This is a genomic window from Mesorhizobium sp. LMG17149 (assembly GCF_024518695.1).
Classification (GTDB): domain Bacteria; phylum Pseudomonadota; class Alphaproteobacteria; order Rhizobiales; family Rhizobiaceae; genus Mesorhizobium.
This window is the reverse complement of the sequence record NZ_JANIFL010000011.1, coordinates 223031-271716: the sequence shown is the minus strand read 5'-3', so window position 1 is coordinate 271716 and position 48686 is coordinate 223031. Positions and strand designations below refer to the sequence as shown.

Here is a 48686-nt window from a genome sequence, read left to right as displayed (position 1 = left end):
AACTCCTCGTCATTCTCAATGCAAAAGCACGCGATGCGCGCATGGAGTTCGCCAATGCAACTTGACACCACAGATAGTCGCTCATTGCCCTGCCGGGCATTTCTCCCCGTAAACGGGGAGAAAGAAGCTGGCGCAACGCCATCGCCTTTCCTGCAACATTGGCGATACCGGCGACAACAGCGTCCCTCGCCCCGTTGACGGGGAGAGGATGCCGGCAGGCAGGTGAGGGGCAGTGCTAACGTCGACAATTGCCTCTGATCAATGCTTGATGCGATCCCGCATCGCGTACCACAACATCCCCAGCACATAGAGCGGCCCACGCAGCGCCGTGCCGCCCGGGAACGGCATCGGCGTCAGCGTCGAGAACAAGTCAAGCCGCGAGGCATCGCCAGTGATCGCTTCGGCCAGCAGCTTGCCGGACAGCGTCGACAGGATGACGCCCTTGCCGGAATAGCCATGCGCGAAATAGACCTCGCCATAGTGCCCGACGTGCGGCAGCCGTGATGTCGTCACCGACACCAGCCCACCCCAGGCGTGATCGATGCGGCAGTCCTTGAGCTGCGGAAAGGTGGCTTCCATGTGCGGCCGCACGAAGCCGGCGATATCGGCCGGCGGTGACGGCGTGTAACGCTCGCCGCCACCGAACAGCAGGCGTCCATCCGCCGACATCCGGTAGTAGTTGACGACGAAGCGGGTGTCGGACACCGCGACATTGGCCGGGATGACATTGCGCTTGCCCTCCAGCGGCTCGGTGGCGACGATGTAGTTGCCGACCGGCATGATGCGGCTGTTGACGCGTGGCTCCAGCCCATTGAGCAGCGCATCCCCCGCCAGCACGACATGTCTGGCCCGAACCGATCCCTTTGCCGTCGAGACCCGGATCGAAGGCTCACGCTCCAGCTTCACCGCCACCGAGTTCTCGTGGATCGTGACGCCGGCCGCAACTGCCGCACGGGCAAGGCCGAGCGTGTAGTTCAGCGGATGCATGTGGCCGCCGAGCGGCTCGTACATCGCGCCATGATAGGACGTGTCGACCTTGGCTCGGGCTTCAGCCGCCGACAGGATTTCCGCATGCGGAAATTTCATCATCGTGGCCAGACACTCGGCCTCTTCCTCGAGATCCCTGAGGTCGGAACCGTTGACCGCGCCGACCAGATGACCGGTCAGCCTGAGATCGCAATCGATGGCATGGCGCTCGATGATGTCGAGCACCAGCCCGCGCGCCTCGAAGGCAAGATCGAACAGCACCTTTGCCCGCTCCGGCCCGTAGAGCTTGACCAGGCCCTTGGCGCCCTTGCGCAAACCTGGGATCATCTGGCCGCCATTGCGGCCCGATGCGCCCCAGCCGATCTTGCCGCCTTCGAGCAGCACCACCTTCAACCCGCGCTCGGCGGCGTGAAGGGCGGCCGACAGGCCGGTGCAGCCGCCGCCGACGACAACCAGGTCGGTGTCGACGTCGCGGACCAGCGCCGGATGATCCGGCGCCGGATTGGCGGTGGCGACATAATAGGATTTGGCGATGTCGAGGCCCGAATTGAAACCCGTTGAACTGGAAGCCATGATCACACCTTCAGCAGAAGGTGGTCGCGTTCCCAGCTCGTCACCACGCCCTGGAACAGATCGAGCTCCACGCTCTTGACGCGCAGATAGGTCTGGAAGAAATCCTCGCCGAGCAACTCTCGCACCGGGCCGCAAGCCTCGAAACGGTCGAGCGCCTCCTCCATCGTTTTCGGCAGCGTGCTCTTGATCTTGTAGGCATTGCCCGACGCTTCGGCCGAGCGCGCCAGTTTCTGTTCGACGCCAAGATAGCCGGCAAGCAGCGAGCCGGCGATCGCCAGGTAAGGATTGGAATCCGCACCCGGAAGCCGGTTCTCCACCCGCCGCGCCGCGCGGCCCCCGGCCGGCACGCGCAGGCCGCAGGAACGGTTGTCATGCGACCATTCGATGTTGGCCGGCGCGCTGTGGTTCGGCCTTATGCGGCGGTACGAGTTCACGTTGGGCGCAAACAGCGGCATGATTTGCGGGACATATTTCTGCAGGCCGCCGATGAAGTGGCCGAACATTGCGGTGTCGGCATCGTCGCTGCCGGCAAACAGCGTCCTGCCAGCCTCGTCGATGACCGACATGTGCAGATGCATCGAGCTTCCCGCCTGCGCGGCGATCGGCTTGGCCATGAAGGTCGCATGCATTCCGCTTTGCTGCGCGGCCTGGCGCGTCAGCCGCTTGAACAGCAGCACCTTGTCGGCCAGCGGCAGCGCATCGCCATGCAGGAAGTTGATTTCCAGCTGCGCCGTACCCGATTCATGGATCAGCGTGTCGAGCGGCAGGCCGGCCGCCGCCGCATAGTCATAGACGCGGCGGATCACCGGCTCGAACTCCTCGAGCGCGGCCATGTCATAGGGATGCTGCACACCCTCGGCACGGCCATTGGCGCCGATCGGAGCGGTCAGCGGCTGGTCCGGATCGGGATTGGGCGCGGTCAGATAGAATTCGAGCTCCGGCGCCACCACCGCCCGCCAGCCGCGCCTGGCGTAGAGGTCGAGCACGGCGCGCAGCACATGGCGCGGCGAGGCCATCCAGGGCCGGTCGTCCATATGGAAGGCATCGGCGAAGACATAGGCCTTGCCGGGAGCAGCACCCGGCGCCAGGCACAGCGTCGAGACATCGGGCACCATGCGCATGTCCGGGTCCGAATAGGCAAAACCCTCGTCGATCGAGCCGGAGTAGCGGCCGTCGATGCTGACCAGGAAAGCGCTGCTCGGCAGATAGAGCGCGCGATCTTCCAGCGCCTGGAGGAATTTGGCCGTCGGCAAGGCCTTGCCGCGCAGGACGCCGTTCATGTCGGGCACCAGGCACTCGACTTCGTTGATCCCGTGCCGGGCCAGCCAAGCCTTGGCGTCGTTGCCGCTGGAGAGCGAGATATTCGTGTTGTTGTCAGGCATTTCGTTCATGTCCGTATCAAAGAGAGTATGGCTTGGGCGGCCACATCCGTTCCAGGTTTCAGCGCCATTTGGGCTGCATTGTCCTTGAGGCGGGCGCGCATGGCATCGTCGGCCAGCAGGCCGAGAATCGCTTTCTCCAACACTCCTTCGGTCCAGGCGTCGCGGCCGATATGGTCACCGACGCCGGTTTCTCCGGCGCGGCGCGCATTGTCCTGTCCGTCCCAGCAATAGGGCATGATCAGTGACGGCACGCCGAAGCGCAGCGCTTCGCAAAAGCTGTTGTTGCCGCCGTGATGGATGAACAGGTCTGACTTCGCCACCACCGAGGGCTGCGGAAACCAGGCGTCGAGATAGACATTGTCCGGCACCGCACGGTAGGCGTCGCGCAGGCCGCCGGCATTGACAATAAAGCGCGCCGGCAGCCTGTCGAAGACGACCAGCATGCGCTCGATCAGGCCGACATCCATGGCGCCGAGGCTGCCGAAGCTGACATAGACTAGCGGCCCCTTGTTGCGCGGAAACACCGGCACTTCGAACGGCCCTTCCGAGCGCACGCAGCCTTCGAGATAGACGAAGCGCGTGGGATCGAGCGGCTCGGCCCGCTCACGACGCACGATCGAAGGCGTCAGCAGCAAATTGAGGTCGGGCGACGCCTCGAGGAACAGGCCCTTCGGCAGCGACGCCAGGCCGGCATCCATGCGAAAGCGATTGAAGCGGTCATGTGCGGGCGCGCAAGCCGCCAGATACCTTGCCTCGAAAGCCGCGCGTTGCGGGTCGTCGGCGCCAAGCCCCGACAGATAGGGCGGCACATTGGCATCCGGCAGCTCGGTCTCGGCGCAGGAGACGACACGCACCCAGGGACAGCCGGCGGCTGATATCGCCGGGAACATGATGACATTGTCGAGCACCACCGCGTCCGGCTTCAGCCGCGCCAGCAATTGGCGCAGCGGCGCCTCGGCATTGACCGCAGTGTCGACGATGGCCTGCCAGGTCGGCGCGACATAGGTTTCCAGCTGGTCGATCGGGCTCAGCCGGAAATGCGGCAGGTGCCGGCGCACGAAAGCCTGCCAGTAGCTCTGGCGTTCGCTGTCGCTCAGCGGCTCGTCGGTCGGCAGCTGGTATTCCTGGAAACCATAGTCGGCAAAGACGCCGGAAAAGCCGGCATGGCAAATGAAGACGGGCCGGGCTCCCTTGGCACGCAATGCCTGCGCGATGCCGACGCAATTCAACGCCGCGCCGAAACTGGCTTCGGGAAACAGCGCGATGGTCGGGCTGGCTTTACGCGTCAATTATTCCTCGTCATTCCGGCCGGCTGATCATGCCGAACAGGGCGGGCGCCCCGCGACTGGCCGCTTGCGGTCGCTGGTTGCGGGAAAGCCGCAGGTGGATGCGAAGCAGATCGGCCGCCACCTCATACTGCAGGCTTTCAAGATGGTCGAGTATAACAAGGTGTTCGCGCAGCGATTGCCGCAAGCGGAAGACGTTGACGCCGGTATAGATGCCCGGCAGCCGGCGCAGCCTGAGGTGATCGGCCAGCGCATCGGCGATGAAGCGGTTGGCGCAGCCCTCGGCGAGCATGCCGTGAAAATCGATGTCCAGCCGCTGGAACTCGCGTGTGTCGAAGGCCGCATCCGGCAACGCCACCAGCGCTTCCATGCCCTGGCGCAACGCCGCCGCCCGCGCGCCATCCAGCCGGAAGCCCGGCGTCAGGATGGCCGCGGGTTCCAGCAGCAAGCGGAACTCATAGCTGTCGCCTTGCGCCTCTGGATCGTCGGGCGTGCGCCGAAACAGCCAGGACTGGCCAGGCGCTCGGTCCAACAAATTCTCTTCGGTCAGTTTGTTGAGTGCTTTTAGTACCGTCTTGCGCTCGGCACTGTAGCGCCGTATCAGCCCCGCGACGGTCACCGTCTGGTCCAGCCGACGCGCCGACCGGTCGCGCAGGATCGCCTCGGCCAACTCGTCCTCCTCGGCGGCGGGCAGTTCCGTGGCGACTGAAGCCTGCGCGGTGAGGTCGATGGCCAGGTGATAACCGGAATCTGCCTCCCAGCGCACGACACCCCGTTCAGCGAGCAGGCCGAGAGCCGCCCGCACCGGCGTGCGCGAGACATTGCACAACGAAGCGATCTGCTGCTCCGGCAAGCGTGCGCCGGGCTCAAAACCGCGCTGCCGCGCCACATCCAGGATGCGCTGCGCCAGATCGAGGTGGTTGGTGCGAGGTCGTCGGGCTGCGGCTTGCATGACTGGTCTCGTGGAAAACGACATGACCGCATTGATCTGACCGATCGCCCGCACGGACGCAATCGGCCAGATTCCACGATCGCTTAGCAAATTATGGATTGACGTACTTTTTTCTGCAATAGTACTGTCAGGGCAATCGGCGAGAAAAAGACCGAGGGAACGGGATCGAGGCAGCGGCAAGGGTCGCAGGCGTTGGTCCGGCGACTGCAATTCGACGATCAACCGAAATGGGAGTCTGTCATGACCGCTACCAGCCTGCGGCGCCGTGCGCTGAAAACATCTTCGATCGCACTTGGCCTGGCCTTGGCGCTGTCCGCGCCGGCGACGGCTGCCGACCTCGTCATTTCCAACTGGGACGGCTACATGGCGCCTGACGCCATGGCCGCCTTCAAGACCGCCACCGGCGTGTCGGGCGAAGTGGTGGTGCACGCCACCAATGAAGAGATCATGGGCAAGCTCATCGCCGCCGGCGGCAAGGGCTATGACGTGGTCTTCGTTTCTTCGCCCTTCGCCGAGGTGCTGAACAAGCTCGGCCTGACCGAGCCGATCGACCACGCCAAGATCCCGAACCTCACCAATCTCTATCCCGAGGCAACCAAGCTGCCGCACGATGCCGGCAATGCATTCTCGGTGCCCTACACCTGGGGCACGACCGGCCTCTGCTACCGTTCGGACCTGATGAAGGTTGCGCCCACCAGCTGGAGCGACCTGCTCGCGCCATCCGACGAATTGAAGGGCAAGACCACCATGCTGGCGACCGACCGCTGGCTGCTGGCTGCCGGCCAGCTCGACAAGGGCTATTCGGTCAACGAAACCGACCCGGCCAAGATGGCCGAGGTCAAGGATCTGCTGATCTCGGCCAAGAAGACCCTGCTCGCCTATGACGACACCACCTTCTATTCCAAGCTGGTGTCCGGCGAGGCGCTGATGGTGCAGGCATGGGACGGCTGGTGCAATTACGGCATCGCCGAAAAGCCCGAGATCAAATACGTCATCCCCAAGGAAGGCTCGGACCTCTGGGTCGACACGATGGTGGTGATGAAGGCCTCCGCCAACAAGGAGGCCGCCTTCCAGTTCATCAACTTCATGCTCGACGCCAAGAACCACGCCTGGGCGGCGCAGAACATCGACTACAAGGTGCCGAACAAGCCGGCGATGGAAAGTCTTCCGGCCGATTTCCTGGCCAAATTCCCCAACATGGCGATGCCGGTGGCCGATCTCGTCAAGTTCGAGCAGTTGCGTGACGTCGGCGACGCCCAGCGCGACTATTCGAAGATCGTCAGCGAGATCAAGGCGGCGCAGTAGGCGGCGCGCCACTTCGGTAGCTGGAATCAAGCTTGCGTTCCTTCGCGCCCCCCTCTGGCCTGCCGGCCATCTCCCCCTCAAGGGGGGAGATTGGCTGGGTTGTGGCCTGTCGCCAATCTTCAGCGCAGCGCCCCCTCATCCGACCGCTTCGCGGCCACCTTCTCCCCGTTGGGGAGAAGAGGAAGGCGTTAGCGCCAACGGCCTCCTCTCCCCTCGGGGAGAGGTCGGATCGCCCCGAATTGCCCTTCGCAATTCGGTTGGCAATCCGGGTGAGGGGGCAACTGCCCGAACATCATTTCCATGCCCTTGAAGAGACTGGCAGGGCAGAGGGGGGCACTCCTCCGTGAAATACACCCCCTCCCGCTCCTCCCTGCTGATGGCCCCGGCACTGGCCTGGCTCGCGGCCTTGATGGTGGTGCCGTGCGCATTGGTGCTGGCGCTCGCCTTCTTCCGGCGCGGCGTCTATGGCGGCATCGAATACACCTTCACGCTCGAGAATTTCGGGCTGGTCTTCGACCCGCTCTATGCCGGCATCTTCCTCAATTCGGCGCGCATCGCCGGCACCGCCACCCTGATCGCGGTGGTGATCGGCTATGCCGCCGCCTACGCCATCGCAGCCGCCCCGCGCCGGTGGCAGCCGGTGTTCCTGTTCTTCGCCGTGCTGCCGTTCTGGTCCAATTACCTCATCCGCACCTATGCGTGGATCGTGCTGCTCAACCGCGAAGGCCTGATCACGCAGTTGTTGCGCTGGTTCGGCTACACCGGCGAGCCCCCATCGATGCTCTATACGGAAGGCGCGGTTATTGCCGGTCTCGTCTACAACTACCTCCCCTTCGTCATCCTCGCCTGCTACGCGCCGCTGTCGCGCCTCAACCCGGAACTCGCCGAAGCCTCGCGTGACCTCGGCGCCTCCGCCGCCACCACATTCCGCCGTGTCATCCTGCCGCTGACCGTGCCGGGCATTGCCGCCGGCGCAGTGTTTGTCTTCGTGCTGTCGATCGGCAATTTCGTCACGCCCGCGCTGCTCGGCGGCGGCCGCTTCCAGATGATCGGCAACCTCGTCTACGACCAGTTCCTGACCGCCAACGACTGGCCGTTCGGCGCCGCGCTCGCGATGGCGCTGATCGCCATCATGCTTCTGGTGCTGATGGCGCAGGCGCTGGCCGCCAATCGCGCCTCGGGGCATGCGGCTGAGGCAAGGGACGACGCGAATGGCTGAGCGTGCGCTTCCTTCCTTCGCCCCGTTCACGGGGGTGAGGCGTGGTCCGCGCAGCGGACGAAAAGCCAATTGCTTGGCTTTTCGAACAACGAACGCCTGGAGCGATAGCGAAAGGCTGTCGTGCCCCGAAGGGGCGGATGAGGGGCAGCACCGACGCCTGCCAAGTTGGGCGCTGCCCCTCATCTGCCTGCCGGCATCTTCTCCCCGTGAACGGGGAGAAGGACGCTGTTTGCTCCCTTGGCTTCAAGCTATCGGAGGGCAGCGATGAACCAATCCTTTGCCCGCAGCTTCGGCATGCGGACGATCCTCGTTCTCGTCTTCGCCTTCCTCTACATCCCGATAGCCGTGCTGGTCGCGCTGTCCTTCAACGAAGGCGGGCTGCCGACGGCATGGTCGGGCTTTTCGCTGAAATGGTATGCCTCGCTGGCCGGCAATTCGGCGATACTGTCCGCTGCGCTCAACACGCTGATCGTGGCACTGGTCTCGACCGCGATCGCCACGCTGCTCGGCACGCTGCTGGCGATCGGCATCGAGATGCGCCGGCAATACGGCAAGGGCCTCGAAGCGCTGATCTTCGCGCCGATGATCATTCCCGACATCGTGCTGGCGATCGCGCTGCTGTCGTTCTTCTCGATGCTCAATCTGACCATGGGCCTGCACACGATCATCCTCGCCCATGTCGTCTTCAACCTCGCCTTTGTCTGCTCGGTGGTGCGTGCCCGGCTGAAGAGTTTCGACTGGTCGATCGTCGAGGCCTCCGCTGATCTGGGCGCGTCCGCGCTCACCACGTTCAGGCGGGTGACATTGCCGGTCATCGCGCCGGCGGTGATCGCCGGTGCGCTGCTCGCCTTCACGCTCTCGGTCGACGAATTCATCATCGCCTTCTTCACCGCCGGCGCCGGCCGCGCCTCGACGACGCTGCCGATGCAGATCTACGCCATGATCCGCTTCGGCATCACGCCGGAGATCAACGCGCTGGCGACCATCGTCATGGCGGTCTCGATCACCGCGCTGACCCTGTCGCAGCGGCTCAACCGTGGGATCATAGGCCAATGAGCGAACCCCGCACGCTTCTGGCCATCGATCATGTGTCGAAGAATTTCGGCCGGGTGACGGCCGTCGACGGCATCTCGCTCGATATCCGCGAGAATGAGTTCTTCGCGCTGCTCGGGCCGTCCGGCTGTGGCAAGACCACGCTGCTGCGGATGCTGGCCGGATTCGAGACGCCCAATGACGGGCGCATCCTGCTCGACGGCCGCGACATTGCCAAAACCCCGCCCAACAAGCGGCCGGTCAATCTGATGTTCCAGTCCTACGCGCTGTTTCCGCATATGAGCGTCCGCGCCAACGTCTCCTACGGCTTGGAGATGGAGCGCTTGCCGGCGTCGGAAATCCGCTCCCGCGTCGACGCCATCCTGGCGACAACCGAGCTGGTCCCCTTCGCCGACCGCAAGCCGGAGCAACTGTCGGGCGGCCAGAAGCAGCGCGTCGCGCTCGCCCGCGCGCTGGTCAAGCGGCCACGCCTGCTGCTGCTCGACGAGCCGCTTGGCGCGCTCGACAAGAAACTGCGCGGCGCCATGCAGCTGGAATTGAAGCGCCTGCAGCATGAGGTCGGCATCACCTTCGTCATCGTCACCCACGACCAGGAAGAATCGCTTGTGATGGCCGACCGCATGGCGGTGCTCAAGGACGGCAGACTGCTGCAATGCGACACGCCGCACGCGATCTATGAGCATCCGGCCGACCGTTTCGTCGCCGACTTCATCGGCGTGATGAATTTCGTGCCGGGCAAGGCCGCCACCGATGGGGTTGTCGCCGCGAATGGCGCACGAATATCCGGCAAGGTTCCAGCAACGCTCTCGCCCGGCGCATCCGCTGTCGCTTCGGTGCGGCCGGAGCGCATCCGGCTGTTCCCGGAGGCTCAGACCGCCAACCGCACCGCCGGCACGGTCGAGGCGCTGGCCTATCAGGGGCTCGACCTGCAGCTGCATGTCCGCACCCCCCTGTCGCCAAAGCCGTTCCTGGTGCGCGTCACCGCTGATGCCGCCGACCGCCGGCCGGTCGCGTCGGGAGATCAGGTCGAACTCGGCTGGGACGCCGCCGATGTCAGAGTTTTCGCAGAATAAAGGAGAAGCCTGATGGCGCAGAAGACGATCGCGTTTTTTCCAGAAGCGGCCTACGGCCCGGCGCTCAATTCCGTCGGCATCGCCCAGGCGGTCGAGGCGCGCGGCCACAAAGCCGTTTTCCTGTCCGACCCCGGCTTTGTCGATGTCTACAAGGGCTACGGTTTCGAGGCGCATCCGGTGAACCTGTCGGAGCCGATGCCGCCCGAGCAGATGGCGAAATTCTGGGAGGATTTCATCAACGGCCACATCCCGAACTTCCGCAAATCGCCTTACGATCAGGTCGACAATTACGTCAAGGATTGCTGGACGGCGATCGTCGACAGCGCCAAATGGGCGCAGAAGGATCTGCCGCGCGTTCTCTCAGCCATCAAGCCGGATGTGATCTGCGTCGACAATGTCATCCTGTTTCCGGCGATCAAGCAGTTCGGCAAACCCTGGGTGCGCGTCATCTCCTGCTCGGAAAACGAGATCGACGACGAGGACATCCCGCCCCATCTCTCCGGCTGCGGCGAGAACGACCATGCCGGTCACCAGCGCTACCGCGATCATTTCAACGTGGTGATCAAGCCGATCCATGACGACTTCAACGCCTTCCTCGCCGCCAACAACGAGGCGCCTTATCCGATCGGCCAGTTCTTCGAGGCCTCGCCCTATTTGAACCTGCTGCTCTATCCCGAAGCGGCAAAGTTCAAGCGCCGCCATCCGCTCGACCCGGCAAAGTTCCAGTATCTGGAAGGCTGCGTGCGGCAGGAGAAACCCTACACGGTGCCGACATTCGCCAAAAACAATGACGGGCCGCTGCTCTATGTCTCCTTCGGCAGCCTCGGCGCCGGCGATGTCGAGCTGTTGAAGCGCATCATCGCGACGCTGGGCAAGACGCGCTACCGGGCTCTGGTCAATGTCGGCGGCTACAAGGACCAGTACACGGACGTGCCCGCCAACGTGATCGTCGAGAGCTGGTTCCCGCAGCCTTCGGTCATCCCGCAGGTCGATGCGGTGATCCACCATGGCGGCAACAACTCCTTCACCGAGTGCCTCTATTTCGGCAAGCCGGCGATCATCATGCCCTATGTCTGGGACGGCCACGACAACGCCACCCGCGTCGAGGAAACCGGCCACGGCTTCGGCATGCCGCGCTACGACTGGACCGATGCCGAGCTGATCGCCAAGATCGAAACCTGCCTGACCGACCCCAAGATGAAGGCCAAGCTGGCGAAGACATCGGCGCAGATGCAGGGGCAGAACGGGCCGGAGAAAGCAGCCGGGTTGTTGGAGGGGTTGCTGTGAGTGAGGTGCTTGAAATGGCTAGCCAAGGCACCCCCCTCTGGCCTGCCGGCAATCTCCCCCTCAAGGGGGGAGATTGGCTGTCATCACCGCTTTCGCCAACCGCAAGGGTCGTAAGGAAAACGCCGCCGCAGGAACTGCTAATCTCCCCCCTTGAGGGGGAGATGTCCGGCAGGACAGAGGGGGGCCTCATAGAGCGGCAACGGATCGCGTTTGATCATGGAGCACCCCTATGACCTCCTCCGCTCCCCACCTCCACCAAGCCACCACCCGCACCGACCTCGTCGACTGGGGCGCCCAACCTGACGCATTGGAAGGCGCTTCGCACTCCACCGGCAGGCTCGTGCACAAAGGCCCGAACAACCAGCCGGAATCCGGCATCTGGGTGTGCACGCCAGGCCGCTGGCGCCTGAGCATCCCGCGCGATGAATTGTGCCATTTCGTCGCCGGCCGCGCGACCTACCGGTCCGATGTCGGTGAGCTGATAGACGTTTCCGCCGGCACCGTGGTCATGTTCCCGGCCGGCTGGACGGGTGAATGCACCGTGCATGAGACCATGCGCAACGTCTACATGCTGGCCTGACCACGGAGCTTGACGACATGCCGACACCGCACTGGCCGAAGGCCTCGAGCGTGGAACTGGAGGACTGGGGCGCGGGCAGCAACACGCTCGCCGGTTCGCCGCACGCCTCGGGCAGGGTCCTGTCCCGGAACCCGGACGGATCGAGCGAATGCGGCCTGTGGTCATGCACGCCGGGCACGCGCAAGGTCACCTTTGGCGCCGACGAGTTCTGCCATTTCCTCTCAGGCCGTGGCAGCTATGTCCATGACGACGGCGAAGAGATCCCGGTCGAGGCCGGCACGCTGGTGTTCTTCCCCGCCGGCTGGACCGGCATCTCCATCATCAGGCAAACGCTGACCAAGGCCTTCATGTGCCGCTGAGCACTCTTTTCAAGGAAATCGACATGACCACACCCATCATGAAATCCCCGCTCACCATTACCGACCTCGTCGACTGGGGCGTCATACCGACCATGATCGAGGGGCAATCCCACACCTCGGGCAAGCTGCTGTACAAGGGGCAGGAAGGCCGCTCCGAATGCGGGCTTTGGGTCTGCACACCAGGGAAATGGCACTGCCATGTCACCCGCGACGAGTTCTGCCACTTCCTCGAAGGACGCTGCACCTACGTCCACGAATCCGGCGAGGTCATCGAGATCGAACCGGACACCGCAGCCTTCTTCCCGCAGGACTGGAAGGGCGTCTGCACCGTCCATGAGACGATCAAGAAGGTCTACATGATCCGCTGAGCGGATCCGAGAGGATGTCCATGGATTTCTCCCCTGACCGGCCGACCTTCTTCGTCAACCCGGACTACCGGCCGATGGCAGGCACGAACAAGCCAGTGATCGATCCGGCGACGCTGGAAACCGTCGGCGCCGTCGCTGCAGCCAGCGATAGCGAGATCGATGCCGTGCTCACCGCCGCGACCAGGGCGCAGGCCGCCTGGAAGAAGCTCGACGCCAAGAGCCGCGCCAAGCACCTGCATGCCGTCGCCAACGCCATCGAGGCGGCGGACTTCACCCGCTGCGCCGAGCTGATGGTGCGCGAGATGGGCAAGCCCTACCCCGAAGCGATCGGCGAGATCGCCAACTGCGCGCCGATCTTCCGCTACTATGCCGAGATGGCGCGCGACGATGCCGGCAAGATCGCCGGCACGACGCAGGCCGGTTCGTTCCAGTATGCGCGCTACGAGCCCTATGGCGTCTCCGTCCACATCATGCCCTACAACTTCCCGATCCTGCTGATGTGCTGGACGGTCGCCGCATCGCTCGCCGCCGGCAATGCCTGCGTCATCAAGCCGGCCGAGGCGACGACGCTGTCGACGCTGGACTACATGACCGTGTTCCGCTCGCTGCCGGAGGGGCTGGTCTCCTGCCTGCCTGGTGGAGCGGCCACGGCGCAGGCGCTGATCGCCTCCGAACGCACCCATGCGGTTGCCTTCACCGGCTCGGTCGCCGCCGGCAAGGCGGTGGCGGTGGCCTGCGCCGAACGCATGAAACCTTGCGTCATCGAGGCCGGCGGCAGCGATCCGCTGATCATCAGCCAACACGCCCCGCTCGATGTAGCGGCGGCCGGCAGCGTCACCGCGGCCTTCCATCTCACCGGCCAGGTCTGTACCTCCGCCGAGCGTTTCTTCGTCGTCGATGCCGTTCATGACCGCTTCGTCGCGCTGTTCGCCGAAAGGACCCGGGCGCTGCGCATCGGCAACGGCATGGACAAGACCGAGATCGGACCGCTGGTCAGCGAAAGCGCGCGGACCAAAGTCATGCGCCTCGTTGACGATGCTATCCGCAGCGGCGCCAAGGCGGTGACCGGCGGACGCATCCCTCCGGCACACAACACCGGCTGGTTCTACGAGCCGACGATCCTGACCGGCGTCACCCCGGACATGGCAATCGTGCGCGAAGAATGCTTTGGACCGGTCGCCGCCATCTGCCGGGTCAGGGATTTCGACGAGGCGATCCGGCTTGCCAATGACAGCCCGTTCGGGCTCGGCGCCTCTGTCTTCACCACCGATCTGGCCGAAGCCCACGAGGCGGCTGAACGGCTCGAAGCCGGAATGGTCTGGGTCAACAACCCGCTGATCGACAATGATGCCCTGCCCTTCGGCGGCTGGAAGGCCTCGGGCCTCGGCCGCGAGCTCGGACGCCAGGGGCTCGACGCCTTCCGCCGCTCCAAAATGGTGATCATCGACCACAAGCCTGCAATCCAGGAATGGTGGTATCCGTACCCCGACAGCTGGTTCCGCGAGACCGGTGGCCGCAAGCACGTCTGAGTGTTTCGAACCTCGCCAGCTCCGGATAGCCAGCTCGGTGGCTATCCTGGGATAGCCAGTCCATGACCGGGAAAAAGCAATGCCGCCGGGCGAAGGCCCGGCGGCATCTTTCTTCGATTGGCTACTGCCGATTCAACGGCAAGTCGTTACGGCGTCGTTTCCGCCTGCATCGCGGCGGCCGTCTGGTCGATCTTGTCGGCAAGGACGCCCTGAGCCCAGGACGTGACCGCAGCGTCGACCGGCTTGTTGGCCATATCCGCCAGTGCCGCGTCGAGCGATGCATCATCGGTGCCGACCTCTGCCGCGGCAGCCGCCTCATTGGCGGCGGTGACCTCTGCCTCCTGGGCAGTGATTTCGGCTTCCAGATCCGTTATCTTCCCAGGCAAGGCCGCCTGATCTTCGGGCGTCATGGCCGCAATCTGCTCGGGCGTCAGCGATGTCAGCGCGGTCAACTGAGAATTCAGCGCATCCAGCTTCTCCTGGGCCGCTTCAGCGGCGGCCTGAGCAACCTTGGCTTTGGCGGACTGCGTCACGAAGGCCTGGATGGCAGCGAACTTCTTGCTCTTCGAGTTCATATAGGCGTTGATGTTGCGCTGAAGCGAGTTCAGCCGACCGAGCTTGGCGTGGATGTTCTTCTCCTTGGGAACCGACGAGACCTTTGTGGTCTTGTCGACCGTGGTGTCGTCCGTTTTGGCCTTTGCCACCTGCCCCCGAGCCGACGAAGACTTGCCGTGCGAAGCGCCGCTCTTGCCATTGCTATTGCCGCCGTTACCGCCGGCATTGCCCCCGCCGTTGCCGTTGCCACCGCCATTGCCGCCGCCGTGCCCGTTGCCGCCGGCTCCGGCGAGCGCCGGAGACGCCAGAAGCGCCAATGCGGCAAGCGCCGCGAACAGAGTTTTCCGGTTTGTCATGGTAATCTCCTCGGGAATCGTCACCTGGCCCGACCGCTAGCGACCCTCCTATGAGAAATCGCTAATTGTACAGAGTAAACTTTAGACAAATGCTGTCTCAATACGCGATCTGCCGATCAGCCCGAAGCATAACCATCTGATATTAAACACGAATCAGCGCTCTTGAACGGCGATGGCACTGAAGTCCCATGCCGGCAGGACTATAGTCCTGCCGGAATCCAGCGGCATGGGTGAAAGTCGTGACGTGGTATATCGAAAAGGCTTTGAAACAGGGCAATTGATAAAGAAAGCACAAGTCTCAGCCGATACTTTCACCGCCGTCGATTACCAGCGCCTGGCCGGTCATGAAGGATGAGCGGTCGGAGACGAGGAACAGGATCGCTTCCGCGATCTCATCGGCGCTGGCCCAGCGTCCCATCGGAATCTTGGTGCGGACATAGGTTTCGATCGCCTCGCGTCCGCCCATCTGGGCGATGAACGGTTCGTTGAACGGCGTGTCGACCCAGCCCGGGCAGAGCGCGTTGACGCGGACATTGTGCCGGGCATAGTCGAGCGACATCTGCCGCGTCATTGCCACTACCGCGTGTTTGGAAGTGGCGTAAGCGATCATCTCGCGGTCGTAGAACACGCCCGAATTGGAGGCGGTGTTGAGGATGACACCACCGCCTCGTGCGACCATCGACGGCATGACCATCCTGGCCGCCAGGAACTGCGCCCGCACATTGACCCGCCATGACGCGTCCATGCCGCCGACCTCGACCTCGGTCAGCGTTCCGCCGACCTGGATGCCGGCGTGATTGTGCAGGATGTCGATGCGCCCGTGCCTCTCGATCGTGCCGGCAATGAGCTTTTCCAGCGCCCCATCGTCCGCGACGTCAGTGGCGATCGCCTCGGCCTGCCCGCCCACTGCCCTTATGTCCGAAGCCGTTGCTTCACCGGCGGCCTGATCCCTGTCGGCGATGACGACCACCGCGCCTTCCCTGCCCATGATCATGGCGCCGGCGCGCCCGATGCCGGAGCCGGCGCCGGTCACGACGGCGATGCGGTCTTTGAGGATCATGATGCGACTTTCAGTTCGACGGCTTGCGCTGGCGCAATTGCCATTGGGCAAGCACCACAAGCAGCACGGAAGCGACGAGCACGATCGTCGCGATGGCGTTGATCTCCGGCGTCACGCCGCGCCGGATCGACGCGAAGACATAGATCGGCAGCGTCGTCTGCGCCCCGGCGACGAAGAAGGCCACAATGAAATCGTCGAAGGAGAAGGTGAAGGCGAGCAGGAAACCGGCAACGACGGCCGGCATGATCTGCGGCAGCACGATCGAGCGGAACGTCGTCAATGGCGTGGCGTAGAGATCGCTCGACGCCTCGACCAGATTGCGGTCGAGGCTGCCGAGACGCGTGCCGACGATCATCGTCACCAGCGCCATGGAGAACAGGCCGTGCGCCGCGATGATCGAGCCGTAGCCGAGCGCCAGGCGCGGCGGCTGGTCGTCGGACCAGATCGAGGCGAGGAACGGATTGACGACCGTGAACAGCTGGACGAGCGCGACCAGTGTCGAAATGCCGATGACGACGCCCGGAACGACGATCGCGGCGCCCAGAAGCGCATCGAAGACCGCGCGTGTTCTGATGCCGACGCGCGCCAGGCCGAGTGCTGCCGCCGTGCCGCACAACGCCGCCAGCAAGGCGCTGGTGGTGGCGATGAACAGGCTGTTCTTCAGCGCTTCGACCAGGAACGGGTTCGCCAGCGCCTTGCCGTACCATTGCACCGAAAAGCCGGTGAACTCGCTGGCATGGTGACCGGCGTTGAAGGAGAACAGCACGACCAGTGCGATCGGCAGATAGAGGAAGGCGAACACCACAATGACGAAGGCGCGCATCAGATCAAATCCACCCGGCGCGCGCCCGAAACCCGGGTCGAAATCCGGTTGGCGGCAATCAGCACCACCACCGAGACCAGCACCAGCGTGATCGCGATGGCCGAACCGAACGGCCAATTGCGCGATTGCAGGAACAGGTCGACCAGCGCATTGCCGATAAAGAACACCTTGCCGCCGCCAAGCAGCGTCGGGATCAGATATTCGCCCAGCAGCAGGATCATGACCAGCGAGAAGCCGGTCATCACGCCCGGCAGCGACAGTTTCAGGGTCACGCCGAGGAAGGTCGAGAGCGGCGTCGCGCCGAGATCGGCGGAGGCTTCCAGCAGCCGGCGGTCGAGCCGCTCAAGGCTGACATAGATCGGCAGGATCATCAGCGGCAGGTAGCCATAGACGATGCCGAGCAGCACCGCGCCCGGCGTGTTGATCAGCCTGATATCCTCGAAACCGATATAGGACAGCAGAGCCGGGATGCCGCGCCCGCCCAGGATATACATCCAGGCATAGGTCCGCATCAAAAGGCTGGTCCAGAACGGAATGACGACCAGCGCCAGCAGGATCAGCCGCCAGCGCTGCGGTGCGCGCAGAGCAAGATAATAAGCAACGGGATAAGCGACGAGCAGACAGGCGAGCGCCCCTATCGGCGCCAGCACCATCGTGTTCCAGAAGGCAGCCGCCCGCGCCGGAAGATTGGCATATTGCGCGAAGGTGAAAGCCGCTTGATAGCCGCCTTCCGGCGCCCGTTCGCCGACGCTGAACACCGCGATGGCAATGAATGGCAGCACCAGAAACACCACCAGCCACGCGGTCGCCGGACCGAGCAGCATGGCGGTCGTGAGGTTGTGACGAAATCTATTGCCGCGCATTGAAAACCGCCCCGATACCGGCGGACATATGCCCGCCGGTCAATTGTCCGCGCCAGACCGCCCCTCAGGCCGACTTGAAGCGCGCCATCAATTCGGCGCGGCCCGGATCGGTCAGCGTTGCCGCCGCGCCGAATTCCAGCGGCGTCAACAGGTCGGCCGCCGGATAGAGGATCGGATTGTCGAGCACTTCCTTGGGCAGCAGCTTGTTGACCCGCGCATCGGTCGACGGCGCACCATTGGCCAAATGCTCCTTCACCGCCACCTGCGGATTCATCAGGTAGTTGAGCAGGGCGTAGCCGGCCGGCTTGTTCGGCGCATCTTTCGGAATGGCGTAGAAATCGGTCCAGATCTCGCCGCCTTCCTTGCCCAGCACATAGGCGATCTCGGGAATGTCGCGATGCAACTGCGCGCCATCGTTCGTCCAGCACATCGTCATCCAGGCGTCGCCGGCGCGCATCCCCGGCTGGTAGTCGGAGGAGACCGCGAACAGATGCGGCTTGACCTTGAGCAGCAGTTCCTCCGCCTTGGCCAGTTCGTCCTGCTTGAGCGAGTTGAACGAGTAGCCGTAATATTTCAGCGCATTGCCGATCGTGGTCAGCTGGTAGTCGTGCACCATGGTACGGCTGTCGCCTTCCGCCATGGCGGTGTCCCAGAACTCCTTCCAGCTGGTCATCGGCTTGGTCAGCTTCTTGGTGTTGACGGCAAAGCCGGTGGTGCCCCAGTTCTTCGGCACCGCATAGGTCACCGCATCGATCGTGCCTTCCCCGGTGAAGCGGGGATCTTGCTGCGAGCCGTCGAAATTCGGCAGCTTCGCCATCTCCAGCGGCTCGATGATGCCGAGCTTCTTATAGGTCGAGATCGTGTAGTTGGTCGGCACGAACAGGCTCCAGCCCGAGGCGCCTGCCTGCAGCTTAGCCAGCATCTCCTCGTTGGAGCCGAACACGTTGACCTCGACGGCGACGCCGGTGTCCTTCTTGAAATTCTCGAACGTCGCCGGGTCATGGTAGTTCGGCCAGGTGGCGATCGACATGCGGTCGCCGAGGCTTTCGGCGGCAAAGGCTGGTGTCGGCATGATGCCGATCTCGCGCGCCATCACCGCCGTGGCAATGCTAAGGCCGGTGAGGCCAAGAAAGTCGCGTCGGCCGATCGAGCCGCGCTTCAAACGCATCAGCTGATCGACAAAATTCTTGGGGCTTATCGGCAGTCCGTCACGATATGATTTCGACATGTTTATCTACCCTCTGGTTGGCCCCGTTGTTCTTGGTCTCCGCAAACGCCAGCGGCGTTCCGGAGGCAAAGCCGATGGCGACGGGTTCACCCGGCTTGAAGAGATTGCCGTGGCCGATCAGGTGATCGGCCTTGGCCAGCAGCGTTCCGATGCCCTGGACCTCGATCGCGTATTCCGCCGTCGGGCCGAGGAAGATCCGGTTGCGGACGACGCCTTTGAAGGGGCCGCCCGTCTGAGCGCCAAGGCTGAGCGATTCAGGACGCAGGCTGACCGAAACGGCCTCGCCTTGCTGCAGGGCGGTTCGTTTGCGCGCTGCAATGACGGTGCCGTCGGCAAGCGCCACCTCCACCAGCTCGCCCGAATGTCCGGCGACGGTACCTCTCAAGAGGTTGGTCTTGCCGACGAAATCGGCGACGAACAAATCGGCCGGTTCGTCATAGATCTCGCTCGGCTGCCCGAGCTGGACGATGCGGCCGCCGTTCATGACGCAGACGAAATCGCTCATCGACAGCGCTTCCTCCTGGTCGTGCGTGACCAGCACGAAGGTGATGCCGATCTCGCGCTGCAGGTTCTGCAGCTCGATCTGCATGTCGGTGCGCAGCTTCTTGTCGAGCGCAGCCAGCGGCTCGTCGAGCAAGAGCACCGCCGGCTTGTTGACCAGGGCTCGTGCCAGCGCCACACGCTGCTGCTGGCCGCCCGACAGTTCGTGGATCTTGCGGCGGCCATAGCCGGCGAGCCGCACCATTTCGAGCGCCTCGCCCGCTCTTGAGGCGATCTCGCGCGAAGACAGCCTTGGCCGCGCATGGCGCAGCCCGTAGGCGACATTGTCCTCGACATCGAGATGCGGAAACAGCGCGTATTGCTGGAACACCATGTTGACCGGCCGCCGGTAGGGCGGCGTGCCGGCCATGTCCTGGCCGCGAATGAACACCCGGCCTTCGCTCGGCTGCTCGAAGCCGCCGATCATGCGCAGGCAGGTGGTCTTGCCGCAGCCGGACGGCCCGAGCAACGCGACAAAGGCGGAGGGCGGGACAGCGAGATCGATGCCGCTGACCGCGGTCACCGCGCCATAGCGCTTGGTGACGCCGCGAAACTCGATGTCCGGCACTGCGGTCAAGGCTGATGGCTCCAGCAACAGGGCAATATCGGGACGCTACCAGAGCCAATGGCGGCTAGTATATACCTCTCAGGTGGTATATCTGATCTATTTTCTCGTTTAAGGGGGTATAGATTGTCCCGCAGCGACGAATACAGCCAGCTCGCCACGCTCGTCGCGGCGACGCGGGAGACCAGTGGCGACCTGTTCGGCAATGCGCTGGTCGATTGGCTGCGGCTCCATGTCAGCTTCGACCACTGCGTGGTGTTCGGCTATCGCGGCGCGGCGCGCCCGCCGCTGCTGTTCGAAACCTTCTCGCCGGCCGAAAGCCACGTCTTCGTCGCGCTCTACCAGGAGGGACCCTATCTGCTCGACCCGTTCCATCACGCGGCGGTCGAGCGCAAGGAAGGGTTCTGGCGCATGCGCGAACTGGCGCCGGACCGCTTCTATGCCAGCGAGTATTTCCGCTCCTACTACAGCCAGACCAGGCTGGCCGAGGAGGTCGGCTTCTTCGTGCCGTTGCCGGGCAAGGATGCGCTGGTGCTCTCACTGATGCGGCTGCGCGCTTCAGGCCCGTTCGGCACCGCCGATGCCAGATTGCTGCGCGACATGGCGCCGGCGGTGATCAGCTTCGCCAGGCTGCGCTGGCCCGCCCTTCCGGCCGACGAACCGGCAGAGGCGCAGCAGGACGAGACAACCACTCCGGTCAACGAGTTCGACCGCGCCCACATCTGGCAGAGCCTGTCGCTGACGCCGCGCGAAAAACATGTCGTCGACCTTGTGCTGCAGGGGCATTCGACGGAATCGATCGCCAGGGCCATGCGCATCGTGCCGGGAACCGTGAAGGTCCATCGCCGCAACATCTACCGCAAGCTCAAGATCAAGTCGCAGGCTGGCCTGTTCGCACGTTTCGTCGAGATCATCGACGCGCGGATAAGGTAGCTACTTCGCCCCGCCGTTTACCTGGGCAATCGCTTCGGATTTCGAATCCGCGTCACTTTTTTGCGAACGCCGGCGCTGCCCCTCACCTGCCTGCCGGCATCCTCTCCCCGTATAGGGACGGGGAGAGGGGCGCAGTAATTGCCGGTTTCGCCAATCTCCAACGTTGCAAGACAGGCGACGAGGTTACCGCGAGCCCCTTCTCCCCGTCACTATACGGGGAGTCGAGGCGCCAACTGCTTGGCTTTTCGAACAACGAACGCCCGGCAGGGCGATGAGGGGCAGCGCAGACCTCGACAATTGGGTGGATTGCCCATGACGATTGATCAGGCTATCGCGTCGCCGTTCCACGACCCGGTCTCGACCATCTGCTTCAGCAGCGGCGCAGGCTTGAACACGTCCTTGCCCGTCCGCTGATGCCAGTACTCGAGCCGCTCGATGAGCCTGGCCGGGCCTTCAAGGCCAGCCCAGAACAGCGGTCCGCCCTTGCCGATGGGAAAGCCGTAGCCATTGACCCAGACGACATCGATGTCGGACGCGCGGGCCGCTATGCCTTCCTCCAGGATCTTGGCGCCCTCGTTGATCAGGGGGTAAAGCGTGCGCTCGATGATTTCTTCCGCACTGATCGCGCGCGGCGCGATGCCCCTCTCGGCGGCCTTGTCGCGGATCAGCGCCTCGACCTCCGGATCCGGGGCCGGGGTACGCGAACCGTTCTCGTAGAGATAGAACCCCCGGCCGGTCTTCTGGCCGAAACGTCCTTGCTCGCACAGCGTGTCGGCGATCACGGCCGACAAGCCACGTGCCTTGCGGTTGCGCCAGCCGATGTCGAGACCGGCGAGATCGCCCATCTGGAAAGGCCCCATCGGCCAGCCGAAATCGGTGAAGACCTGGTCGATCTGGCTGGGCGTCGCGCCTTCCAGAAGAAGCGCTTCCGATTCCGAGCCGCGCGCGGCCAGCATGCGGTTGCCGACGAAGCCGTGGCAGACGCCGACGACAACGGCCACCTTGCCGATCCGCCGCGCCAGGTCGACGACGGTCGCCAGCGCATCGGGCGCGGTCTTGTCGGCGCGCACGATCTCCAGGAGCTTCATGACATTGGCCGGCGAGAAGAAATGCAGGCCGAGCACGTCCTGCGGCCGCGAGGTCGAGGCGGCGATTTCGTTGATGTCGAGATAGGAGGTGTTGGTGGCGAGGATCGCGCCCGGTTTGGCCACCGCTTCGAGCTTGCCGAACACCTCCTTCTTGACCGCCATGTCCTCGAACACCGCCTCTACGATCAGGTCGCAATCGGCGAGATCGGCATAATCGGTGGAGCCCTTGAACTGGGCGAGCCGCTCGCGCTTGGCGACTTCGCTTAGCGAACCGCGCGTGACGGACACCGAGTAGTTTCTGTCGATCGTCGCCAAGCCGCGCTGCAATGCCTCATGGCTGGTTTCCAGCAAGGTCACGGGATAGCCGCCATTGGCGAAGGCCATGGCGATGCCGCCGCCCATCGTGCCGGCGCCGATGACGCCGACGCGGGCAATCCTGCGCTTGACGATGTCTTTTCCCGAAACCTTTGCCGCCTCACGTTCGGCGAAGAACAAATGCCGCTGCGCCCGCGACTGGTCGCTGCCGACCAGTTTCACGAACAACGCACGTTCCGCCGCCAGCGCCGCATCGAAGGGCAGCGTGACGGCATTGCGCACCGACAGCGCACAGGCGATCGGCGCCTCGAGCCCGCGCGCCTTCCTAGCGAGGTCCGCAGCCTCGGCGTCTAAAGCCACGAGGTCGGTCTCCTTGAGCCCCTCATTGCGATCGCGCACCGGCGTGAAGGGGCCACCCTTGCGGGCAATTTCCCTGGCGAAGTTCACGGCATGCGTCGTCAGATCGCCTTCGAAGACGGCATCGACGAGACCGGCGGCATGCGCCTCGGTCGCACCGATCGGCGTACCGGAGACGATCATCCTGAGCGCCTTCACCGCGCCGACCAGGCGCGGCAGCCGCACCGTGCCGCCGCCCCCCGGCAGCAGGCCGAGCTTCACCTCCGGCAGGCCGAGCTTGGCGCCGGCATCGGCGACGCGGAAATGGCAGCCGAGCGCCAGCTCCAGCCCGCCGCCGAGCGCGGTGCCGTGGATGGCGGCCACCGTCGGCTTGGCGATGGTCTCCAGCACAGCCACGATGGCGCGTAGCTCGGGCTGCTGCATCGGCTTGCCGAATTCGGTGATGTCGGCGCCAGCGACAAAGGTCCGGCCGGCGCATGCAATGACGATGGCGGCAACCGAAGCATCGTCGCGCAACTCAACCAGCGCCTGCATCAGCGGTTCGCGAACATGGAAGCTCAGCGCATTGACCGGCGGGTTGTCGATAGTGACGACGGCGACGTCGCCGTCACGGCTGACCTTCACGAAATCGGACACGCAAACCTCCCAGCGCTATTCAGCGGCCGTGGCCGCGCGAACGGGATTTACAGCGCCATGACGTCGAAGGGAACCGGATGTCGGCCTGGCACAATGATTACAGACCTGGGGCGACGAAGGCGGAGCCTACCGCGGCGCCTTCTGCCCGCCCGCCGCCGTGATCACCCCGACAATGATCAGCCCCGTCAGCAGCAGCCTTACGCCGGCACTCACCCCAAACGTGTTGAGCATGGTCAAAAGCAGCACCAGGAACAGCGCCGCGCCCCAGACCCCGGGCACATTGGCCTTGCCGCCGGCGACCGACGTGCCGCCGATGACGACGACCGCGATCGAGGCCAGCAGATACTCATTGCCGATATCGACATTGGCGCCACGGAAATAGCCGGCGAGCAGCGCGCCGTCGATGCCGCCGAGCGCGCCCGACAGCGTGTAGGTGAGGAAGCGGATGCGGCCGACATTGACGCCGGCGAGCCAGGCGGCGCGGATATTCTGGCCGATCGCCAGCACCGAGCGGCCATAGATCATGCGCTGCAGGGCGACCGCCGCACCGATGGTGAACAGTACGGTGAGGATCGCCAGCACCGGAATGCCGAGTATCTGCCAGTTGGCGAAATCGGCGAAGCCCGGCGGCGGTTTGATCTGCAAGCCGCGTCCGTAGCTGATGTCGATCGACTGGATGATGAAGCTGGCCGACAAAGTGGCTATGATCGGTGGGATGCGCAGCGCCCAGATCAGCAGGTAGTTGGCGGCGCCGATCGCCGCCCCGCAGGCAAGCGCCGCCAGCAGCCCGACCGCGATCATGGAATCATTGCCGTCCATCACTTTCATCGCGACGGCGCTGGCAAGGCCGATATTGGCCGGCAGCGACAGGTCGACATTGCCCGGGCCGAGTGTGATGACGAACATCTGGCCGACGCCGACAATGACGGTGAACACCGCCAGCGACAGGGCCGCCGTCACCATGCCGCCGGCGCCATAACCGCCGGTGAAGGCGATCGTCGCCAGCCACACCAGAAGCGCGCCAATGAACGACCAGATCCAGGGTTTGGCGAGCAGCGATTTCACCGATGTCATCGCTCACCTCTCCTTGCGGCTGATCAGCACCCGCGCCGCCAGCACGATGATGAGGATGGCGCCGTTGGCGGCAACCTGCCAATCGGGTGGAATGTGCATGAAGGTGAGCAGCGGCGAGGCCGCCAGCGCCAGCGTCAGCGCGCCGATCACAGCACCTATCGGCGACACCCGGCCGCCGACGAATTCGCCGCCGCCGAGGATGACGCCGGCGATGGCCAGCAGCGTGTAGCCATTGCCGATATTGGCGTCGGCCGAGGTGGTGATGCCGATCAGCGCCATTCCGGACAGCACGCCGAACAGACCGGCCAGCGCAAACAGCACGATCTTGGTTCGGAGCAGCGACCAGCCGGCGCGGCCGAGTGCCGCCGGATTGCCGCCGGAGCCGCGCAGGATCACGCCATAGGAAGTGCGCATCAGGCCGAAATGAACGATGAGGCCGATCAGCAGCGCGGCGATGATCGGGAACGGAATGAAGGGCGGCTTGAACGCCATCAGCCCGAGCAGCCAGTCCGGCGCCTTGCCGCCCGGTTTGGGCAAGACGAGAATCGCCAGCCCCTGCCAGACGAAACTCATGCCGAGCGTCACCACGATGGACGGCAGATTGCGCAGATGGATCAGCGCGCCGAGCAGCGCATATACGCCGATCGATCCAAGCAGGATGACGGCACCGATGAGCGGCGCGTCCTTCAGCCAGGTCGCCGTGACGCAGCCGACGAAGCCGACGAAGGTGCCGATCGACAGGTCGAGCTCGTTTCCGGCGATAACGAACATCTGCGCGATGGTCGCCAACGCGATCGGGATCGCCAAATTGAGCATCAGGCTGAAGCCGAAATAGCTGATGGCGCGCGGGTTGAGCCAGGCGATGGCGAGCAGCACCAGCGCCAGCGACAGCGCCGGCAGCAGCCCGCGCAACAGACGGGCACGGGCCAGTGCGCCTCGCTCGGCGGACGTCCTGGCGGCGGTGTCGAGGCTGGCGGCCGTTATCTCAGGCCGCATCGCCGAAGGAGGACTGGATGATCTTCTCTTCGGTCAACTCGTCGCGGCGCAGATTGGCGACGATGCGGCCGTTCTTGAAGACATAGATGTGATCGCAATTGTCGAGCTCTTCGGTTTCCGTGGTGTACCAGAGGAAGGTGCGGCCTCGGGCAGCCTCTTCGCGCACGAGGTCATAGACCTCCAGCTTAGTGCCGATATCGACGCCGCGCATCGGGTCGTCCATCAGCACGATCTGCGCGTCCGAGCCGAGCGCGCGGGCAAACAGCGCCTTCTGCTGGTTGCCGCCCGACAGCGAGAAGATGTTGTTGTTCATATCGGGCGTGCGGATGCCGATCTTCTTCTGCCATAGTGCAGCGAGTTCGGCCTCGCGCTGCGGCGAGATCAGCAGCCCGCTGCGCAGCCGCGCCAGCGAGCGGATGCCGATATTCTGCGCGATCGACCATTGCGGAAAAATGCCGTCCGACTGACGGTCGCCGGCGACCAGCGCCACCGGCGCCGTCACCTCGATGCCTGCCTTGGCGCGCGATGCAGCAGTGAAGATCGCCAGCAGCAGGTCGGTCTGGCCATGGCCAGCCAGCCCGGCAAGGCCGATGATCTCCCCGGCACAGGCGACAAGGTCGGTGCCGTCCTTCTGCGCGGCGGGCCGCGCCCGGACCCGTAGCGGACTGGCGGCGGGCTTGGCAGCCGCGATTTGCGCCGCGATCTTCTGGCGCGCCTCCGCTCCGCCCATCGCCGTCACCAGCCGGTCGCGGTCGAAGGCACTGGCGGCGTCGGCGACAACCACCTTGCCGTCGCGCATCACCACGATGCGATCGGCGTTGCGCAGCACCTCACCCAGTACATGCGAGATCAGGATGCAGCTTTTGCCGCCGGCGACGAAGCGGCGCACGAAGGCCAGCAGCTGGCCCGCCGTATGCGCATCGAGCGACGATGTCGGCTCGTCGAGGATGACGAGGTCGAGCCAATCCTGAGTGACGGTGAAGGCGCGCGCCACTTCCACCATCTGGCGCCGGCCGATCGACAGGTCGCCGACAATATCGGACGCCGAAATGCTGTGGCCCGGAAAGATCTCGTCGAGCTTGGCAGCGATCAGCTCGGCCGCCTTGCGACGCCAGCCAAAGCCGCGCAGCGAAGCGTGGTTGATGCGCGTGTTCTCGGCGACGCTGAGATTGGGGCACAGCGACAGTTCCTGGAAGACGCAGCGTATGCCGAGTTGCTGCGCGCGCGACACCGAGTAGTTGTCCTCGATGCCGCCATGCACGCCGATCTTGCCGCTGTCGGGCACCAGCGTGCCCGCGACCATGTGCATCAGCGTCGATTTGCCGGCGCCATTGTGGCCGACGAGACCAACGCACTCGCCGGGGCCGACGTGAAAATCCACGCCACCCAGTGCGCGAACGGCGCCGAAATGCTTTTCGGCGCCGTTCAGTCTGATGATGTCAGCGTTCCCTTCAGGCATGCTCAACGATATCCGCTCGATGATCCGGAGGGCAACGCTTGTTCAAGGCTCACTTGATGTTGGCTTTGATGGCCGCGATCGCGTCTTCCTGCGTGTATTCGTGGCTGGCGACGCCGCCCTTGGGGATCTTCGGCAGCTCGGCCTCGAAATCGTCCTGTGTGAAGGCCAGATACGGCACCAGCAGATCGTGCGGAATGTCGGTGCGGCCGTCGAGCACCTGCTGCGCCACCCAGAAGGCGAGCGACGACACGCCGGGCGCGATCGAAGCCGACCAGGTCTGGTAGCCGTCCTTGTCCTTCTGCTCCTTCCACCACTGCAGCTCGTCCTGGCGGTTGCCCATGATGATGGTCGGGCGCGGCTTGCCGGCGGCGGCGAAGGCCTGGGCCGCGCCGTAACCGTCACCGCCCTGGTCGACGACGCCTACGATGTCGGGCAGCGACGGCAGGATGGTCGCCACCGCTTTCTGCGCCGTCGTCTGGTCCCAGTCGCCGGTCACCGAACCGACGATCTTGAACTCGGGATGGGCGGCGACGCCTTCGAGGATGCCGGCATGGATGGCATCGTCGATCGAGGTCCCGGCAAGCCCACGGATTTCCAGAAGATTGCCGCCCTTGGGCTGGAATTTGGCCATCTGCTCGATTTCCTGCTTGCCCATGTCCTTGAAGTCGACGACGACACGGTAGGCGCAAGGTTCGGTCACGGTGCCGTCGAAGGAGACGACGACGATGCCGGCATCGCAGGCCTGTTTGATGGCGCCGTTGAGCGCATCCGGCGAGGCCGCGTTGATGACGATCGCGTCATAGCCCTGCAGGATCAGGTTCTGCACCTGTGCTGCCTGCGTCGGCACCTCCTTGTCGGCGGTGGTGAAGATGTCGGCCGCGCCGACGATCTTGTCGGCGACCGCCTTCTTGGTGACGATGCCATAGCTGTCGAGCATCGCCTGCCGCCAGGAATTGCCTGCATAATTGTTGGAAAAAGCGATCTTCTTGCCACTGGTATCGGCCAGCGCCGTGCCCGAGGCGAGCATTGCCGCCAGAGCGCCCAGAACGAACAGTTTCTTCATGTCGTTATCCTCCCAGATGTGTTGACTGCTGCATTCCCACCGGCTTTGACCCCGGCCTCACTCCCAACTCTGATTTGAGCACGGATTGTCGCGAGCTCAAAACAGTCTCAATCCCGGCACGCGCACCCTGAGCCGGTACAGCGACGTCGACGCGGTGATGTAGAGGCTTTGCAAATCGTCGTCGCCGAAGGTGAAATTCGCGCAATCTTCGGGCGTTCGGATGACGCCAAGAAGGGCGCCCGACGCGTCGAAAATGTGGATGCCGCCGGGTCCGGTGCAGTAGAGATTGCCGCGGCTGTCGATCTTCATGCCGTCGGGCGCTCCCGGCCCCTCGCCCTCGGTCACCGCCCACACCGCGCCGCCATTGAGGTCGCCATTGGCTTCGACGCCGAACACCCTGACGTGCCCGCGTTCGGTGTCGTTGATGAACAGCCGCGACTCGTCCAGCGAAAAGCAAAGCCCGTTCGGCTGCCCGAAATCGTCAGCTAGCAATGTCAGCCGGGCGCCATCGCCATCGATGCGGTAGACGCCCTGGAACGGCAGGTCCTGTGGCCGTGGCACGCCATAGAATTCCCTCCGGCCATAGCCCGGATCGGTGAAATAGATCGATCCGCCGGTGGCAACGACGATGTCGTTCGGGCTGTTGAGCTGCTTGCCCTGATAGTGCGTGGCAAGCACCGTCGCGCTGCCGTTGGGTTCGGCGCGGGTCACCCGGCTCGTTGCGTGCTCGCAGGTGACCAGCCGCCCCTGGCGGTCCAGCGTGTTGCCATTGGCCTTGTGGCTCGGCGCGCGGAACAGCTCGATCTCACCCTCGGCATTGCGGCGATACATCCGGCTTTCCGGAATGTCGGAAAAGACCAGCCATTTTTCGTAGGGGTGCCAGACCGGACCTTCGAGGAAGCCGAAGCCGCTCGCCAGGGTCTCGATGGTCGCATCGCCGACGACATCGTCGAAGCCGGAATGGCGCGCACGCGCCGACACCGACATCATCGGCTCCCGGCGCGAACAGCCGTGCTACTCCGCATGGTGACAAATGGCATGAGCGCTTCCCGATATAGGCTTCTTGTTGGGGCAGAGCGTAGGCGCGGTGCCGACGAGCCGATACGGGTCAAAGCGCACGGCCGACTGTGCGTTTGCACAGTCGGCCGTGCCTATCGAGCACGGGATAGCGACGACGTCAGATCAGGGCCGGCGACCACTCCGCAAAAGCGCGGTCAAGGTTGCGCTCGCGCACGCCACCGCCACGAGCACGACCACGCCTGCAGCGTTGGACTCCTGTTGTGTTCGAGCCGAGTCGTGCTGCGCGGGTAAAGGGCTGTGAACCAAGGTTTTCAGATCGGACCGGCTGCCGTGCCGAACGGAATAGGCGCGCGTGAACTCGGCACCGAGGAGGAAAATTTCCGACGAGTAGTAAACCCAGAGCAGTATGACGAGCAGGCCGCCGGCGGCGCCATACGAAGACGCAACCGCGCTGGTGCCGATATACCAGCCGATAAGCGATTTCCCCAGTGTGAACAGGGCCGCGGTCCCGATAGCGCCAATTGCCACATCGCGCCATTCCAGGGTTCGATCGGGTAGAACCTTGTAAATGGCGGCAAACATCACGGAGATAAGTGCAAACGAAACGACGCCGTTGATCCCGCTGAGTATGATCGTTCCAAACGGCAGATGGGCGTTGATGAAATCGCCCAGTGCCGAAATCGCAGCGCTTGCGATGAGAGAGACCAGCAACAGGAACCCGAGTGCGGCCACCAACCCGAGGCTGGCGGCCCGCGCCCGCACCAGACGCGACAGGGAGTTGCCCTGCGGTTCGATCTTCCAGATTGTGTTCAACGACTGCTGCATTTCGCCGAAGACACCAGACGCGGACACCAGCAAGGTGACCAGCCCTATGATCGCGGCCCAGGTGCCGTACAGGCTGCCGGATGCACTTTCCAGCGCAGTCTTCAGGAGATCGGCGCTTTCCGGTCCCATGAGCCCTGATATCTGCGCGGACAAGGCCAATTGTGCGGCATCGTGGCCGAAGACGAGACCAGCAATCGCAACCACGATCAGCAAGATCGGCGCCAGCGAGGTGGTGGCATAGAAAGCCATCGCAGCACCATGGCTAAGCGCATTGTCGTTGATGAAGCCGACTATGCTTTCACGCACCAGGTGCCATGAATCTGTGATTGAGGGTAGCACTTCGGGTCCGCAGGCATTGAGTTGGCGTTCACTAGCAATGCGCCTGACCTTCCGAAGTTCCGGGGCGTGGCCGCCGCTGTTTCAGTGCTCCGCCAGCCAGGCATCGAGCCGGTCCTGTTCGCGGCGCAGTGCGTCGATGTTGATCAGGCCACGCGCCATGGCGAGATAGATCGCCCGTGTCCGCGAGTTGAACACGGAAGCATCGCCGGCGCCGTCGTCCGCCGGCACGATGCCGAGCTTGTCATAGACATGCTTGATGCGGCTCTGCGCACCACGGATCGACAGGCCGCGCCGCGCCGCGATCGCCCGGTCGGTCAGGCCGAGCGCGATGTCGATCAGGCTCTCATATTCGCCGTCGGTGATGCCCTCGAACTTGTCCTGCACGCGGTGCTGGATGCCGCGGATTTCGCGGTCGATGATGCAGTGGCCTTCGCGGAAAACCCCGCGCAGGGCGGACCGCATGCCCTCCTCCGTCGCCGATTTGAGCACATAGCCGTAGACCGAGCCGGGCGGCACGATGCGCGCCACGCCGCGCACATAGGCTTCGTCGGCGAAATTCGACCAGAACAGGATGTGCGTGCCGGCGCGACGGTTCCAGATCGCCTTGGCAACTTCGATTCCGGTCGCCTTGGGCATCTGCAAATCGAGCACGACATGCAGTGGCTCGCGCTCAGTCGCCAGGTTGATGGCGTCCTCGCCGTCGCTCGCCTCGATCACCTCGACGTCGCCGGGCCACAGCTGCTCCACCGTCCGCCGCGCGAAGCTACGGTGCAGCCCGTCATTCTCGGCGATCATCACAAGCATCACATGGCCTCCGATACGGCGAACTCGCCAGGCACCGCTGCAGCCGCCGCCAATTCTCGCGACGGCTGGCGGTCGATCTCGACGACGACACGGGTGCCGCCGTTCTTGCGGCCGGCCTGGCCGATGCGCAGCCGCGCCCCGATAAGGGCTGCCCGCGTGTGCATATGGCCGATGCCGCCATACGCAGCCGGGTCGACGGTGCCGCAGCCCTGGCCGTCATCCGTCACGATCACCCGCAGCACGCTCGCGGTCGACGCCAGCAGCACGTCGATGCGGTGCGCAGCGGCATGGCGAACGGCATTGTTGATCGCTTCCTGCACGATCCGGTAGAGCGCGGTCCGCACTGGCTCCGGCAAACTGTCGGCGCCGCCGTCGCTGGTGTCGGCGATGCGCACGGCGATCGGCGGCTTGGCCTTGCTGACACTGCGGTTGAGATGCGCTTCGACCGCATCGCGCAGGCCGAACAGTTCGAGCACGCTCGGCCGCATGGCGTCGACGATGTGGCGCAGTTCCGTCAGGCAGCCGGCGACCTCCTGCTCGAGGTCGGCAAGCTGCGCGGCCCGCGCCACGCCCTGGCCGCGCAAGGCCGAAAGCTGGCGCGCGATGCGGGCGAGATCGGCAAGCGTCTGGTCGTGCAGGTCCATGGCCATGCGGCGGCGTTCGCGCTCCATGCCCTCGGTCAATTGCGAGGCGCCGACGCGCAGCAGTTCGACGCGGTTGCGCGCCTCGCTCTCGGCCAGCATGGCGCGGCGCGCCTCCTCGGTCTGGATCAGCGCGAAGATATAGGGCGCGATCAGATCGGCGCATTGCTGGGCGACCGCGACATCGGCAAGCGTGTAGCAGCCGATTTCGTGCCGGCTGATGTTGAGCGCGCCGATGACGCTACCGCGCGCCCTGAGCGGCACGATGATGCGGCTGCGCAGCTTGGCCGCGAAAATCGGCTCGTCGAAAGCGCCGGCAAAATGAAAACGGTCGTCGACAAGCGCGTTGTCCGACAACAGGTAAGGCGTCTTGCCCCACAACACGAAGCGAATCGGACTGCCTTCCACCGGATGCTGGGCGAGCTCGCTCCAACTGGTGTGGAAACCGGCTTCGTAGCAGGCATGCATGCGCCCATCGTGAGACAGCACAGCCAGATCGATATGGTCGTGCGGGATGAGCGTGCCGATCTCGATGGCGGTCGCGCGGAACGCCGTGCCGGGATCAATATGGCCGGCAAGCGCCCGCGATATCGCCAGCAGCCGGTCGATCAGGACCAGGGACACTTCCGCCATTGCTTTCACGATCCTCCCGTGCCGCGAAATAGTGGACGCATGCCGCCGCCGCTGTCAACGACGGCGCCGTTGACTATAGGAATTTTTTCTTGACTCGGTGACCTCAGCTATGGTACATTTTTGTCCATGGTGCTGATTTGCGCCAGTGACCCGCCGCACAGGCGGGTTGTTCGCTTGATGCTCCGTCAGCCAATGGCGGGCGAAGGCTCCGAAGAAACCCGTCAGCCCGAGTTCGTTGCCCTGCCGTTGTACCGGCCGATCAACTTGCGGTGCAATGATTGTAAAGGGTTCGCGTCCTGGTCTAGGGAGGAGGCCAGGAGAGCGAAACAGAATGCCAGTGACGCAAAACGTTGCTCCGGGCGCCCCGGGGATCCCGGCGCGCTGGACATCAAGCGCCAAGAGTGGCGTCGGAACGTCGCTTTCGCCGGCCGGCCGGATCTGGTTTACGATCAGCCACGGCATCCTCAACGAAGTCTACTATCCGCGCGTCGACAGCGCCTGCACCCGCGACCTCGGCTTGATCGTCACCGGTCCCGGCGGCTATTTTTCGGAAGAGAAACGCGATGCCGGGCATACGATCGAACCGTTCGAGGACGGCGTGCCCGCCTACAGGCTGGCCAATACGGCGAATGACGGCGCCTGGCGGATCGAAAAGCGTATCCTCGCCGACCCGGAGCGCCCGGCGCTGCTGCAGGAAATCACCTTCACGGCGCTGAAAGGGGTGCCCGGTGACTACCGCGTCTACGCGCTTCTGGCGCCGCATCTGGTCAATGCCGGCATGGGCAACACCGCCTGGGTCGGCGAGCACGAGGGAAAGCCCATGCTGTTCGCCTCGGGGCGCGGCTCTTGCCTGGCGCTGGCCTCGTCGCTGCCCTGGCGAACCGGTTCGGCCGGCTATGTCGGCTTTTCCGACGGTTGGCAGCAACTCCACAATACAGGTGAGCTCGACGCTGCGTACCAGCGGGCCGAGGACGGCAATGTTGCGCTGACGGGCGAGATCGGCTTTTCCGCCACAGAGACCAAGGCCTTGCTGGCGCTTGGGTTCGGCGCGACGCCTGACGAGGCCGCGGAACATGCTTTCGCCAGCCTGAAGCAGGGTTTTGAACCCGCAGCGAAATCCTACCTCCAGAACTGGCGCCAATGGCAGACTGGCCTGCTGCCGCTAGATCGACACACGGCATCATCGGGTATCAACAGCTATCGCACCAGCACCGCGGTACTGGCGACGCACCGGTCGATCGCGACACCAGGCGCCGCGGTCGCCAGCCTGTCGATCCCGTGGGGCTTCAACAAGGGTGACGACGACCTCGGCGGCTACCATCTGGTCTGGCCGCGCGATCTGGTCGAGACGGCGGGCGGCTTTCTTGCTGCCGGCGATGCTGCCTCGGCCCTGCAAATCCTCGATTACCTCAGCTCCATCCAGCAGCCGGACGGCCATTGGCCGCAGAACGCCTGGCTCGACGGATCGGCCTATTGGCCCGGCATCCAGATGGACGAATGCGCCTTTCCGCTGCTGCTGGCCGACGCTTTGCGCCGCGCCGGCCATTTGCCCCGCGCCAGGCTCATGACCTTCCTGCCGATGATCGAGCGCGCCGCCGGCTATGTCGTGCGCAACGGGCCCGTCACCGGCGAGGACCGCTGGGAAGAGGATGCCGGCTACAGCCCGTTCACGCTCGCCGTCGAAATCGCCGCACTGCTTGCCGCGGCAGACCTGCTCGACGCCTGCGGCAAGACAGACGCCGCGACCTATCTGCGCGAGACATCAGACGTCTGGAACGACCAGGTCGAGCGCTGGACCTACGTCACCGGCACGGCGATCTGCAGTCAAGTCGGCGTCGAAGGCTACTATGTCCGCATAGCACCACCCGACAGCGCCGAGGCCGGTTCGCCGAAGGACGGCTATGTCCCGATCAAGAACCGGCCGCCCGGCGACACCGACCGGCCGCCCGAGGAAATCGTCAGCCCGGATGCGCTGGCACTTGTCCGCTTCGGTCTGCGGGCGGCCGACGATCCGCGCATGACAGACACGGTCAAGGTCATCGACGCGCAATTGCGCTGCGATCTGCCGCAAGGGCCGCTCTGGTATCGCTACAACGGCGATGGCTACGGCGAGCATGAAGACGGCGCACCGTTCGACGGCACCGGCCAGGGTCGCTCCTGGCCGCTGCTGGCCGGCGAACGTGCCCACTATGAGCTGGCGGCGGGGCGCAGGGAAAAGGCAGCCAGCCTGCTGGCAGCGCTGGAAGGCTCGGCCGGGCCGGGCGGCCTATTGCCGGAGCAGGTCTGGGACGGCGCCGATCTGCCGGAGCGCGAACTGCTGCACGGCCGACCCTCGGGCAGCGCCATGCCGCTGGTCTGGGCGCATTCGGAGCATATCAAGCTGCTGCGCTCGCTGCGCGACGGCGCGGTCTTCGACATGCCGCCGCAAGGCGTCAAGCGCTATATCGAGGACAAGACCGTATCGCCGTTCAGAACCTGGCGGTTCAACAACAAGATCCGCACCATGCCGGAGGGCAAGACGTTGCGCGTCGAATTGTTGGACCCGGCTACGGTCCACTGGAGCACCGACAACTGGGCGACCACCCACGACAGCCATACGGTGGAGAACGCCTTCGGCATCCATCTTGCCGATCTGCCTGCGGCAAGCCTCCCCGAGGGAAGCACGCTGCTCTTCACTTTTTTCTGGCCCGGGACCGGCGATTGGGAGAATGTCGACTTCTCCGTCATATCGGGCGACCAAAATGGCCAGTAGATCACAGCCAGTAGACCTTCCCTCGATAACCCCGCAAATCTCGTAGAAAACAGGGACGAAACCATGCAGATCGGAATGATGGGACTGGGCCGGATGGGCGCCAACATGGTCCGGCGCCTGATGCGCGACGGCCACGAATGCGTCGTCTACGACATCAACCCGGCCAGCGTCGCCGCCCTGGTGACCGACGGCGCGTCAGGGGCGGCCTCGATGGAAGAATTCGTCGGCAAGCTGGCCAAGCCGCGCTGTGTGTGGCTGATGCTGCCGGCGGCGATCACCGGCAGGATCATCGACCAGGTGGCGGCCCTGATGGAACCCGGCGACCTCGTCATCGACGGCGGCAATTCCTACTACCACGACGCCGTCGACCAGGCCGCGAAACTGGCCGGCAAGGGTATCCATCTTGTCGATGTCGGCACCAGCGGCGGCGTCTGGGGCCTGGAGCGTGGCTACTGCCTGATGATCGGCGGCCCCGACGTGGCGGTGCAGCACCTCGATTCGATCTTCGCCACGCTGGCACCGGGCGCCGATGCCGGCTCCAATCCGCCTGGGGATGCCGGCACCGCGCCCTTCGGCTATCTGCATTGCGGACCCAGCGGTGCCGGCCACTTCGTCAAGATGGTGCACAACGGCATCGAATATGGCGTCATGGCCGCCTATGCCGAAGGCATGAACATCCTGAAGTCGGCCAATGCCGGCAAGCGGCAACGGACGGCGGACGCCGAGACCAGTCCGCTGGAAAACCCGCAATACTACCAGTTCGACATCGACCTTCCCCAGGTGGCCGAGGTCTGGCGGCATGGCAGCGTTATCGGCTCCTGGCTGCTCGACCTGACGGCCGGCGCGTTGAAAAGCGATCCGGGCCTGGTGAATTTCGGCGGCCGCGTTTCGGATTCCGGCGAAGGGCGCTGGACGCTGAAGGCGGCGATCGACACCGGCGTGCCGGCTCCGGTGCTGTCCTCGGCACTGTTCGACCGCTTCTCCTCGCAGGGCGAATCCGAATTCGCCGACAAGCTGCTCTCCGCCATGCGCTATGCCTTTGGCGGCCATGTCGAGAAGCCGAAGGCCGGCAAGTGAGGACACTGGGAGAGACACGCGCATGAGCCAGGAACGGTCCGACACGCTGGTGCTCTTCGGGGCCACCGGCGACCTCGCCCACAAGAAGATATTTCCAGCCCTTTACCAGATGGTCGCCAAGGGCACGCTCACCGAGCCGGTGATCGGCGTCGCCTTCGACGCCTGGGACCTCAAGCAGTTGCAGGCGCGCGCCCGCGACGGCATCGTCAATGCGCTCGGCAAGATCGACGAGAAAGCGTTCGCCAAATTCGCTTCGCTGCTGCGCTACGTCAGCGGCGACTACCGCGATGGAGCGACGTTCGAGAAACTGAAGAGCGCTCTCGGCACCGCACAGCGGCCGCTGCACTACATGGCGGTGCCGCCGACCATGTTCGAGACCGTCGTCCAGGGGCTGGAGCAATCGGGCACGGCGCATGGCGCGCGGCTGATGGTGGAAAAACCCTTCGGTCACGATCTGCAATCGGCGCGCTGGCTGAACCGGGTCCTGCATCTGGTGTTCGACGAACAGTCGATCTTCCGTATCGACCATTACCTGGGCAAGGAAGCGATCCAGAACCTGCTCTATTTCCGCTTCGCCAATTCGCTGCTCGAGCCGATCTGGAACCGCAACTACGTCGAAAGCGTGCAGATCACCATGGCCGAGGATTTCGGCGTCGAGGGACGTGGCCGCTTCTATGACGATGTCGGCTGCATCAGGGACGTCATCGAGAACCATCTGCTCAACATCCTGTTGCTGCTTGCCATGGAGCCGCCTGTCGGCCGTTCCGCCGACGACCTGATCGATGAGAAGGTGCAAGTGCTGCGCGCGATCAGGACGCTGACAAAAGACGATGTCGTGCGTGGCCAGTTCACCGGCTATCTCGCCGAACCGGGTGTGGCGCCGAACTCGCCCGTCGAGACCTTCGCGGCGGTGCGTTTCTTCGTCGACACCTGGCGCTGGCAGGACGTGCCGTTTTTCATCCGCGCCGGCAAGAACATGCCGGTGCATGTCACCGAAGTGGTGGTGCGGCTGAAGCGGCCGCCGCTCGATGTCTTCGACCCGATCAAGCCCGCCGACCAGAACTACGTCCGCTTCCGCATCGACCCACAGGTGGTGATCGCCATCGGCGCACAGCGCAAGGCGCCGGGCGACGACATGATCGGCGAGCAGGTCGAACTGACGGCGCTCGACGATTCGAAGGGCGACATGCCGCCCTATGAGCGCTTGATCGGCGACGCCATGAACGGCAACGGGCAGTTGTTCACCCGCCAGGACGCCAGCGAACTGGCCTGGCGCATCGTCGGCCCGGTGCTTGGCGACACCACGCCGCCGCACCTCTACGAGCCGCTCACATGGGGACCCGCGGACGTCATGGCCGGGTTCGGGCCGCCCAATGGCTGGATCGATCCGGTGAAGTGAGAGGACCACACGATGGCCAAGGCGGTGAAGCAACCAGCATCGGGCACCGGAAAGCCGGACACTGAAAAAATCGTGCTCACGATCGACATCGGCGGCTCGCACGTCAAGATCCTCACCAGCGCCGGCGGCGAGGAGCGCCGCGCCGATTCGGGGCCGGACCTGACGCCGCAGCAGATGATCGACGTGGTCAACAAGCTCGCCGAAGGCCTGTCCTACGACGTCGTCTCGATGGGCTATCCCGGCCCGGTCAATCACAACAGGCCGCTCGCCGACCCCGCCAATCTCGGCAAGGGCTGGGCTGGATTCGACTTTGCGGGCGCGTTCGGCAAACCGGTGAAAGTGGTAAATGATGCGCTGATGCAGGCCATCGGCAGCTACGAGGGCGGGCGCATGCTGTTCCTCGGGCTCGGCACCGGTCTCGGTGCGGCGATGATTGCCGACAACGTCGCCCAACCGATGGAACTCGCGCATTTGCCCTACAAGAAGGGCAGGAGTTTCGAGGATTATGTCGGCGAACGCGGCCTGGAAAAGCGCGGCAAGAAGAAATGGCGCAAATACGTCTTCGACGTCGTCGACCGGCTCCGTGCCGCCATGCAGCCGGACTATGTCGTGATTGGCGGCGGCAACGTCGACAAGCTCGATGAATTGCCCACCGACTCCAGGCGCGGCGACAACACACGCGCCTTCGAAGGCGGGTTTCGTTTGTGGCGCGACAAAGCGCTGATAGTCTGATACTGTTATTGTTTAATATAGTTGTTCAAAATAACGTGTGACCTGACATCAAGTCGTTGCAATACGCAGATTTGCCGACTAGGAATTCCGCGCTACACCAACGCCATTCGTCCCGTGGACGCACGAAGGACGCCATAGCATTTTGATTTCGCGCATGATCCTTTCCGGAAGTCGAATCCGATTTTCAGGTCATTCGCTGTAGACGGAGAAATAGAGTGACCGACGATAGCAACAGTGCCCGTAAAGACATCGATCTGCTCGAGCTGACCGCCCACATCGTGTCCGCTTACGTCGAGAAGAACCGCTTGCCCGCCTCCGGCCTGGCCGACCTCATCGCCAGCGTCAGCGCCTCGATAAACGCGCTCGGCAAGCCTGCGGTCCCGGTGGCTGCCCCCCTGGTCCCGGCGGTCAACCCCAAGAAGTCGGTGACACCCGATTTCATCATCTGCCTCGAAGACGGCAAGAAGTTCAAATCGCTGAAGCGTCACCTGGGCGTGCATTTCGGCCTGACACCGGACGCCTATCGCGCCAAATGGGGCTTGCCGTCGGACTATCCGATGGTCGCTCCCAACTACGCGGCCTCGCGTTCGCTGCTGGCTAAATCCATCGGCCTCGGCCGCAAGGCTGCCCCCGTGAAGGCACCCGCCAAGGGCAGGAAGGCCAAGGCCTCGGCCTGAATATTCAGTCCTGAGTCAACAGTTAGGACGACTGGAACAGAAGCCTGCCGGCGAATCCGCCTTGGCAGGCTTCCTATTTTTATGGCTTGGATGGGCCGGGCAAGGTCTTTGGGGGAAGCCATGAACTACACCAGGATGGTGATCGAGAAAGAAGCGCCGGAAGAATATGGCTATGACCGTATCCGCTACAATCTTTCGGAAAGTTCGATCGCCGACCAGAAGCTCTCCGACATCGGCCTGTCGCTGCCTGATCTCACGCTTTTCTATGGCGAGCATCGCGGCGACAAGCAGTTGCGAGCCCTGATCTCGGCGCAGGGTGCCGGCATTTCGCCGGATGATGTCCTGGTCACTGCCGGTGCCGCGGGCGCGCTGTTCATCATCTCGACCTCGCTCTTGTCGGCCAATGACCATCTCGTCGTCATCAGGCCCAACTACGCCACCAACATCGAAACCCCAAGGGCGATCGGCTGCGCCATCAGCTTTGTCGACCTGGCCTTCGAGGAAGGCTTCGCCATCGATGTCGAACGCGTCAAGGCGGCGCTGCGGCCGGACACGAAGCTGATCAGCGTCACCTGCCCGCACAACCCGACCGGCACGATGATGAGCCGAACCGAGCTCGATGCGCTGGTGGCGCTTGCCGAAAGCAGCAACTGCCGTCTGCTGGTCGACGAGACCTATCGCGACCTTTCCTACGGCCGGCGGCTGCCGACGGCTGCCTCACTGAGCCCGAGAGCGATCAGCGTCTCGTCATTGTCCAAGGCCTTCGGCATTCCCGGCATCCGCATCGGTTGGCTGATCACCCGGGACGCTGAGCTTCAAGAGAAATTCCTCGCCGCCAAGGAACAGATCGGCATCTGCGGCAGCGTCATCGACGAAGGCATTGCCCGCGGCATGCTCGAACGCCGGGACGCTTTCCTGGCGACGCTGCTGCCCGAAATGGCGGGGCGCCGCGACATCGTCCAGGCCTGGATCGATCGCGAACCGCTGGTCGACTGGGTGCGGCCCGAAGGTGGCGTCGTCGGCTTCCCGCGCCTCAATGTCGAACCCGGCTTCGACCTCGACCGGTTCTATGTGAACCTGCTGGAAAACCACGGCACCTATGTCGGACCCGGCCACTGGTTCGAGATGGAAAAACGCTTCTTCCGCGTCGGCTTTGGCTGGCCGACGGAAGCCGAATTGCGTGGCGGCCTCGACGCCATTTCCGTCGCGCTGCGGCAGTAAGTTTCCCGTGCCAGCGACCGGTTGATGCTACTGCGTCACAGCGACCGTTCATAGTGGCCAGCGTCTGCGCCGCCCCTCACCTGCCTGCCGGCATCCTCTCCCCGTATAGTGACGGGGAGAGGGGTGCTGTCATCGGCGATTTCGCCAATCTCCAGCGTTGCGGGAGAAATGCCGGCGTCGCCGCCCGCCCCTCTCTCCCCGTCACTATAGGATGTCCGGCAGGACAGTGAGGGGCAGCGCCAACGTCAACGATTGCCGCGTTCGGCCAGAAACTCATGACGCAGTAGCGCTAATGCATCTCGCTCAAAAGTCGCGACGCGCTTTAGGCTGAAAATTCCTTGATCCAGCACTGATTTTGACGCATATCCGCTGCGAACTGAGCTAAAAGTTCCGCCAGCCGGACCAGCGCCCATCGTGGAAGTGCCCCGCCAGCTGATGCCATTCGAACGGGGCCTCTTAAATCATGACAGCAGAACAGATATCGCCGGACCAGCGCTATGCCGCGTTCCGCCATCGGTCCTTCCTGAGCTATTGGGCGGCGCGTTTCCTCACCACATTCGCCACCATGATCGTGTCCGTCGCGGTCGGCTGGCAGATGTACGATTTGACCCGTGACCCGCTCGATCTCGGCCTGGTCGGCATCGTCCAGTTCCTGCCGTCGCTGCTTCTGGTCCTGGTCACCGGCGTCGTCGCTGATCGCTTCGGCCGCCGCCTGATCATGGCGCTGGCGGTCGTGGTGGAGGCGATGTGCGCGCTGGCGCTGCTGTTCCTGACGCTGCGCGGTATCAGCGGGCCGCTGCCGATCTTCTGCGTGCTTGCCATGTTCGGCGTCGCCCGCGCCTTTTTCGGTCCGGCCTCCGCCTCGCTGTTCGCCAATCTGGTGCCGCCTCAGGATTTCGCCAACGCCATCGCCTGGAATTCATCGGCCTGGCAGACGGCGACCATCGTCGGACCGGTCGCCGGCGGCCTGCTCTACGGCGTGTCGCCGGAAGCGGCCTACGGAACCGCGGCCGTCCTGATGCTCGTGTCCGGGCTGCTGATCTTCACCATCCCGAAGCCGTCGCAGCGGACCGAGTCGGAAAAGCCGACGATGCAGCACCTGCTCGGCGGGTTCAGCTACATCTGGAGCGAGAAGATCGTGCTCGGCGCCATCTCGCTCGATCTGTTCGCCGTGCTCCTGTCCGGCGCCTCGGCGCTGCTGCCGGTCTATGCGCGCGACATCCTCCAGCTCGGCCCCTGGGGCCTCGGCCTGCTGCGCTCGGCGCCCAGCATCGGCGCCATTTGCGTCGCCATCTGGCTGGCCGGGCATCCGCTTCGCAACCACGCGGGCATGATCATGCTGGTCGCCGCCGCCTCGTTCGGCGCCTTCACCGTGCTGTTCGGCCTTTCCACCATCACCTGGCTGTCGATCGTGGCGCTGGTCTTCCTTGGCGCCACCGATATGTTCAGCGTCTACATCAGGGAAACGCTAATTCAGCTGTGGACGCCCGACGAGGTGCGCGGCCGCGTCAACGCCGTCAACCAGGTCTTTGTCGGCGCCTCCAACGAGGTCGGCGAATTCCGCGCCGGCACGATGGCCGCACTGATCGGCTCGGTGCCGGCCGTGGTGATCGGCGGCATCGGCGCCATCGCCGTCGCGGGCCTGTGGATGGTGCTGTTCCCGCAACTGCGCAAGGTGCGCCATCTCGACGGACGCAACTGATCTTCCTCCAGTTGACAAGCCAAAATGCCCCGCCCCCATGCCACAGGAGCTCTCATGATCACTTGCTACCTGAAATATGTCATCGACCCCTACAAGCTTGCCGAGTTCGAAGATTATGGCCGTCGCTGGATAGCTCTGGTCAACCGCCTCGGCGGAAACCATCACGGCTATTTCCTTCCGAGCGAGGGGGCGAGCAATATCGCTTTTGCCATGTTCAGCTTTCCGAGCCTTGCCGACTACGAGGACTATCGCAAGCGTATGGCTGCCGACCCGGAATGCCAGGAAGTGTTTGAAATGGAAAAACGCAATCGCAGCATTCTCAGCTACGAGCGCAGCTTCCTGCGGCCTGTGCTCGAACCTTAAAGCGCGTCGCGTCGAAACAGATTCACGCGCCGCGCTTTAGGTCTTGTTTTATGCATGTCGTTTTCCCAAAACCGAGGTCGCTTTTGGGCGACATGCATTAGCTATCTGCTCGGCTTGCCGAAAATCATCCGCAAAAACTCGTCCAGCCAACGCTTGAGATGCATGTCCCAGATCAGCCGGCCGCCGAGATGATCGCGGCCGGGCTGCGCACCGGGCAATTCGAAGCGATGCGCGCCGCGCACCACCCAGCGCTGCATCATCACCCTGGTCAGTTCGCCATGGAACTGGATGCCCCAGGCATTGTCGCCGTAGCGGAAGGCCTGGTTGGGATAGGTCTCGGCCGTCGCCAGCAGCGTCGCGTCCCTGGGCAGCGAGAAACCCTCGCGGTGGAACTGATAGACCATCTCCGGCCAGTGCATCAGTTGCTTGCCGGCTTCGGTCGCTTTCAGGGGATACCAGCCAACCTCGACCAGCCCTTCGCCGTGTCCTTCGACCTTGCCGCCGAGATAGTTGACCAGCATCTGTGCGCCGAGACAGATGCCGAGACATGGCCGGTTCTCCCTCAGCGGTATTTCCAGCCAGTTGGTCTCGCGGCGAACGAACTCGTCCTCGTCATTGGCGCTCATCGGACCGCCGAACACCACCGTGCCGGCGTGGCCGTCCAGTGTTTCGGGCAAGGCGTCGCCAAGCGGCGGCCGGCGGATATCGAGGTCGAACCCTTCTTCCAGCAACATGTGGCCGACACGCCCTGGGCTCGAACTCTCCTGATGCAGCACGATCAGTATCTTTGGCTTCGAACTCGTTTGACGCGGCATGGGAAGGCGAAGATCCTATTCGTCGCTCGATGTTCCGGTGGCGCCGGGCGCGTGCGCCGCTGCCTTGCGGCGCGCCTCGACGCGATCATGGCGTTCGACGCCGATCAGCTCGGCGACGCGCCAGACGGTGTTGTCCTCGAGCTCGTGCAACTCGCCGTCGGCATAGACGATTTCCCACATCAGGCCGATGAAGGCCTTGCGCGCATTGGCATCGAGATGCCGCTTCAGGACACTGGTGAAGGCATAGAGATCGATCGCCTCATTGTCGGCCCGCTCGCCGGCGGCGGCAAGTGCCTCAAGTTCCGTGCCGCTGATCGAATAGCTCTCCGCCAGCACCGCCTTGAACCGCTCCCACTCGACATCCTGGCGCACGCCATCGGCATTCATCACATGGTAGAGCAGCGCCGAGGCGGCGATGCGCGGATCGTCCGTGCTGGCACGAGTGCCGGCGCCGGCCGGCAAATCCCTGAGAAACGACAGAACGCGTTCAAACATAGATCCATACCCCAACGGCCTGACGGCCTGCCCAACTCAAAACAACCGAAACCGGCGCGGCGATTTCTCCGCTTTCTCGTCCGGATCGACGCCGGGATCGTCCGGCAACCGCGCAAGCTCCTCGGCCGGATCGACGCCCTCGGCATCGCCCGGCACCGCGGCGAAGGCCGCTGCCGTGATCGGCCTGACATGATCTTCTTCGCGACTTTCAGCTTGCTTGCCCGCCGACGTCTCGCCACCGGCGTCATCGATCACCTCGATCGGCCCTTTTTCGCTCGTGGGCTTTGCCAATGCTTCGATGACCGGCGCCGCACCGGCTGGCATGTCGTCATGGCTGTCGATCAACTGGCCGAGACGCTCCATCGGCGCACGCCACTCGAAGGCGTCGAGCCGGCCGGTGATCGGCGACACCGGCGCCCAGCGTTCCGATACCACGCCGTCTGCGACCCAGGCCGGATCGCGCGGCGCCCGCACCGCCCTGGACAGCAGCTGCCGCACCTTGCCCTGATCGCCGGTCTCGGCCTCCTCGATGTCGGCGAGCAGCAGATAGGCGCCCTCGCGGCGGTCCATCCGGATCGCCGCCTCGGCCTCGCGGCGGGCGGTCGAGAAGTCCTGTGCGTCGAGCGCGGCGCGCGCCACCGTCATCGACGATTCGGCGTGGTTCTTCTTCATTTCCTGCAGCTTCTTCGCCCGGTTGAGGCGGTCGAGCACCGCGTCGCCCGGCCTTGCATGGGTATAAAGCTCGGCGACCTCCGGATGCGGCTCGGCCTTCCAGGCTGCCTCGAGTATCTTCGAGCCCTTGCGCACATCGTTCTGCTTGAACAATGCGGCAGCCGCGGCAACGGCGGCGGGCGCGAAGTCCGGCCGCAGCTTGTTGGCCTCGATCGCCGCAGTCCTGGCGGCGGCGGGATCGCTGTCGGCAAGCGCCTGCGCCTTGGCGGTCAGCAGCACGGCGCGGCGGCGGTTGGCGGCATCGCGTTCGATCTGCCGTGTCGATTTCTGCGCGTCGACCAGTTTCAGGGCGCCGTCCCAGTCGCCGCGCGCGGTCAGCTCTTCCAGCGTCGATTCCGCTGCCCAGGCCAGCTGCGGCGCCATCACCGCGGCACGGCCGGCATAATGTCTGGCGGCGTTGCGGTCGCCAAGCCGTTCGGCTTCCAGATAAAGCCCGCGCAAGCCTAGCAGCCGCATTTCGGGATCGTCGAGCATGCTCTCGAATTTCTGTCGCGCGCCTTCATGATCGCCTTCGAGCAGCGACGCCTGCGCTTCCAGCAGGTGGATCAGCGGCTCCTGGTCGGAACGGATCAGCTTGGCGGCTTCCTTGGTCTTCTTGCGGGCCAGCGCGCCATCACCGGCGCCGGCGGCAATCATGCCGGTCGACAACGCCTGATAGCCACGATCGCGGCGGCGGACACGGAAATAGCGCGAGATGGTGTAGGGGCTGTTCCACAGCGATTTGAGCAGCCACCACAGGATCATCACCGCGGCGACCACGGCAACGACGGCCACCGCCGCCACCATCAGGCTGACCTGGTATTGATAGCCGTTGAAAGTGACGACCATGTCGCCCGGCCGGTCGGCCAGCCAGGCAAAGCCCAGCCCGAGCGCGAAAACGACGATGAGGAAGGCGAGCAGGCGGATCATTGTGGTGCCCTCATGCCTTCATCGCGCCCGAGATCAGCGCATCGACCTGGGTTTCGACCTCGATGCGTGCCTTCAGCTTGCCGGCAAAGTCCGCGCCAGCGGCCTTGGCGGCCTCGGGCAGCGTTTCATACTCGCTGAGTGCCTTCGCGTAGTCGCCCTGGTTGACCGCCGCCTCCATGCGCGCGACGGTTTCCGGTGCGCCGGCGCCTTCGACGGCGCCGATCGGCCTGACCTTGACCAGCGATTCGGCGCTCGACATCAGATTCTGCAGGAAGCCGGCATTCTCATCGACGGGCGTCGCGGCAGTGACCATGGCATTGGCGGCGGCATCAGCCTGCGATGCGATCTCGGCGCGGGTCGGAACGCCCTTTTCAGCATAGGGGCGCAGTGCCGCAAGCTGCGGCGCATCGGGCGAAATTGCCGCGAGGGTTTCGAGTTCGGCCGAAAACGGCCCGCCACGCTCGAGCGCCGCCTTCAAGGCCGACGCCGCGATGGCAAGCGCGACCTTCGGCTGCCCCGCCGCCGCCTCGACCTTGCCGGACAGCTGCGACACAGACTGCTCCAGCGCTGTCAGCCGGCCCTCCTGCGCCGTCGTAGCCTCGCCGGCCGACTTCACCAGCGCGTCGAGGCCAGCCAGTTTCTCGTTGAGCGGACCGAGATCGACCGGCGCCGAGCTGCCGGCCTTGCCGAGGGCGGCGACCGCCGTCTCGATCTGCGCGACCTTGTCGCCCAGTGCGGCGACCCCGGCTGCGTCGCCTGCTCCACCTTTCTCGACAGCCGATTTCAGCGCCGCCACATCGGCCTTGACCTGTTCAAGGCCCGAGGACAGGCCGACCATCTTCGCCGCTCCATCGCCGTTGCCGCCGGCGTCCTTCAAACCGGCGATTTCGGTCTTCAGCGAGGCGATGTCGCCGTTGACGCTATCGAGCGAGACGCCGGCACCGGAACCCGGCGCGCCAAGCAGGCCGGCAAATTGCAGCCCGCCGGCGCCGACCAGCGCGATGACGCCGCCGATGATGCCGGCGGCGACGCCGTTGAGGCCGCCGCGCTTTTCAGGGGGTGGCGCCATTTTCTCGTCCCGTGTCTCGGGTTTCGCCTTGTTGCCGTCGGTCTGCGTGCGCTTCGCCGATGCGTCCTCGAAACTATAATCGTAAGCTTTGGTCTTGCCGGCCGGCGCATCGGACGATCCGGGCTCGTCGGACGATCCGGGATAGGGGATCTCGGCCTCGCTAGCGGGCTTTGTCGCCGCTGCCGGCGGCTGCTCCGGCTCGGCCTTGGCGTCGGTATGCTCCCAGGGCTCGAGATCGGTCTGGTCGGCGTGAACCGGCTCTTCGGGAACTTCGGGCTGCGAAGCGTTCGCTGCTTCCTCGGCCTTCGCCTCGTCTGTCCGGGCCTCCTGCCTGGCGGCGTCCTCGTCGGCGATGCGTGAGACGGCGCCCGGCTCGAGATCGATGGTCACCGGCTCGCGGCGGCTTTTCGAGTGTCGCATCTTCGGCGTCTTGACCATGCCTGGGCTCCGCACAATTCGCTTCGTCTCAACGCCTGGCGGCGCATGATGGTTCAGAAAGGGTCTAGCACATCACCAAGCGGTGAAAAGGGGCGGTGTGATGACGCGGCTCAGCGCGGCGCCTGCAAAAGCGCCAGCAGCACATCCTCGTCGGGCTGCGCGGCAATGCGGATTCTTTCGCTGGCGACACCGTCGAAGGCTGCCGCGATGCGCGTGGAAAGCGCAAAAACCCATGTTTTTTCGAAGAGACCGCGCAGAGCGGGCCGTCTTGCCAAGGTCTGCATCGCCGCCGCCGCCTTGGCTGAATAGAGCAACACCGCGTCGGCAGGTTGCCCCGACAGGCGTTCGAGGATGACTTCGTCCGAATACCCCATTGTCAGCGTGTCATAAGTCTCGACGGCGTGGACCCGAACGCCCGCCGTCCCGAGCCTCTGTTCGAACGCCGGAAAACGCACGCGTCCGCAGAGGTAGACAATCGTCTTTCCAGAAAAATCGACGGCGAGACTGTCGGCCAGCGCCTCCGCATCGCCCGGGCCTTCACTGACCGACAAAAACCCCGCTCGACGCGCCGCTTGCGCCGTCCTTTTGCCGACCGCATGACAAGGCAAGGCGGCGAGCGTCGCGATGATTTCTTCCGGCGCATGACGCATGGCATTGGCGCTGGTGACGGCCACCGCGACGGCATTGTCCGGGATCAGTCCGGCGGCGGCAGGCAACGCCTTTGTTTCGGTCAGGGGTAAAAGAACCGGCTGAAAACCTGCCTCCTCAAGCCGATGCGCTGTGCGCGAGGCACCCGGTTCCGGCCTGGTCACCAGGACGCGAAGCATTTCAGAGCCAGCCGTCGAAGAACTTTTCGCCGGCCTTGGCGCGCACACTCCGGGCCGCTTCACCGCCGATGCGGGCGGCGTCTTGCGCCGGCCCCTGCAGCTCGACCGTGTGCGACTGCGTGCCGTCCGGCGAGATGATCAGCCCGGCAAAAGACAGTTTTCCGGCCTCGATCGCCGCATAGCCGGCGATCGGTGTGCGGCAGGAGCCATCGAGCGCCGCCAGGAAGGCACGCTCGCAGGCCAGCGCCTGGCCGGTCGGCACATCATGGACGGCTGCCAGCATTTTTTCGACATCGCGGTCGCCGATACGGGTTTCGATGCCGATCGCACCTTGCCCCGGTGCCGGCGGGAAGACATCGAGCGGTATCAGATCGGTGACGACATGCTCGAGCCCAAGCCGCTTCAGCCCGGCATAGGCCAGGATCGTGCCGGCGGCGACGCCTTCTTCGAGCTTGCGCAGCCGCGTCTGCACATTGCCGCGGAACATCACCACGTCGAGATCCGGCCGCATCCGGCGGATCAGCGCTTGCCGCCGCAGCGACGACGACCCCACTTTCGCCCCGCGCGGCAGTTCGGCGATCGTCTTCGCCGCCCTGCCGACAAAGGCGTCGCGTGCATCCTCGCGCGGCAGGAAGGCCGAGAGTTCGAGACCGTCGGGCAGTTGCGTCGGCATGTCCTTCGACGAATGCACGGCGATGTCGATCCGGCCCGCCAGCAGCGCCTCCTCGATCTCCTTGGTGAACAGGCCCTTGCCGCCGGCTTCCGACAGCGGCCGGTCCTGGATGCGGTCGCCGCTGGTCGAGATGACGACCACCTCGAACGCCTCCGCCGGCATGCCATGCGCGGCCATCAGCCGCGCCTGCGCTTCATGCGCCTGTGCCAGCGCCAGCGGGCTGCCGCGTGTTCCGATTCTCAAGATTGTTTGCATGGCGCGCAGTCCGTGATAACCCCCCGGCAAGCGAGGCTTTTCCGGGGTTCTCCTAACGGGGAAAGCCCCATGATACAATCTTTAGGGACAGCGACGAATTGATCCGCGTGCTGGGCATAGAGACGAGTTGTGACGAGACCGCCGCCAGCGTGGTGGCCATCGACGGCTACGCCGCGCCAAAAATCCTGTCCAACATCGTGCTCAGCCAGATCGAGGAGCATGCCGCTTTCGGCGGTGTCGTGCCGGAAATCGCCGCGCGTGCCCATGTCGAGGCGCTGGACGGCATCATCGAGGCGGCGCTTGCCGATTCTGGCACAGCGCTCGCCGATATCGACGCGATTGCCGCCACCGCCGGCCCCGGCCTTGTCGGCGGGCTGATCGTCGGGCTGATGACGGCCAAGGCGATTGCCGCTGCGGCGAACAA

General features: G+C 64.4%; 44 protein-coding genes (1 of these 44 cut by a window edge). 19 read left to right on the top strand and 25 right to left on the bottom strand.

All coding sequences use genetic code 11. The features are described from left to right. Window positions 1-258: 258 nt before the first annotated feature. Genes NP945_RS25175 through NP945_RS25160 form a run of 4 tightly spaced genes read right to left on the bottom strand, consistent with a single transcriptional unit; the run spans window position 259 to window position 5402 of the window. Entirely contained in the window at window positions 259-1560 is a 1302-nt protein-coding gene (locus NP945_RS25175) for an FAD-binding oxidoreductase (RefSeq protein ID WP_256747846.1), read from the bottom strand. 2 nt (window positions 1561-1562) lie between these two features. Next, a complete protein-coding gene (locus NP945_RS25170) occupies window positions 1563-2942 on the bottom strand; it encodes a glutamine synthetase family protein (RefSeq protein WP_306283280.1) in 1380 nt (459 codons plus the stop codon). Between the two features lie 5 nt (window positions 2943-2947). Beyond that, a complete protein-coding gene (locus tag NP945_RS25165; protein ID WP_256747844.1) occupies window positions 2948-4231 on the bottom strand; it encodes a glycosyltransferase in 1284 nt (427 codons plus the stop codon). A 10-nt stretch (window positions 4232-4241) separates the two neighbouring features. Beyond that, complete coding sequence (locus NP945_RS25160) at window positions 4242-5402, bottom strand: GntR family transcriptional regulator (RefSeq protein ID WP_256747843.1); 1161 nt, start codon at window positions 5400-5402, stop codon at window positions 4242-4244. Window positions 5403-5420: 18 nt separating this feature from the next. Here NP945_RS25160 and NP945_RS25155 point away from each other — a divergent pair, with 18 nt between their 5' ends. The 9 genes from NP945_RS25155 (at window position 5421) to NP945_RS25115 (ending at window position 13953) form a co-directional block, all read left to right on the top strand. Beyond that, window positions 5421-6485 (top strand): spermidine/putrescine ABC transporter substrate-binding protein, encoded by a 1065-nt coding sequence (locus tag NP945_RS25155; RefSeq protein ID WP_256747842.1) that lies wholly within the window; start codon window positions 5421-5423, stop codon window positions 6483-6485. A 376-nt stretch (window positions 6486-6861) separates the two neighbouring features. Then, complete coding sequence (locus NP945_RS25150; protein WP_256747853.1) at window positions 6862-7704, top strand: ABC transporter permease; 843 nt, start codon at window positions 6862-6864, stop codon at window positions 7702-7704. Window positions 7705-7968: 264 nt separating this feature from the next. Further along, window positions 7969-8760, top strand: coding sequence for an ABC transporter permease (locus NP945_RS25145; protein ID WP_256747841.1), 792 nt, complete (start codon window positions 7969-7971; stop codon window positions 8758-8760). Further along, window positions 8757-9830: an ABC transporter ATP-binding protein gene (locus NP945_RS25140; protein ID WP_256747840.1), complete on the top strand. Its 1074-nt coding sequence runs from the start codon at window positions 8757-8759 to the stop codon at window positions 9828-9830. The genes NP945_RS25145 and NP945_RS25140 overlap by 4 nt, the downstream gene beginning before the upstream one ends. A 12-nt stretch (window positions 9831-9842) precedes the next feature. Next, a complete protein-coding gene (locus tag NP945_RS25135; RefSeq protein WP_256747839.1) occupies window positions 9843-11117 on the top strand; it encodes a glycosyltransferase in 1275 nt (424 codons plus the stop codon). Window positions 11118-11346: 229 nt separating this feature from the next. Continuing rightward, window positions 11347-11697, top strand: a complete 351-nt coding sequence (locus tag NP945_RS25130) for a cupin domain-containing protein (protein WP_127383024.1) — start codon at window positions 11347-11349, stop codon at window positions 11695-11697. 17 nt (window positions 11698-11714) lie between these two features. After that, window positions 11715-12056, top strand: a complete 342-nt coding sequence (locus NP945_RS25125) for a cupin domain-containing protein (RefSeq protein ID WP_256747838.1) — start codon at window positions 11715-11717, stop codon at window positions 12054-12056. A 23-nt stretch (window positions 12057-12079) separates the two neighbouring features. Continuing rightward, window positions 12080-12424 carry a cupin domain-containing protein gene (locus NP945_RS25120; RefSeq protein ID WP_128363151.1) on the top strand — a complete coding sequence of 115 codons (345 nt, stop codon included), beginning with the start codon at window positions 12080-12082 and terminating at the stop codon, window positions 12422-12424. Window positions 12425-12444: 20 nt separating this feature from the next. Further along, window positions 12445-13953, top strand: coding sequence for an aldehyde dehydrogenase (locus tag NP945_RS25115; RefSeq protein ID WP_256747837.1), 1509 nt, complete (start codon window positions 12445-12447; stop codon window positions 13951-13953). Window positions 13954-14099: 146 nt separating this feature from the next. Here NP945_RS25115 and NP945_RS25110 read toward each other — a convergent pair whose 3' ends face one another. The 6 genes from NP945_RS25110 to NP945_RS25085 form a co-directional block, all read right to left on the bottom strand. After that, window positions 14100-14864 carry a hypothetical protein gene (locus NP945_RS25110; protein ID WP_128308501.1) on the bottom strand — a complete coding sequence of 255 codons (765 nt, stop codon included), beginning with the start codon at window positions 14862-14864 and terminating at the stop codon, window positions 14100-14102. Window positions 14865-15162: 298 nt separating this feature from the next. Next, entirely contained in the window at window positions 15163-15924 is a 762-nt protein-coding gene (locus NP945_RS25105) for an SDR family NAD(P)-dependent oxidoreductase (RefSeq protein WP_127321335.1), read from the bottom strand. A 10-nt stretch (window positions 15925-15934) separates the two neighbouring features. Then, window positions 15935-16747 (bottom strand): ABC transporter permease, encoded by an 813-nt coding sequence (locus tag NP945_RS25100; RefSeq protein WP_256747836.1) that lies wholly within the window; start codon window positions 16745-16747, stop codon window positions 15935-15937. Continuing rightward, window positions 16747-17610 (bottom strand): ABC transporter permease, encoded by an 864-nt coding sequence (locus tag NP945_RS25095; RefSeq protein ID WP_127266978.1) that lies wholly within the window; start codon window positions 17608-17610, stop codon window positions 16747-16749. The genes NP945_RS25100 and NP945_RS25095 overlap by 1 nt, the downstream gene beginning before the upstream one ends. 64 nt (window positions 17611-17674) lie before the next feature. Next, window positions 17675-18838 carry a PotD/PotF family extracellular solute-binding protein gene (locus tag NP945_RS25090; RefSeq protein ID WP_256747835.1) on the bottom strand — a complete coding sequence of 388 codons (1164 nt, stop codon included), beginning with the start codon at window positions 18836-18838 and terminating at the stop codon, window positions 17675-17677. Beyond that, window positions 18819-19955, bottom strand: coding sequence for an ABC transporter ATP-binding protein (locus tag NP945_RS25085; protein ID WP_256747834.1), 1137 nt, complete (start codon window positions 19953-19955; stop codon window positions 18819-18821). The genes NP945_RS25090 and NP945_RS25085 overlap by 20 nt, the downstream gene beginning before the upstream one ends. Window positions 19956-20069: 114 nt before the next feature. Between NP945_RS25085 and NP945_RS25080 the strand changes: the two genes are divergently transcribed. Continuing rightward, on the top strand, window positions 20070-20876 hold the full coding sequence (locus NP945_RS25080) for a LuxR C-terminal-related transcriptional regulator (protein ID WP_127270019.1): 807 nt from the start codon (window positions 20070-20072) through the stop codon (window positions 20874-20876). Between the two features lie 323 nt (window positions 20877-21199). Here NP945_RS25080 and NP945_RS25075 read toward each other — a convergent pair whose 3' ends face one another. The 9 genes from NP945_RS25075 to NP945_RS25035 form a co-directional block, all read right to left on the bottom strand. Further along, entirely contained in the window at window positions 21200-23272 is a 2073-nt protein-coding gene (locus NP945_RS25075; protein ID WP_256747833.1) for a 3-hydroxyacyl-CoA dehydrogenase NAD-binding domain-containing protein, read from the bottom strand. 126 nt (window positions 23273-23398) lie between these two features. Continuing rightward, window positions 23399-24346 (bottom strand): ABC transporter permease, encoded by a 948-nt coding sequence (locus NP945_RS25070; protein ID WP_127808746.1) that lies wholly within the window; start codon window positions 24344-24346, stop codon window positions 23399-23401. A 3-nt stretch (window positions 24347-24349) separates the two neighbouring features. Then, window positions 24350-25330 carry an ABC transporter permease gene (locus tag NP945_RS25065; protein ID WP_256747852.1) on the bottom strand — a complete coding sequence of 327 codons (981 nt, stop codon included), beginning with the start codon at window positions 25328-25330 and terminating at the stop codon, window positions 24350-24352. A gap of 1 nt (window position 25331) precedes the next feature. After that, window positions 25332-26801: a sugar ABC transporter ATP-binding protein gene (locus tag NP945_RS25060; protein ID WP_256747832.1), complete on the bottom strand. Its 1470-nt coding sequence runs from the start codon at window positions 26799-26801 to the stop codon at window positions 25332-25334. A gap of 49 nt (window positions 26802-26850) precedes the next feature. Next, window positions 26851-27864: an ABC transporter substrate-binding protein gene (locus NP945_RS25055; RefSeq protein ID WP_023811211.1), complete on the bottom strand. Its 1014-nt coding sequence runs from the start codon at window positions 27862-27864 to the stop codon at window positions 26851-26853. Window positions 27865-27960: 96 nt separating this feature from the next. Continuing rightward, window positions 27961-28851 (bottom strand): SMP-30/gluconolactonase/LRE family protein, encoded by an 891-nt coding sequence (locus NP945_RS25050; RefSeq protein ID WP_256747831.1) that lies wholly within the window; start codon window positions 28849-28851, stop codon window positions 27961-27963. Window positions 28852-29046: 195 nt separating this feature from the next. After that, window positions 29047-30015 (bottom strand): YihY/virulence factor BrkB family protein, encoded by a 969-nt coding sequence (locus NP945_RS25045; RefSeq protein ID WP_372337988.1) that lies wholly within the window; start codon window positions 30013-30015, stop codon window positions 29047-29049. A 114-nt stretch (window positions 30016-30129) separates the two neighbouring features. Further along, window positions 30130-30852, bottom strand: coding sequence for a response regulator transcription factor (locus NP945_RS25040; RefSeq protein WP_256747829.1), 723 nt, complete (start codon window positions 30850-30852; stop codon window positions 30130-30132). After that, window positions 30852-32126, bottom strand: a complete 1275-nt coding sequence (locus NP945_RS25035; RefSeq protein WP_256747828.1) for a histidine kinase — start codon at window positions 32124-32126, stop codon at window positions 30852-30854. Before NP945_RS25035 ends, NP945_RS25040 begins: the two co-directional genes overlap by 1 nt. Window positions 32127-32457: 331 nt before the next feature. Between NP945_RS25035 and NP945_RS25030 the strand changes: the two genes are divergently transcribed. The 8 genes from NP945_RS25030 to NP945_RS24995 all read left to right on the top strand — a co-directional run bounded on the left by NP945_RS25030 (window position 32458) and on the right by NP945_RS24995 (window position 42049). Beyond that, a complete protein-coding gene (locus tag NP945_RS25030) occupies window positions 32458-34878 on the top strand; it encodes a glucan 1,4-alpha-glucosidase (RefSeq protein ID WP_256747827.1) in 2421 nt (806 codons plus the stop codon). A gap of 63 nt (window positions 34879-34941) precedes the next feature. After that, window positions 34942-35955: a phosphogluconate dehydrogenase (NAD(+)-dependent, decarboxylating) gene (gene gnd, locus NP945_RS25025; RefSeq protein ID WP_256747826.1), complete on the top strand. Its 1014-nt coding sequence runs from the start codon at window positions 34942-34944 to the stop codon at window positions 35953-35955. 22 nt (window positions 35956-35977) lie between these two features. Further along, window positions 35978-37354 carry a glucose-6-phosphate dehydrogenase gene (gene zwf / locus NP945_RS25020; RefSeq protein WP_127318786.1) on the top strand — a complete coding sequence of 459 codons (1377 nt, stop codon included), beginning with the start codon at window positions 35978-35980 and terminating at the stop codon, window positions 37352-37354. Between the two features lie 12 nt (window positions 37355-37366). Further along, window positions 37367-38086, top strand: a complete 720-nt coding sequence (locus NP945_RS25015; protein WP_256747825.1) for an ROK family protein — start codon at window positions 37367-37369, stop codon at window positions 38084-38086. Window positions 38087-38301: 215 nt separating this feature from the next. Next, on the top strand, window positions 38302-38763 hold the full coding sequence (locus NP945_RS25010) for a MucR family transcriptional regulator (protein WP_127270031.1): 462 nt from the start codon (window positions 38302-38304) through the stop codon (window positions 38761-38763). Window positions 38764-38883: 120 nt separating this feature from the next. Continuing rightward, on the top strand, window positions 38884-39984 hold the full coding sequence (locus NP945_RS25005) for a pyridoxal phosphate-dependent aminotransferase (RefSeq protein WP_256747824.1): 1101 nt from the start codon (window positions 38884-38886) through the stop codon (window positions 39982-39984). Between the two features lie 463 nt (window positions 39985-40447). Continuing rightward, entirely contained in the window at window positions 40448-41686 is a 1239-nt protein-coding gene (locus NP945_RS25000) for an MFS transporter (RefSeq protein WP_256747823.1), read from the top strand. A 54-nt stretch (window positions 41687-41740) separates the two neighbouring features. Continuing rightward, on the top strand, window positions 41741-42049 hold the full coding sequence (locus NP945_RS24995; protein ID WP_127397458.1) for an NIPSNAP family protein: 309 nt from the start codon (window positions 41741-41743) through the stop codon (window positions 42047-42049). A gap of 101 nt (window positions 42050-42150) precedes the next feature. Here the strand turns inward: NP945_RS24995 and NP945_RS24990 are convergent, their stop codons facing one another. The 6 genes from NP945_RS24990 to hemC all read right to left on the bottom strand — a co-directional run bounded on the left by NP945_RS24990 (window position 42151) and on the right by hemC (window position 48262). Continuing rightward, entirely contained in the window at window positions 42151-42864 is a 714-nt protein-coding gene (locus NP945_RS24990; RefSeq protein WP_127268698.1) for a glutamine amidotransferase, read from the bottom strand. A gap of 15 nt (window positions 42865-42879) precedes the next feature. Beyond that, on the bottom strand, window positions 42880-43359 hold the full coding sequence (locus NP945_RS24985) for a TerB family tellurite resistance protein (RefSeq protein WP_256747822.1): 480 nt from the start codon (window positions 43357-43359) through the stop codon (window positions 42880-42882). Between the two features lie 36 nt (window positions 43360-43395). Continuing rightward, window positions 43396-45000 carry a heme biosynthesis protein HemY gene (locus tag NP945_RS24980; RefSeq protein WP_256747821.1) on the bottom strand — a complete coding sequence of 535 codons (1605 nt, stop codon included), beginning with the start codon at window positions 44998-45000 and terminating at the stop codon, window positions 43396-43398. Window positions 45001-45010: 10 nt separating this feature from the next. Further along, window positions 45011-46507, bottom strand: a complete 1497-nt coding sequence (locus tag NP945_RS24975) for a COG4223 family protein (protein WP_256747820.1) — start codon at window positions 46505-46507, stop codon at window positions 45011-45013. A gap of 110 nt (window positions 46508-46617) precedes the next feature. Then, window positions 46618-47334, bottom strand: coding sequence for a uroporphyrinogen-III synthase (locus NP945_RS24970; protein ID WP_256747819.1), 717 nt, complete (start codon window positions 47332-47334; stop codon window positions 46618-46620). Between the two features lies 1 nt (window position 47335). Next, window positions 47336-48262: a hydroxymethylbilane synthase gene (gene hemC / locus NP945_RS24965; protein WP_256747818.1), complete on the bottom strand. Its 927-nt coding sequence runs from the start codon at window positions 48260-48262 to the stop codon at window positions 47336-47338. A gap of 101 nt (window positions 48263-48363) precedes the next feature. Here hemC and tsaD point away from each other — a divergent pair, with 101 nt between their 5' ends. Then, window positions 48364-48686: the 5' end (the start) of a tRNA (adenosine(37)-N6)-threonylcarbamoyltransferase complex transferase subunit TsaD gene (tsaD, locus tag NP945_RS24960; RefSeq protein ID WP_256747851.1), read on the top strand. It continues 763 nt past the right edge of the window; the window shows 323 of its 1086 coding nt (coding positions 1-323); its start codon is at window positions 48364-48366; the stop codon falls past the right edge of the window.

Excerpts from the sequence above, each read along its gene's own strand:
- NP945_RS25110 (WP_128308501.1), bottom strand. The coding sequence starts at position 14,864 with ATGACAAACCGGAAAACTCTGTTCGCGGCGCTTGCCGCATTGGCGCTT.
- hemC (WP_256747818.1), bottom strand. The coding sequence starts at position 48,262 with ATGCAAACAATCTTGAGAATCGGAACACGCGGCAGCCCGCTGGCGCTG.
- zwf (WP_127318786.1), top strand. The coding sequence starts at position 35,978 with ATGAGCCAGGAACGGTCCGACACGCTGGTGCTCTTCGGGGCCACCGGC.
- NP945_RS25135 (WP_256747839.1), top strand. The coding sequence starts at position 9,843 with ATGGCGCAGAAGACGATCGCGTTTTTTCCAGAAGCGGCCTACGGCCCG.
- NP945_RS25150 (WP_256747853.1), top strand. The coding sequence starts at position 6,862 with ATGGCCCCGGCACTGGCCTGGCTCGCGGCCTTGATGGTGGTGCCGTGC.
- NP945_RS25155 (WP_256747842.1), top strand. The coding sequence starts at position 5,421 with ATGACCGCTACCAGCCTGCGGCGCCGTGCGCTGAAAACATCTTCGATC.
- NP945_RS25000 (WP_256747823.1), top strand. The coding sequence starts at position 40,448 with ATGACAGCAGAACAGATATCGCCGGACCAGCGCTATGCCGCGTTCCGC.
- gnd (WP_256747826.1), top strand. The coding sequence starts at position 34,942 with ATGCAGATCGGAATGATGGGACTGGGCCGGATGGGCGCCAACATGGTC.
- NP945_RS25040 (WP_256747829.1), bottom strand. The coding sequence starts at position 30,852 with ATGCTTGTGATGATCGCCGAGAATGACGGGCTGCACCGTAGCTTCGCG.
- NP945_RS25120 (WP_128363151.1), top strand. The coding sequence starts at position 12,080 with ATGACCACACCCATCATGAAATCCCCGCTCACCATTACCGACCTCGTC.
- NP945_RS24980 (WP_256747821.1), bottom strand. The coding sequence starts at position 45,000 with ATGATCCGCCTGCTCGCCTTCCTCATCGTCGTTTTCGCGCTCGGGCTG.
- NP945_RS25090 (WP_256747835.1), bottom strand. The coding sequence starts at position 18,838 with ATGTCGAAATCATATCGTGACGGACTGCCGATAAGCCCCAAGAATTTT.
- NP945_RS25055 (WP_023811211.1), bottom strand. The coding sequence starts at position 27,864 with ATGAAGAAACTGTTCGTTCTGGGCGCTCTGGCGGCAATGCTCGCCTCG.
- NP945_RS25035 (WP_256747828.1), bottom strand. The coding sequence starts at position 32,126 with ATGGCGGAAGTGTCCCTGGTCCTGATCGACCGGCTGCTGGCGATATCG.
- NP945_RS25145 (WP_256747841.1), top strand. The coding sequence starts at position 7,969 with ATGAACCAATCCTTTGCCCGCAGCTTCGGCATGCGGACGATCCTCGTT.
- NP945_RS25100 (WP_256747836.1), bottom strand. The coding sequence starts at position 16,747 with ATGCGCGCCTTCGTCATTGTGGTGTTCGCCTTCCTCTATCTGCCGATC.
- NP945_RS25130 (WP_127383024.1), top strand. The coding sequence starts at position 11,347 with ATGACCTCCTCCGCTCCCCACCTCCACCAAGCCACCACCCGCACCGAC.
- NP945_RS24995 (WP_127397458.1), top strand. The coding sequence starts at position 41,741 with ATGATCACTTGCTACCTGAAATATGTCATCGACCCCTACAAGCTTGCC.
- NP945_RS25175 (WP_256747846.1), bottom strand. The coding sequence starts at position 1,560 with ATGGCTTCCAGTTCAACGGGTTTCAATTCGGGCCTCGACATCGCCAAA.
- NP945_RS25050 (WP_256747831.1), bottom strand. The coding sequence starts at position 28,851 with ATGTCGGTGTCGGCGCGTGCGCGCCATTCCGGCTTCGACGATGTCGTC.
- NP945_RS25170 (WP_306283280.1), bottom strand. The coding sequence starts at position 2,942 with ATGCCTGACAACAACACGAATATCTCGCTCTCCAGCGGCAACGACGCC.
- NP945_RS25070 (WP_127808746.1), bottom strand. The coding sequence starts at position 24,346 with ATGACATCGGTGAAATCGCTGCTCGCCAAACCCTGGATCTGGTCGTTC.
- NP945_RS24970 (WP_256747819.1), bottom strand. The coding sequence starts at position 47,334 with ATGCTTCGCGTCCTGGTGACCAGGCCGGAACCGGGTGCCTCGCGCACA.
- NP945_RS25125 (WP_256747838.1), top strand. The coding sequence starts at position 11,715 with ATGCCGACACCGCACTGGCCGAAGGCCTCGAGCGTGGAACTGGAGGAC.
- NP945_RS25105 (WP_127321335.1), bottom strand. The coding sequence starts at position 15,924 with ATGATCCTCAAAGACCGCATCGCCGTCGTGACCGGCGCCGGCTCCGGC.
- NP945_RS25030 (WP_256747827.1), top strand. The coding sequence starts at position 32,458 with ATGCCAGTGACGCAAAACGTTGCTCCGGGCGCCCCGGGGATCCCGGCG.
- NP945_RS25095 (WP_127266978.1), bottom strand. The coding sequence starts at position 17,610 with ATGCGCGGCAATAGATTTCGTCACAACCTCACGACCGCCATGCTGCTC.
- NP945_RS24985 (WP_256747822.1), bottom strand. The coding sequence starts at position 43,359 with ATGTTTGAACGCGTTCTGTCGTTTCTCAGGGATTTGCCGGCCGGCGCC.
- NP945_RS25140 (WP_256747840.1), top strand. The coding sequence starts at position 8,757 with ATGAGCGAACCCCGCACGCTTCTGGCCATCGATCATGTGTCGAAGAAT.
- NP945_RS25115 (WP_256747837.1), top strand. The coding sequence starts at position 12,445 with ATGGATTTCTCCCCTGACCGGCCGACCTTCTTCGTCAACCCGGACTAC.
- NP945_RS24990 (WP_127268698.1), bottom strand. The coding sequence starts at position 42,864 with ATGCCGCGTCAAACGAGTTCGAAGCCAAAGATACTGATCGTGCTGCAT.
- NP945_RS25015 (WP_256747825.1), top strand. The coding sequence starts at position 37,367 with ATGGCCAAGGCGGTGAAGCAACCAGCATCGGGCACCGGAAAGCCGGAC.
- NP945_RS25005 (WP_256747824.1), top strand. The coding sequence starts at position 38,884 with ATGAACTACACCAGGATGGTGATCGAGAAAGAAGCGCCGGAAGAATAT.
- NP945_RS24975 (WP_256747820.1), bottom strand. The coding sequence starts at position 46,507 with ATGGTCAAGACGCCGAAGATGCGACACTCGAAAAGCCGCCGCGAGCCG.
- NP945_RS25060 (WP_256747832.1), bottom strand. The coding sequence starts at position 26,801 with ATGCCTGAAGGGAACGCTGACATCATCAGACTGAACGGCGCCGAAAAG.